The 55,345-nt window shown below is 73.2% G+C and carries 55 protein-coding genes (2 of these 55 cut by a window edge); 38 read left to right on the top strand and 17 right to left on the bottom strand.

The genetic code is table 11. The features are described from left to right. Positions 1–53: the 3' end of a glycoside hydrolase family 3 N-terminal domain-containing protein gene (locus ACFOYX_RS35180; RefSeq protein WP_322443269.1), read on the top strand. The gene continues 1,456 nt to the left of window position 1, outside the view; 53 of the gene's 1,509 nt are visible here — the last part of the coding sequence; its start codon lies off the left edge, out of view; it ends in the stop codon at positions 51–53. A gap of 18 nt (positions 54–71) precedes the next feature. Here ACFOYX_RS35180 and ACFOYX_RS35175 read toward each other — a convergent pair whose 3' ends face one another. Continuing rightward, positions 72–359, bottom strand: a complete 288-nt coding sequence (locus tag ACFOYX_RS35175; RefSeq protein ID WP_238455176.1) for a GNAT family N-acetyltransferase — start codon at positions 357–359, stop codon at positions 72–74. Further along, entirely contained in the window at positions 356–1,582 is a 1,227-nt protein-coding gene (locus tag ACFOYX_RS35170; protein ID WP_322443270.1) for a cysteine desulfurase-like protein, read from the bottom strand. The genes ACFOYX_RS35175 and ACFOYX_RS35170 overlap by 4 nt, the downstream gene beginning before the upstream one ends. Before the next feature lie 73 nt (positions 1,583–1,655). On the opposite strand from ACFOYX_RS35170, the gene ACFOYX_RS35165 reads away from it, so the two are divergent. From ACFOYX_RS35165 to ACFOYX_RS35135, 7 genes are all read left to right on the top strand, one after another. Next, positions 1,656–2,021: a hypothetical protein gene (locus ACFOYX_RS35165; protein WP_322443271.1), complete on the top strand. Its 366-nt coding sequence runs from the start codon at positions 1,656–1,658 to the stop codon at positions 2,019–2,021. A 60-nt stretch (positions 2,022–2,081) separates the two neighbouring features. Beyond that, a complete protein-coding gene (locus tag ACFOYX_RS35160) occupies positions 2,082–2,903 on the top strand; it encodes a DUF1206 domain-containing protein (protein WP_322443272.1) in 822 nt (273 codons plus the stop codon). A gap of 79 nt (positions 2,904–2,982) precedes the next feature. Next, on the top strand, positions 2,983–4,179 hold the full coding sequence (locus tag ACFOYX_RS35155) for a mechanosensitive ion channel domain-containing protein (RefSeq protein ID WP_322443273.1): 1,197 nt from the start codon (positions 2,983–2,985) through the stop codon (positions 4,177–4,179). Positions 4,180–4,522: 343 nt separating this feature from the next. Next, a complete protein-coding gene (locus ACFOYX_RS35150; RefSeq protein WP_322443274.1) occupies positions 4,523–4,957 on the top strand; it encodes a phage holin family protein in 435 nt (144 codons plus the stop codon). Then, a complete protein-coding gene (locus ACFOYX_RS35145) occupies positions 4,954–5,361 on the top strand; it encodes a DUF3618 domain-containing protein (protein ID WP_322443275.1) in 408 nt (135 codons plus the stop codon). The genes ACFOYX_RS35150 and ACFOYX_RS35145 overlap by 4 nt, the downstream gene beginning before the upstream one ends. Beyond that, a complete protein-coding gene (locus ACFOYX_RS35140) occupies positions 5,358–5,630 on the top strand; it encodes a DUF4235 domain-containing protein (RefSeq protein WP_322443276.1) in 273 nt (90 codons plus the stop codon). The genes ACFOYX_RS35145 and ACFOYX_RS35140 overlap by 4 nt, the downstream gene beginning before the upstream one ends. A 294-nt stretch (positions 5,631–5,924) precedes the next feature. Further along, a complete protein-coding gene (locus ACFOYX_RS35135; protein ID WP_007458127.1) occupies positions 5,925–6,128 on the top strand; it encodes a cold-shock protein in 204 nt (67 codons plus the stop codon). A 125-nt stretch (positions 6,129–6,253) separates the two neighbouring features. Here ACFOYX_RS35135 and ACFOYX_RS35130 read toward each other — a convergent pair whose 3' ends face one another. Further along, positions 6,254–6,451, bottom strand: a complete 198-nt coding sequence (locus tag ACFOYX_RS35130) for a hypothetical protein (RefSeq protein ID WP_109800080.1) — start codon at positions 6,449–6,451, stop codon at positions 6,254–6,256. A gap of 73 nt (positions 6,452–6,524) precedes the next feature. Beyond that, entirely contained in the window at positions 6,525–7,508 is a 984-nt protein-coding gene (locus tag ACFOYX_RS35125; RefSeq protein ID WP_109800079.1) for an aldo/keto reductase, read from the bottom strand. Positions 7,509–7,593: 85 nt separating this feature from the next. Here ACFOYX_RS35125 and ACFOYX_RS35120 point away from each other — a divergent pair, with 85 nt between their 5' ends. Both ACFOYX_RS35120 and ACFOYX_RS35115 read left to right on the top strand, forming a co-directional pair. Further along, on the top strand, positions 7,594–8,388 hold the full coding sequence (locus ACFOYX_RS35120) for a trans-aconitate 2-methyltransferase (protein ID WP_322443277.1): 795 nt from the start codon (positions 7,594–7,596) through the stop codon (positions 8,386–8,388). Continuing rightward, a complete protein-coding gene (locus ACFOYX_RS35115; RefSeq protein ID WP_322443278.1) occupies positions 8,385–9,410 on the top strand; it encodes an adenosine deaminase in 1,026 nt (341 codons plus the stop codon). Before ACFOYX_RS35120 ends, ACFOYX_RS35115 begins: the two co-directional genes overlap by 4 nt. Here the strand turns inward: ACFOYX_RS35115 and ACFOYX_RS35110 are convergent. The 3 genes from ACFOYX_RS35110 to ACFOYX_RS35100 form a co-directional block, all read right to left on the bottom strand. Then, a complete protein-coding gene (locus ACFOYX_RS35110) occupies positions 9,367–9,654 on the bottom strand; it encodes a hypothetical protein (RefSeq protein WP_322475146.1) in 288 nt (95 codons plus the stop codon). The two genes, ACFOYX_RS35115 and ACFOYX_RS35110, sit on opposite strands and share 44 nt — an antisense overlap. A gap of 236 nt (positions 9,655–9,890) precedes the next feature. Next, a complete protein-coding gene (locus tag ACFOYX_RS35105) occupies positions 9,891–11,282 on the bottom strand; it encodes a HAMP domain-containing sensor histidine kinase (protein WP_322440519.1) in 1,392 nt (463 codons plus the stop codon). A gap of 29 nt (positions 11,283–11,311) precedes the next feature. Next, positions 11,312–12,001: a response regulator transcription factor gene (locus tag ACFOYX_RS35100; protein WP_109800074.1), complete on the bottom strand. Its 690-nt coding sequence runs from the start codon at positions 11,999–12,001 to the stop codon at positions 11,312–11,314. 73 nt (positions 12,002–12,074) lie between these two features. Here ACFOYX_RS35100 and ACFOYX_RS35095 point away from each other — a divergent pair, with 73 nt between their 5' ends. Next, positions 12,075–13,004 (top strand): ADP-ribosylglycohydrolase family protein, encoded by a 930-nt coding sequence (locus tag ACFOYX_RS35095; RefSeq protein WP_109800073.1) that lies wholly within the window; start codon positions 12,075–12,077, stop codon positions 13,002–13,004. A 6-nt stretch (positions 13,005–13,010) separates the two neighbouring features. Here ACFOYX_RS35095 and ACFOYX_RS35090 read toward each other — a convergent pair whose 3' ends face one another. Continuing rightward, on the bottom strand, positions 13,011–13,802 hold the full coding sequence (locus ACFOYX_RS35090) for a DUF1775 domain-containing protein (protein ID WP_322440520.1): 792 nt from the start codon (positions 13,800–13,802) through the stop codon (positions 13,011–13,013). Between the two features lie 217 nt (positions 13,803–14,019). Between ACFOYX_RS35090 and thrS the strand changes: the two genes are divergently transcribed. The 4 genes from thrS to ACFOYX_RS35070 all read left to right on the top strand — a co-directional run bounded on the left by thrS (position 14,020) and on the right by ACFOYX_RS35070 (position 18,515). Continuing rightward, the gene (thrS, locus tag ACFOYX_RS35085; protein WP_322440521.1) at positions 14,020–16,026 is read left to right on the top strand and encodes a threonine--tRNA ligase; all 2,007 of its coding nucleotides are present in this window, start codon (positions 14,020–14,022) and stop codon (positions 16,024–16,026) included. A gap of 133 nt (positions 16,027–16,159) precedes the next feature. Continuing rightward, entirely contained in the window at positions 16,160–16,675 is a 516-nt protein-coding gene (locus ACFOYX_RS35080; protein ID WP_109799741.1) for an HIT domain-containing protein, read from the top strand. 56 nt (positions 16,676–16,731) lie between these two features. Next, positions 16,732–17,364 (top strand): hypothetical protein, encoded by a 633-nt coding sequence (locus ACFOYX_RS35075; RefSeq protein WP_322440522.1) that lies wholly within the window; start codon positions 16,732–16,734, stop codon positions 17,362–17,364. Between the two features lie 92 nt (positions 17,365–17,456). Further along, entirely contained in the window at positions 17,457–18,515 is a 1,059-nt protein-coding gene (locus ACFOYX_RS35070; protein WP_322440523.1) for an aldo/keto reductase, read from the top strand. Between the two features lie 91 nt (positions 18,516–18,606). Here the strand turns inward: ACFOYX_RS35070 and ACFOYX_RS35065 are convergent, their stop codons facing one another. Continuing rightward, positions 18,607–19,446: a helix-turn-helix transcriptional regulator gene (locus ACFOYX_RS35065; RefSeq protein ID WP_322440524.1), complete on the bottom strand. Its 840-nt coding sequence runs from the start codon at positions 19,444–19,446 to the stop codon at positions 18,607–18,609. Positions 19,447–19,548: 102 nt separating this feature from the next. Between ACFOYX_RS35065 and ACFOYX_RS35060 the strand changes: the two genes are divergently transcribed. Next, positions 19,549–20,256 (top strand): SDR family NAD(P)-dependent oxidoreductase, encoded by a 708-nt coding sequence (locus tag ACFOYX_RS35060; protein ID WP_322440525.1) that lies wholly within the window; start codon positions 19,549–19,551, stop codon positions 20,254–20,256. Between the two features lie 70 nt (positions 20,257–20,326). Here the strand turns inward: ACFOYX_RS35060 and ACFOYX_RS35055 are convergent, their stop codons facing one another. After that, positions 20,327–22,489: an elongation factor G-like protein EF-G2 gene (locus tag ACFOYX_RS35055; protein ID WP_322440526.1), complete on the bottom strand. Its 2,163-nt coding sequence runs from the start codon at positions 22,487–22,489 to the stop codon at positions 20,327–20,329. A gap of 253 nt (positions 22,490–22,742) precedes the next feature. On the opposite strand from ACFOYX_RS35055, the gene pgsA reads away from it, so the two are divergent. The 7 genes from pgsA to ACFOYX_RS35020 all read left to right on the top strand — a co-directional run bounded on the left by pgsA (position 22,743) and on the right by ACFOYX_RS35020 (position 28,705). After that, the gene (gene pgsA / locus ACFOYX_RS35050) at positions 22,743–23,363 is read left to right on the top strand and encodes a phosphatidylinositol phosphate synthase (protein ID WP_109799734.1); all 621 of its coding nucleotides are present in this window, start codon (positions 22,743–22,745) and stop codon (positions 23,361–23,363) included. Next, positions 23,360–24,298 (top strand): phosphatidylinositol mannoside acyltransferase, encoded by a 939-nt coding sequence (locus ACFOYX_RS35045; protein WP_322440527.1) that lies wholly within the window; start codon positions 23,360–23,362, stop codon positions 24,296–24,298. Before pgsA ends, ACFOYX_RS35045 begins: the two co-directional genes overlap by 4 nt. 13 nt (positions 24,299–24,311) lie before the next feature. Beyond that, entirely contained in the window at positions 24,312–25,472 is a 1,161-nt protein-coding gene (locus tag ACFOYX_RS35040) for a glycosyltransferase family 4 protein (protein WP_322440528.1), read from the top strand. A gap of 81 nt (positions 25,473–25,553) precedes the next feature. Then, on the top strand, positions 25,554–26,057 hold the full coding sequence (locus ACFOYX_RS35035) for a hypothetical protein (RefSeq protein ID WP_322440529.1): 504 nt from the start codon (positions 25,554–25,556) through the stop codon (positions 26,055–26,057). Between the two features lie 149 nt (positions 26,058–26,206). Beyond that, positions 26,207–27,124: a pyridoxal 5'-phosphate synthase lyase subunit PdxS gene (pdxS, locus tag ACFOYX_RS35030; protein WP_109800924.1), complete on the top strand. Its 918-nt coding sequence runs from the start codon at positions 26,207–26,209 to the stop codon at positions 27,122–27,124. Between the two features lie 5 nt (positions 27,125–27,129). After that, entirely contained in the window at positions 27,130–27,735 is a 606-nt protein-coding gene (pdxT, locus tag ACFOYX_RS35025) for a pyridoxal 5'-phosphate synthase glutaminase subunit PdxT (protein ID WP_109800925.1), read from the top strand. 217 nt (positions 27,736–27,952) lie between these two features. Beyond that, the gene (locus ACFOYX_RS35020) at positions 27,953–28,705 is read left to right on the top strand and encodes a YebC/PmpR family DNA-binding transcriptional regulator (RefSeq protein ID WP_238453636.1); all 753 of its coding nucleotides are present in this window, start codon (positions 27,953–27,955) and stop codon (positions 28,703–28,705) included. Between the two features lie 628 nt (positions 28,706–29,333). Here ACFOYX_RS35020 and ACFOYX_RS35015 read toward each other — a convergent pair. Both ACFOYX_RS35015 and ACFOYX_RS35010 read right to left on the bottom strand, forming a co-directional pair. Continuing rightward, positions 29,334–30,284 carry a permease prefix domain 1-containing protein gene (locus ACFOYX_RS35015; protein ID WP_322440530.1) on the bottom strand — a complete coding sequence of 317 codons (951 nt, stop codon included), beginning with the start codon at positions 30,282–30,284 and terminating at the stop codon, positions 29,334–29,336. Then, positions 30,281–30,622, bottom strand: coding sequence for a PadR family transcriptional regulator (locus ACFOYX_RS35010; protein ID WP_322440531.1), 342 nt, complete (start codon positions 30,620–30,622; stop codon positions 30,281–30,283). Before ACFOYX_RS35010 ends, ACFOYX_RS35015 begins: the two co-directional genes overlap by 4 nt. A gap of 196 nt (positions 30,623–30,818) precedes the next feature. On the opposite strand from ACFOYX_RS35010, the gene dnaE reads away from it, so the two are divergent. Beyond that, positions 30,819–34,352, top strand: a complete 3,534-nt coding sequence (gene dnaE / locus ACFOYX_RS35005; protein ID WP_322440532.1) for a DNA polymerase III subunit alpha — start codon at positions 30,819–30,821, stop codon at positions 34,350–34,352. Positions 34,353–34,370: 18 nt separating this feature from the next. Here dnaE and ACFOYX_RS35000 read toward each other — a convergent pair whose 3' ends face one another. After that, complete coding sequence (locus ACFOYX_RS35000) at positions 34,371–35,054, bottom strand: response regulator (protein ID WP_109803146.1); 684 nt, start codon at positions 35,052–35,054, stop codon at positions 34,371–34,373. Then, the gene (locus ACFOYX_RS34995; protein WP_322475093.1) at positions 35,051–36,673 is read right to left on the bottom strand and encodes a sensor histidine kinase; all 1,623 of its coding nucleotides are present in this window, start codon (positions 36,671–36,673) and stop codon (positions 35,051–35,053) included. The genes ACFOYX_RS35000 and ACFOYX_RS34995 overlap by 4 nt, the downstream gene beginning before the upstream one ends. 102 nt (positions 36,674–36,775) lie before the next feature. On the opposite strand from ACFOYX_RS34995, the gene ACFOYX_RS34990 reads away from it, so the two are divergent. Together ACFOYX_RS34990 and ACFOYX_RS34985 are read left to right on the top strand one after the other, a co-directional pair. Next, a complete protein-coding gene (locus ACFOYX_RS34990) occupies positions 36,776–38,167 on the top strand; it encodes a cation:dicarboxylate symporter family transporter (protein ID WP_322440534.1) in 1,392 nt (463 codons plus the stop codon). 221 nt (positions 38,168–38,388) lie between these two features. Then, positions 38,389–39,426: an aminotransferase class V-fold PLP-dependent enzyme gene (locus tag ACFOYX_RS34985; protein WP_322440535.1), complete on the top strand. Its 1,038-nt coding sequence runs from the start codon at positions 38,389–38,391 to the stop codon at positions 39,424–39,426. Between the two features lie 45 nt (positions 39,427–39,471). On the opposite strand, the gene ACFOYX_RS34980 is transcribed toward ACFOYX_RS34985, so the two are convergent. Further along, entirely contained in the window at positions 39,472–40,644 is a 1,173-nt protein-coding gene (locus tag ACFOYX_RS34980) for an acyl-CoA dehydrogenase family protein (RefSeq protein WP_322440536.1), read from the bottom strand. Between the two features lie 174 nt (positions 40,645–40,818). Between ACFOYX_RS34980 and ACFOYX_RS34975 the strand changes: the two genes are divergently transcribed. Genes ACFOYX_RS34975 through ACFOYX_RS34965 form a run of 3 tightly spaced genes read left to right on the top strand, consistent with a single transcriptional unit; the run spans position 40,819 to position 44,046 of the window. After that, entirely contained in the window at positions 40,819–41,484 is a 666-nt protein-coding gene (locus ACFOYX_RS34975) for a TetR/AcrR family transcriptional regulator C-terminal domain-containing protein (RefSeq protein WP_322440537.1), read from the top strand. A gap of 46 nt (positions 41,485–41,530) precedes the next feature. Then, positions 41,531–42,973, top strand: coding sequence for an aldehyde dehydrogenase family protein (locus ACFOYX_RS34970; protein ID WP_322440538.1), 1,443 nt, complete (start codon positions 41,531–41,533; stop codon positions 42,971–42,973). Beyond that, positions 42,970–44,046 carry an alcohol dehydrogenase catalytic domain-containing protein gene (locus ACFOYX_RS34965; RefSeq protein WP_109803152.1) on the top strand — a complete coding sequence of 359 codons (1,077 nt, stop codon included), beginning with the start codon at positions 42,970–42,972 and terminating at the stop codon, positions 44,044–44,046. Before ACFOYX_RS34970 ends, ACFOYX_RS34965 begins: the two co-directional genes overlap by 4 nt. Here ACFOYX_RS34965 and ACFOYX_RS34960 read toward each other — a convergent pair. Next, complete coding sequence (locus ACFOYX_RS34960) at positions 44,030–44,992, bottom strand: TetR/AcrR family transcriptional regulator C-terminal domain-containing protein (RefSeq protein WP_322440539.1); 963 nt, start codon at positions 44,990–44,992, stop codon at positions 44,030–44,032. The genes ACFOYX_RS34965 and ACFOYX_RS34960 overlap by 17 nt on opposite strands. A gap of 189 nt (positions 44,993–45,181) precedes the next feature. Between ACFOYX_RS34960 and ACFOYX_RS34955 the strand changes: the two genes are divergently transcribed. From ACFOYX_RS34955 to ACFOYX_RS34915, 9 genes are all read left to right on the top strand, one after another. Continuing rightward, positions 45,182–46,381, top strand: a complete 1,200-nt coding sequence (locus tag ACFOYX_RS34955) for an FAD-dependent monooxygenase (protein WP_322440540.1) — start codon at positions 45,182–45,184, stop codon at positions 46,379–46,381. A 277-nt stretch (positions 46,382–46,658) separates the two neighbouring features. Further along, complete coding sequence (locus ACFOYX_RS34950) at positions 46,659–47,420, top strand: ABC transporter ATP-binding protein (protein ID WP_109803155.1); 762 nt, start codon at positions 46,659–46,661, stop codon at positions 47,418–47,420. After that, positions 47,407–48,099 (top strand): ABC transporter ATP-binding protein, encoded by a 693-nt coding sequence (locus ACFOYX_RS34945; RefSeq protein WP_322440541.1) that lies wholly within the window; start codon positions 47,407–47,409, stop codon positions 48,097–48,099. The genes ACFOYX_RS34950 and ACFOYX_RS34945 overlap by 14 nt, the downstream gene beginning before the upstream one ends. Positions 48,100–48,141: 42 nt before the next feature. After that, on the top strand, positions 48,142–49,398 hold the full coding sequence (locus ACFOYX_RS34940; protein ID WP_109803157.1) for an ABC transporter substrate-binding protein: 1,257 nt from the start codon (positions 48,142–48,144) through the stop codon (positions 49,396–49,398). Positions 49,399–49,405: 7 nt separating this feature from the next. After that, positions 49,406–50,287, top strand: coding sequence for a branched-chain amino acid ABC transporter permease (locus tag ACFOYX_RS34935; protein ID WP_109803158.1), 882 nt, complete (start codon positions 49,406–49,408; stop codon positions 50,285–50,287). After that, positions 50,284–51,309 (top strand): branched-chain amino acid ABC transporter permease, encoded by a 1,026-nt coding sequence (locus ACFOYX_RS34930; RefSeq protein WP_322440542.1) that lies wholly within the window; start codon positions 50,284–50,286, stop codon positions 51,307–51,309. The genes ACFOYX_RS34935 and ACFOYX_RS34930 overlap by 4 nt, the downstream gene beginning before the upstream one ends. A gap of 157 nt (positions 51,310–51,466) precedes the next feature. Next, positions 51,467–52,669 carry an acyltransferase gene (locus ACFOYX_RS34925; protein ID WP_322440543.1) on the top strand — a complete coding sequence of 401 codons (1,203 nt, stop codon included), beginning with the start codon at positions 51,467–51,469 and terminating at the stop codon, positions 52,667–52,669. A gap of 290 nt (positions 52,670–52,959) precedes the next feature. Then, entirely contained in the window at positions 52,960–54,528 is a 1,569-nt protein-coding gene (locus ACFOYX_RS34920) for an MFS transporter (protein ID WP_322440544.1), read from the top strand. Between the two features lie 11 nt (positions 54,529–54,539). After that, positions 54,540–55,148, top strand: a complete 609-nt coding sequence (locus tag ACFOYX_RS34915) for a TetR/AcrR family transcriptional regulator (RefSeq protein ID WP_377534776.1) — start codon at positions 54,540–54,542, stop codon at positions 55,146–55,148. 185 nt (positions 55,149–55,333) lie between these two features. On the opposite strand, the gene ACFOYX_RS34910 is transcribed toward ACFOYX_RS34915, so the two are convergent. Further along, positions 55,334–55,345 carry the 3' portion of a helix-turn-helix domain-containing protein gene (locus tag ACFOYX_RS34910; protein ID WP_322440546.1) on the bottom strand. It continues 1,908 nt past the right edge of the window, so the window shows 12 of its 1,920 coding nt (coding positions 1,909–1,920); the start codon falls outside the window, past its right edge; it ends in the stop codon at positions 55,334–55,336.

The raw sequence follows: 55,345 nt of genomic DNA, 5'->3' as shown, positions 1-55,345 counted from the left end.
CCACCCGGGCCGCCGCCCGCGCCGCCGTCGAACTCCTCACCGGCGCCCGCTGAGCCGCCGGCGCGGCCCGGTCAGGACTCGGCGACCACCAGGTCGGCGTACTCCGGGTGGCGCTCGATGAAGGCCGCCACGAAGGGGCACTTCGCCACCAGCCGCCCGCCGCGCTCGCGGATCTGGTCCAGGGTGCCCCGGATCAGGGCCGACCCCACCCCCATGTTCTGGAACCGCTCGTCCACCTCGGTGTGGGTGAAGACCAGCAGCTCGCCGCGCGGGATGTACGCGGTGAACCCGGCCAGCGCGTCATCGACCAGGATCTCGAACCGGTGCTTGGCGGGGTTCTCCTCGACCAGGAAGCTCACCGGGCCATTCTCTCCCCGTCGGCGACGATCCTGTCCAGTTCGGCGAGCAACCGGTCCACCTCGTCCACCGTGTTGTAGTGGTACACGCTGGCCCGGACCGCCCCGCCGCCGTCGCGCAGCCCCATCGTGCGGAAGTACTCGTAGGCGTAGTAGTCGCCGGAGGAGAGGCAGCAGCCGGCCGCGCCCAGCGCCGCCGCCGTGTCGGCCGGCGTCAGCCCGGCGACGCGGAAGGACACCGTCGGGCAGCGCCGGGCCGGGGAGCCGTAGATCGTCACCGCCGGCCGTGCGGTCAGCCCGGACAGCAGCCGGTCGAAGACCGCCTCCTCGTGAGCCTGGGCGGCGGCCAGGCCGGCGCGGACCCGTTCCCGCCGGCTGCCGGTGGCGTCCGGGTCGAGCGTGGCCAGGTGGTCCACCGCGGCGGCCACCCCGGCCAGCATCGGGAAGCTCGGGGTGCCGTACTCGAACCGGTCCGGGACCGCGTCGGAGGAGGGGAGCAGCTTCGTCGGTCGCAGCTGCGCCCATCGGGCCGGGTCGGCGACCATCGCGGCCAGGTGCGGCCCGGACCACTTGTACGCGCTGGTCACCAGGAAGTCCGCGCCCAGCGAGGCGAGATCGGTCGGGCCGTGCGGCACCGCGTGCACCCCGTCGACGCAGACCAGCGCGCCGACCGCGTGCGCGGTCTTCGCGATCGCGGCGACGTCCGGCGCGGTGCCGATCGCGTTGCTGCCGGCGGTCACGGCGACCACCCGGGTCCGCTCGCCGACCAGGTCGGCGTACTGGCCGGCGGGCAGCTCACCGGTCGCCGGGTCGAACTCCGCCCAGCGCACGGTGGCGCCGGCCGCCTCGGCCGCCTGCACCCAGGGCCGCACGTTCGCGTCGTGGTCCAGCCGGGAGACCACCACCTCGTCGCCCGGCCGCCAGGCCGCGCCGAGCGTCCGGGCCAGGGTGTACGTCAGCGCCGTGGCGCTCGGCCCGAGCACCACGCCCTCCGGCCGCGCGCCGAGCAGGTCCGCCACCGCGGACCGGGCGGCCGCGACCAGGTCCAGCGACCGCCGGCCGGGCACGAAGGCGCTGCTGCGGTTGCCGGTCGCCGCGCCCATGGCGGCGGTGACCGCCTCGATCACGGGCCGGGCGGTCTGGGTGCCGCCGGCACCGTCGAAGTGGGCGAAGCCCTCGGTCAGGGCGGGGTACGCGGCCCGGGTGCGGGCGATGTCGAACGGCATGCCGGGACCCTAACGCGCCCGCGGAATGATCTCCGACGGTGGCGGTGTCGCCGGCATCTCGTACCCTTGGCCGGTGACGAACCCACGTGCCTTCCCCTCGCAGACCCCCACCCGCCGCGCCACCGGCCTGCTGGCCGGCCTGGCGCTCGGCGTCGCGCTGCTGGCCGGCTGCAGCTCGGAGGGCGCCTCCACCGACTGCGGGCTGGACGCCTGCACGGTCACCTTCGACCGTGGCGTGGACGCGAGCGCCACCATTCTCGGCGTCGAGGCCAAGCTGATCGGCGCCCAGGGTGACCAGGTCACTGTCGAGGTCGCCGGGGAGCAGCTCTCGCTCACCGTCGGCCAGCAGGCCACCGAGGCCGGCGGCTTCGCGGTCAGCCTGGACAGCGTCACCGACCAGCAGGTCAAGATCCGCGTAGCGCGCAATCCCAACAGCTGAGCTGGCCAGGGCGGCGTTGGCCGACGTTTGGAAATCTTCCCATCCGGAGATTGAGGCGCCATGTCACTCACCCGGAACGCCGGAGCCGCCGCCGCCCAGGCCGCGAACAGCAGGTGGCTTGAACTGTTGACCCGGGCCGGATTCATCGGCTACGGGATCGTGCATCTTCTCTTCGCCTGGCTCGCGCTGCAGATCGCGTTCGGCAAGTCGGGTGAGGAGGGCAACCAGAACGGCGCGCTGCGCACCCTGGGTGCCCAACCCCTCGGGAAGTTCCTGCTGATCACGATCGCGGTCGGCCTGGTCGCCATGGCGATCTGGCAGGCCCTGGAGGCGGCGTTCGGGCACCGCACGCTGCGGGACAAGGACCGGCTCTTCGAGCGGATCGCCTCCGTCGTCCGCACCGTGGTCTTCCTCTGGCTCGCCTGGACCGCCGTCAAGGTCTTCCAGGACGCCAGCTCCAGCAGCGCCGACAAGCAGCAGGCCCTGTCCGAGAAGCTGATGACGTCCACCGGCGGTCGCTGGCTGGTCGGGCTCGCCGGTCTGGTCATCGCCGCCGTCGGCATCGGGATGGTCGCCTACGGGCTGAAGAAGAAGTTCGAGCGGAACCTCAAGATCGGCGAGATGAGCCCGAAGACCCACACCCTGGCCCGTCGCCTCGGCATGGCCGGGTACGCGGCACGCGGCGCCGTCTTCGCCGTCGCCGGACTCCTGGTCGTGGTCGCCGCCGTCAACTACGACCCGGAAAAGGCGCGCGGCCTGGACGCCGCCCTGCGGACCCTGCGTGACCAGCCGTGGGGTCAGGGGATCCTCACGCTGATGGGGCTCGGCATCGCCGCCTTCGGCGTCTACTGCTTCCTCCAGTCCCGGTACCGGAAGGTCTGACCTGGTCGATCCCGCGACCGCCGGGCAGCATTGGGCCCTTGCCCGATGCGTCACCGCCCGGCTGGAGGGAGAAACGCCTGTGCAGGGCTACCTCGAAACGATCGTCGCCGCGCTCGGAGCGGCGGCGATCGCTTTGTTGCTGGTCGAGGTGGTGCACCGGGTGACCCGCCGGCTCGGCCGGCGTTCGCTGCTGATGACCGAGCTCACCGAGCACTCGCACCGCCCGTTCCAGGTGACCGCCGTCGTGCTCGCCGTGCAGCTAGCCGTCCGGTTCAGCACCGGGTACGCGGTCGGCACCCCATGGCGCCAGCTCGTGCTGCACGTGCTCGCGCTGTGCCTGATCGCCGCCGCGTCCTGGCTGGTCGCCTCGCTGCTGGTGGTGATGGAGGACACCGCGCTGGCCCGGTTCCGGGTGGACGTGCCGAACAACCGGCACGCCCGCCGGGTGCGGACCCAGGTGGTGCTGCTGCGCCGGCTCACCATCGCCGTGATCGTCATCCTCGCCGTCGGCGTGATGCTGATGACCTTCCCCGCCGTACGCGGCATCGGCGCCGGCGTGCTGACCAGCGCCGGTGTGGTCGGTGTGGTCGCCGCGCTCGCCGCGCAGAGCCTGCTCGGCAACGTCTTCGCCGGCCTCCAGCTCGCCTTCAGCGACGCGGTACGCCTCGACGACGTGGTGGTGGTCGAGGGGGAGTGGGGCCGGATCGAGGAGCTGACCCTCAGCTACGTGGTGGTGCAGATCTGGGACGACCGCCGGTTGATCCTGCCCACCTCGTACTTCACCAGCACGCCGTTCCAGAACTGGACCCGGACCGAGGCGGCGGTCCTCGGCACCGCCGAGTTCGACGTCGACTGGTCCATCCCGGTGCAGGCGATGCGGGAGGAGCTGCGCCGGCTGGCCGAGTCCAGCGAGCTGTGGGACGGCCGGGTCTGCGTACTCCAGGTCACCGACGCGACCGGCGGCATGATCAAGGTCCGGGCGCTGGTCAGCGCCGCGGACGCCGGAAGCCTCTGGGACCTGCGCTGCCTGGTCCGCGAGCACCTGGTGGCCTGGGTGCGCGACCACCGGCCGACCGCGCTGCCCCGGATGCGCGCCGAGGTCGGCGACGCCTCCGGCGCCCTGCCGTGGCAGGTGGTCCAGCCGCGCCGGCCGGTCCGCCGGCTCCCCGACACCGACGTCCCGGACGACGCCCGGGTCTTCGGCGGCAGCGACGACGGCGAGGCCCGCAGCGAGGTCTTCGTGGGCCGCGAGGAACCCGCCGACACCCGCCGCTGACCACCGCGCCGTCCCCCCGGAGCCCCCGGCCGCCCCCCGCGGCGCCGGGGGCTCCGCGCTCTTCGGGGCGCCGGCCGCCCGACGTGACCTCGCCGCCCGCCGGCCCGTTGCACCTGCCGGGAGGCGTCCTGCCGCCGCGGCGGACCCGCCAGGGTCGCTCGTTGCGGGGACATCTGGCCCCCGGTGGGTTTGTTCCGTCGGGTTCGGGGGACCTGCTGCGCACGCCCCCGCTCCGGCCCGCGCCCAGCGGGCCGGACGGTGGGCGGCGGGACCGGCGCTCCGGGCAGGATTGGCGGGCCGCGAATCCGGGCATACAGCGCGGTGATGAGGAAAGGAGGACAGCATGGCTGACGTCGCGAGTCGCAGCACGTCCCGGACCGGGAGCGAGCCGTCCACCGCGGAACTGGTGCAGCGGGCCACCGAGCAGGTCTCCCGGCTGGTGCGGGACGAGCTGGCGCTGGCCCGGGCGGAGCTGACCCAGAAGGGCAAGCACGCCGGGATCGGGATCGGCCTCTTCGGCGGTGGCGGGGTGATGGCCCTCTACGGCACGGGCGCCCTGGTCGCCGCGGTGATCCTGCTGCTGGCGCTGGTGATGCCCGGGTGGCTCGCCGCCCTGATCGTGGCGGTGGCGCTCTTCCTGCTCGCCGGGGTGCTCGCCCTGGTCGGCAAGAAGCAGGTCAGCCGTGCCGTCCCGCCGGTGCCGCAGGCGACGGTCCGCAGCGTCCGGGCGGACCTGGACACCGTCACCGCCGCGGTGAAGGACGGGAGGCGGGCATGACGGGCAACGGGACCGGTGACACGGAGGCGCTCCGCGAGGAGATCCGGCGTACCCGGGTGGAACTGGGTGAGACGGTGGAGCTGTTGGCCGCCAAGGCCGACGTCAAGGCCCGGCTGAAGGACTCCGCCGACCAGGCCAAGCAGCGGATGCGCGAGCAGGCAGCGTCGACCCTGGCCCGGGTGCGTGGGCAGGCGGCGCAGAAGGCCGGCGTGGCGCGCGGGCAGGCCGCGGAGAAGGCTGGCGTGGTGCGCGGGCAGGCCACGGAGAAGGCCCGGGTGGCGCGGACGCAGGCGTCCGAGAAGGGTGAGGCGGTCCGGCGCAACCCGGTGCCGTGGGCGGCCGTGGCGGCCGGCGCCGTGGCGACCGTGGTGGTGCTGCTGATCCTCCGGGGGAGGCGCAGGTGAGCAAGGGAATGGGCAGGGCGGCGTACAAGCCCGTCGGGGTGCTGCTCGGGCTGGCCGCCGGTACGGTCGCGGGGGTGATCTTCCGGCAGGTCTGGAAGGTGACCGCGGGCGACGGCGAGGCGCCCAGCGCCACCGACGAGGACCGCCGCTGGGGCGAGATCCTGGCCGCCGCGGCGTTGCAGGGAGCGATCTTCGCGGTCGTCCGGGCCGCTGTGGACCGGGGCGGCGCGGTCGGGGTACGCCGGCTGACCGGCCGCTGGCCCGACTGATCCGCGCAGGTGTCGGCCCCTTCCCCTCCGGCCATCGACGGGGAAGGGGCCTTTCGCATGGTCCCGCCGGCCCGCCCAGTTGATCTGACGCATCCGTCAGGTCACATGTCGGAAAATATCGGCCGCGAGGCTGTGCAGAGTTTTTGCGTACGTGGTTTGCTGTTCCCCGCTGTTGAGAGACGGCGTGGGTTGAGAGAAGTCTCCTTCACCGGGGGCCGCCTCAGGCGCCGCTGCTCGAAAACGGCCAATCGGCCGCACGGCGTGCTCGGCCGCCAGTTTTAGAAGGAGATACACATGGCGCAGGGAACCGTGAAGTGGTTCAACGCAGACAAGGGCTTCGGCTTCATCACCGTCGACGGCGGGGGTGCTGACGTGTTCGTCCACTTCTCGGCCATCCAGACCAGCGGCTACCGGTCGCTGGAGGAGAACCAGCGGGTGGAGTTCGAGATCGCCCAGGGTCAGAAGGGTCCGCAGGCCGAGCAGGTCCGCCCCCTCTGAGCAGTGCCGGCCGGCAGCCGCCGGCCAGTGCGATCCGGCCCCCCGGATCGATGTGAAGCCCCGCAGCCCGCGCAGGGATGCGGGGCTTTCCGCGTTCCGGGGACGGTCCGGGTGGGACGCGCGGGTCAGGACCGGTGGCGGCGAGCCCGCACCCCGTACCAGAGTCCGGCCAGTCCGATGAGGACGAGCACCGGCCCGACCACCGCCCAGATTCGCTGGTCGGTCATCACGCTGCCGCCGATGTAGCCGAGGCCCTGCACGGTCCAGACCGCGCCGACGACCACCGCCAGCAGCCCGAGCGTGAGTGTCAGCCAGCCCCTCATCGAATCCCCTTCCGGCGTACGGCGCCGGTCCAAGCATGCCCGCCGGCGCCCCGGCACGTCGGCGCCGCGCCGGTCACCACCGGTCGTGCACCTGCGGCCGGATCAGCTCGTCGTACGTCTGCCGCACGGCGGCCCGCTCCGCGTCGGTCAGCGGCGGCAGGTCGGCCGCTGCGGCGTTGCGCCGGGCCTGGTCGGCGTCGCGGGCGCCGGGGATGACCACGGTGACGCCGGGCTGGTCGAGGATCCAGCGCAGCGCGAACTGGGCCATCGTCCGGTCCTCGCCGACCAGCGGCGCGAGCCGGCGCACGGCGGCCAGGCCGAGGTCGTAGTCCACCCCGGAGAAGGTCTCGCCGACGTCGAACGACTCGCCGTGCCGGTTGAAGGTGCGGTGGTCGTCGGCGGGGAAGGTGGTGTGCTCGTCGTACCGGCCGGAGAGCAGGCCACTGGCCAGCGGCACCCGGGCGATGATGCCGACCCCGGCCGCCGCGGCGGTGGGCAGCACCCGCTCCAGGGGCTTGTGCCGGACCGCGTTGAGGATGATCTGCACACTGGCCACGCCGGGCCGGCCGATGGCGGCGAGCGCCTGGTCGCAGGTCTCCACGCTGACCCCGTACCCGGCGATCCGCTGCTCGGCGACCAGCGTGTCCAGGGCGTCGAAGACCCGGTCGTCGGCGAAGACCGCGGTGGGCGGGCAGTGCAGCTGGACCAGGTCCAGGGTGTCCACGCCGAGGTTGGCCCGGGACCGGTCGGTCCAGGCCCGGAAGTTGTCCAGGGTGTACGCCTGCGGCGTCTGCGCCACCCGGCGCCCCATCTTGGTGGCGACGGTCAGCCCGTGCCCGGGGCGCTCCCGCAGGAACCGGCCGATGAGCTGCTCGCTGCGCCCGTCGCCGTACACGTCGGCGGTGTCCAGGAACGTGACGCCGGCGTCCACGGCGGCGGCCAGGACGGCCATCGCCGCGTCCTCGCTGACCTGGCCCCAGTCGGCGCCGAGCTGCCAGGCGCCGAGTCCGACGATGCCGACCTGCCGGCCGAGCCGGTCGAAGCTGCGCTGTTCCATCCCGACGAGCCTAGTGATCCGCTTGCCCGGGCGCGCGACGGGCCGTATGGTTCCAACAAAACGTACGTACGGTTTGGAGGCTGTCATGTGGGATCCCACCACCTACCTGCGGTACGGCGACGAGCGGTCCCGGCCGTTCCACGACCTGGTGGCCCGGATCCCGGCGCCGCGGCCACGGGCCGTCGTCGACCTCGGCTGCGGGCCCGGCACCCTCACCGCCACCCTCGCCGAGCGCTGGCCCCGGAGCCGGATCGTCGGCCTGGACTCCTCCCCGGAGATGATCGACCGGGCCGCCACCCTGGACGTGCCGGTCAGCTTCGCCGTCGGCGACGTCCGCGACTGGCGCCCCGGGCCGGACGTGGACGTGGTGGTCTCCAACGCGGTCCTCCAGTGGGTGCCCGGCCACCGGGAACTGCTCACCGGCTGGGCCCGCGAGCTGCCCGCCGGGGCCTGGCTGGCCACGCAGGTGCCGGGGAACTTCGACGCCCCGTCGCACCGGGCGCTGCGCGAGGTCGCCGGGCGGGACCGCTGGCGGGCCGAGCTGGCCCCGCTGCTGCGCGAGGCGCCGGTCGGCGACCCGGTGGACTACGCCGCCCTGCTGGTCGGCGCCGGCTGCGCGGTGGACGCCTGGGAGACTACCTACGTGCACCTGCTCCCGGCCGCCGCCGAAGCGGACCACCCGGTGCTGACCTGGATGGAGGGGACGGCGCTGCGCCCGGTCCGGGCCGCGCTGGACGCCGCCGGCTGGGCCGACTTCCGGGCCGAGCTGGGGGTACGCCTCACCGCGGCGTACCCGGTGCGGCAGGGTCAGGTGTACTTCCCCTTCCGCCGGATCTTCGTGGTGGCCCGCACCGGCGCCCACGCAGAGGAGAACCAGTGACCGACCTGTCCACCTTCATCGCCGGACTGCCCAAGGTGGAGCTGCACGTGCACCACGTCGGCTCCGCCTCGCCCCGGATCGTCGCCGAGCTGGCCGCCCGGCACGAGGGGCGCACCCCCGTCCCGGCGGACCCGGACGCCCTCGCCGACTACTTCGCGTTCCGCGACTTCGCCCACTTCATCGAGGTCTACCTGAGCGTCGTCGACCTGATCCGCGACCCGGAGGACGTCTGGATCCTCACCCACGAGGTGGCCCGGGAGCTGGCCCGCCAGCAGGTCCGGTACGCCGAGCTGACCGTCACCCCGTACTCGCACGTGCGCCGGGGCATCCCCGCCCCGGCGTTCTGCGAGGCCATCGAGGACGCCCGCAAGCGGGCCGAGGCCGACTTCGGCATCGCGCTGCGCTGGTGCTTCGACATCCCCGGCGAGGCCGGCCTGCCCGCCGCCGAGGAGACCCTGGGGATCGCCCTGGCGGAGCGGCCGGACGGGCTGATCAGCTTCGGCCTCGGCGGCCCGGAGATCGGGGTGCCCCGACCGCAGTTCAAGCCGTACTTCGACCAGGCCCGGGCGGCCGGCCTGCGCTCGGTGCCGCACGCCGGGGAGACCACCGGACCGGAGACGGTCTGGGACGCGCTGCGCGAGCTGGGCGCCGAGCGGATCGGCCACGGCATCTCCGCCGCGCTCGATCCGCAGCTGCTCACCTACCTCGCCGAGCGGCAGATCCCGCTGGAGGTGTGCCCCACCTCCAACGGGCGCACCCGAGCGGTGGCGACCATGGCGGAGCACCCGCTGCCGCAGCTCGTCGAGGCCGGGCTGCTGGTCACCGTCAACTCCGACGACCCGCCGATGTTCGGCACCACCCTCAACGACGAGTACGCGGTCGCCGCCCGGCTGCTGAACGCCGGTCCGGAGGGGCTGGCCGGCCTGGCCCGCGCCGCGGTGACCGCGTCGTTCATGGAGGCCGGCGAGCAGGCGCGAATCAGCGCCGAGATCGACGCATACCTGGCGGCCGCGACCCGCTGAGCGGACGCGACGGCGCCGGCCGGCGGGACACCCGCATCGGCCGGCGCCGCCCGGCGAGGACGACGTTGATCCCGACCAGCCCACCGAGCGCCGTGGTGATCACGACCTTGGCCAGCGGCGTGCCGAGCGGTGGCCGCCGCGCGCCGTACGCGAGCACCGGGTCCTGCCAGGCGGCGAGCGTGAGGGCGACGCCCACCCCGATCACGGCGGCCCAGCGGAGCAGGCGGCTGACGGTCGGCGTCATCACGGTCACCTCACGCCCGGGGTGCGGCTCGACGGGGGAGTGGCGCGCGGCGGGAGCGAGGTGTGGGGGGACCGAACTCCCGCCGCGCGCACGGCTCCGCCTGCCGGTGGTGTTACAGGGCGTTCCGGCCGACGGAACTGATGGGTTCGTCCCAGATCCTGTCAGTCCACGGTGGTGTCAACGCCGCTGTTAACCCGGATCTAAGGAAGACTTGCGCCGGCCCACAGCCGGCGGGGTCAGCGCGGCCGGGACCAGCGCCGCCCGCCGGTCCTCTGCTCCCGCGCCTCCCGCGAGATCCGGCCGACCAGGCCGAACCGGTTGACCTGCCGGGGCGTCGCCTCCGGGTCGGCCAGCAGCATCACCACGCTGGCGCCGCCGAGCCGGGCCCGGTCGATGCTCACCGAGCCGTTGGCCTGCAACGCCACCCGCTTGGCGATGTCCAGCCCCAGCCCGGTCGAGCCCTGGTCGCTGGCGCCGCGGCGCAGCGCCCGGTCGGGGTCGGCGATGCCGGGGCCGGCGTCGTCGATCCGGATCGCCACGTACCCGTCCCGCCGGCTGACGGCCACCTCGAAGGCCGTGCCCTGCGGGGTGTAGCGGAAGACGTTGCCGATCACCGCGTCGAGCGCGGCGGCCAGCTCGGCCCGGGGCACCGGCGCGGGGATGCGCAGCTGCGCCCCGCTGACCCGGTGCGGCCGGTTCTGGTCCCCGGCGAGGGCCGCCCAGAAGACCATCCGGTCCCGGACCACCTCGCTGACGTCGCACATCGCCGGGCCGGTCTCCTGGGTGACCGCCTTGCGGGTGGTCTTGATCAGCTGGTCGACCTCGCCCTCCAGGGTGACGATGGCCTGGCGGATCCGCCGGATGCCCCGCCGCCGGTCCAGCTCCGCCTCGCTGAACGTGCCGATGCTGGTGTCGTCGGACTCCAGCGCCTCGGCGTCGAGGCGCAGCACGGTCAGCGGGGTGCGCAGCCGGTGGGAGAGGTCGGCGACGAGTTCCCGCTCGTCGGAGCGGAGCGCCACCAGTTGGTCGGCCATCCGGTTGAACGCGTGCCCGGCCTCGGCCAGCTCCCGCGGTCCGCTCGGTTCGACGCGTACGCCGAGGTCGCCGTCGCCGATCGCCAGGGCCGCCTTGACCAGCTCGCCGGTCGAGTCGACCGCGCGGGCGGCGACCCGGTCGACCACGATGACCGCGGCGCCCACCAGCGCGACGGCCACCGCGAGCAACAGCAGCCAGCGCCCGCCGGAGCCCTCGTCGAGCACCCGGTCGGGAACGAAGACCTCCACCACCGCGACCTTGTCGCCGAGCACCACCGGGTCGAGCCGGAGCACCCCGCCGGGCACGTCGGTGACCAGCGAGCGGCGCTCCGCGCCGGCCCGGGCCAGCGCCGCCGCGCCGGCTCGGCCCGCGGACTCGTCGCCACCCAGTCCGTGGACGACCGGCCGGGTCGCCGGGTCGTCACCGCTGGCCGCCACGGCCCGCCCGACGATCGCCGGGTCGGTGCTGACGGCGAGGGCACCGGTGACCAGGGCGCTGCGCCGGGCGGCGTCCGCCAGCTTCTCCTCGCGCGCCTGGTCGCCGAGGCTGATCCCGAGCGGGAGGAGGAAGGCGAGCGCGACGAGGCTGCACATGCCGGCCGTGAGCCAGGCCAGCGACGACCTCAGTCCGGCGCCACCAGCCGGAAGCCGACCCCCCGCACGGTGCGCAGGTAGCGCGGCTTCGCCGCGGACTCGCCCATTTTGCGGCGCAGCCAGTACAGGTGAACGTCGATGGTCTGGTCCTCGCCGACCGATGGCTGCCGCCATACCTCCTCCAAGAGTTCCCGCCGGGACACTACCCGGCCGGGACGTGCGGCGAGATACGCCAGCAGGTCGAATTCCTTGCGGGTCAGCGCCAGCGGCTCCCCGTCGAGCAGAGCGCTGCGCTCGCCCACGTCCACCCGCAGGCCGCCGACCGTGTGCACGGCCGGCTGCACCGTGCGGCTGGCCCGGCCGGCCCGGCGCAGCACGGTGGTGATCCGGGCGTCCAGGTGCGCGCCGGTGAACGGCTTGACCATGTAGTCGTCGGCCCCCGCCCGCAGCAGCCGGACCACCGACTGCTCGTCGTCGCGGGCGGTGGCGATGATGATCGGGACGTCGGTGATGCCGCGCAGCATCCGCAGCGCGTCGGAGCCGTCCAGATCGGGCAGGCCGAGGTCGAGCACGACCAGGTCGGGGGTCTCGGCGGCGACCCGGCGCAACGCGTCCAGGGCCGTACCGACGGCGTGCACGGCGTGCCCCCGGTCGGTGAGGGACCGCAGCATCGCGCCGCGTACGACGTGATCGTCTTCGACCAGGAGCACGGTGGCCACGTCAAGACGGTACTGGGCGTGGCAAGTTGATCGCGTTGCGGCACTGCTGGGAAGCGGGCAAGCTGGGACGACGATGACGTTCACCCTGTTTCCCGACGCCCGGCTGGCGCTCGCCCGGGACGCGCTCGCCGGCCTGTCGGTCGGCGACGCGCTCGGCGCGCAGTTCTTCGTCCCCGGCCGGCACCCCACGGACCTGGCCGCCGGACGGCTGCCGCCCCCGCCGTGGCCGTGGACCGACGACACCGAGATGGCCTGCTCGGTGGTGGCCGCGCTGGCCGCCGGCGGACGGATCGACCGGGACCGGCTGGCGCTCGACTTCGCCGAGCGGTGCGAGCCCTACCGCGGCTACGGCCCGGGCGCCGTCACCATCCTCCGGCTGATCCGCACCGGCACGCCCTGGCCGGTGGCGGCCGCGTCCGCGTTCGACGGGCAGGGTTCCTGCGGCAACGGGGCGGCGATGCGGGTCGGCCCGCTCGGCGCCTGGCACGCCGACTCGACCCGTCGCGCCGCCGACCAGGCCCGTGCCTCCGCGGAGGTCACCCACGCCCATCCCGAGGGAATCGCCGGGGCGGTCGCGGTGGCCGTCGCCGCCTCGCTCGCCGCCCGGGCCCGCCTCGACGGCGACCGGCCCGAGCCGACCCGGTTGCTGGCCGCGGTCGGCGCCGCGCTCGACCCGGCCGGCGAGGTGCACGCGCGGGTACGCCGGGCGGCCGGCCTGCTGGGTCGCCCCGCCGGCGAGGCCGCCGACGTGCTCGGCAACGGCTCCCGGGTGACCGCCCAGGACACCGTCCCGTTCACCCTCTGGGTCGCTGCCACCCACCTCGACGACTACCCGACGGCGATCCGGGTCTGCGTCGAGGCCGGCGGTGACGTGGACACCACCTCGGCGATCGTCGGCGCGGTGGTCGCCGCGCACACCGGCGTCGGCACCCCCGGCGGCGTGCCGGACGGCTGGCTGGCCGCCCGCGAGCCGCTGCCCGACTGGCTCCCGGCCCACGCCTGAGCCCCTTCAGGAGGCCGGGCCGGGACGCGCGGGTGGTGCGGGCTGGGCGGGCAGCGTCAGCGCGCCGCGCCCCCGGCGGCTGAGCAGCCAGCCGAGTGCCGCGCCGCCGCCCAGCCCCACCAGCAGGCCACCACCCAGCAGGAGATCGGGGCTCGGGCCGTCCCCGTCGTCGCCGGTGGACGCCGCGGCGCCCGCCGGCGCCGGACCGGCCGCCCCGTCGGCGGCGGTCCCGCCGTGCCCGCCGTGCCCGCCGGAGCCGGGCAGCGCCGGCAGCAGGGGCACCGTCGGCGCCGGGTGCGCCCCGCCCGGCGGATCCACCCACCGGACGACGGTGCCGTCGGCGTACGTCTGGACCAACTGGAAGGTCAACCGGTCCGTGGCTGGCATCGGACCCATGCCCAGCGACAGCCGGGTGGCGCCGGCCGCCGCCCCCGGCATCCGGATCCAGGTCACCGCGTCGGTCACCTGGTCGAGTTCCGGGGCGTGGATGCCGGCCACCGGCTGGTCGAGGGTGCGGGTGGTGATCCGGGGCGCCCAGCCGGGCACCGACAGCGGGTAGACCTCGCCGACCGGCGCGTCCGCGGGCATTCTCAGCTCGATCCGGCTGGTCCGGCTGCCCGACCGTTCCTCGGGCAGCACCACGGCCACCTCGACGGCGTCCCCCTGGTGCACCTGGGCCGGCGAGGTCGTGATCGTCACCTCGGCCGCGCTCGCCGGGCCGGGCCAGCTCAGCGTCCCGGCCACCACGGCGGCTCCCAGCGCCGCCGCCCGGAACCTGCCCCGCCGGGTCATCGTCATGCTCGTCCCCATCCGTCTCCGCGCGGCCGGCACCGGATCCGGCCACACCCGGTAGTTCGGCCGGGAGGGCGGAAAGGTTCAACGGCGGGCGCAACTCGGACCGAGGACCGCGGTCCGGGACGCCGGTGGCGTCGCCGACGGTGCCGAACGGGCGACCGATAGCATCGCAGGAGCCGGTAATCGGCACATCCGATCAGCATCGACGACAGGAGTCACCGTGTCCGCACCCCGTACCCCCGTCGTGGCCGACCCCGTCGTCGTCGCCGCCGGGACGACGGCGGCCGACGCGGTGGCCGCGGCCGGACTGCCCACCACGGGCCCGAAGGCGATCGTCGTGGTCCGCGACCCGCAGGGCGTGCTGCGCGACCTGGACTGGAAGCCGGCCGAGGAGAGCACCGTCGAGCCGGTGGGCATCGACTCGCCGGACGGGCTCAACGTGCTGCGCCACTCCACCGCGCACGTGCTCGCCCAGGCGGTGCAGGACGTCTTCCCGGAGGCGAAGCTCGGCATCGGCCCGCCCATCGAGCACGGCTTCTACTACGACTTCCAGGTCGACAAGCCGTTCCAGCCGGACGACCTGGCGAAGCTCGAGAAGCGGATGCAGGAGATCATCAAGTCCGGCCAGCGGTTCCGCCGGCGGCGCTTCAAGAACCTCGACGAGGCGAAGACCGAGCTGGCCGCCGAGCCGTTCAAGCTGGAGCTGATCGACGTCAAGGGCGAGGGGCTGGACTCCTCCGAGGTGATGGAGGTGGGCGGCGGCGAGCTGACCATCTACGACAACCTCGCCGCGAACGAGGACAAGGTCTGCTGGTCGGACCTGTGCCGGGGCCCGCACCTGCCGAACACCCGGCTGATCGGCGCGTTCAAGCTGATGCGCTCGGCCGCCGCGTACTGGCGGGGGTCGGAGAAGAACCCGCAGCTCCAGCGGGTCTACGGCACCGCCTGGCCGACCCGGGACGAGCTCAAGGCGTACCTGAAGCTCCTGGAGGAGGCCGCGCGGCGCGACCACCGCAAGCTCGGCGCGGACCTCGACCTGTTCAGCTTCCCCGACGAGATCGGCTCCGGCCTGGCGGTCTTCCACCCCAAGGGCGGCATCATCCGCCGGGAGATGGAGCACTACTCCCGCCGCCGGCACGAGGCCGCCGGGTACGAATTCGTCAACACCCCGCACATCACCAAGGCGCAGCTCTTCGAGACCTCGGGCCACCTGCCCTACTACGCCGACACGATGTTCCCGCCCATGCAGCTGGAGGGCGCGGACTACTACCTCAAGGCGATGAACTGCCCGATGCACAACCTGATCTTCAGGGCGCGCGGGCGGTCCTACCGGGAGCTGCCGCTGCGGCTGTTCGAGTTCGGCACGGTCTACCGGTACGAGAAGTCCGGCGTGGTGCACGGCCTGACCCGGGTCCGCGGCCTGACCCAGGACGACTCGCACATCTACTGCACCCGGGAGCAGATGCCCGGCGAGTTGTCCACGCTGCTCACCTTCGTGCTGGACCTGCTGCGCGACTACGGCTTGGACGACTTCTACCTGGAGCTGTCCACCCGGGACGAGTCGCCGAAGTTCATCGGGTCGGACGAGGACTGGGCGGAGGCCACCCAGGCGCTGCGGACCGCGGCCGAGTCCTCCGGCCTGGACCTGGTGCCGGACCCGGGCGGCGCGGCCTTCTACGGCCCGAAGATCTCGGTGCAGGCCAAGGACGCCATCGGCCGGACCTGGCAGATGTCCACCATCCAGGTCGACTTCAACCAGCCCGAGCGGTTCGGCCTGGAGTACCAGGCGGCGGACGGCACCCGGCAGCGGCCGGTGATGATCCACCGGGCGCTCTTCGGCTCGATCGAGCGCTTCTTCGGCGTGCTCACCGAGCACTACGCGGGCGCGTTCCCGGCCTGGCTGGCCCCGGTCCAGGTGGTCGGCATCCCGATCCGCGAGGACCACACCGACTACCTGCACGGCTTCGTCGCGGCGCTGCGCGCGGAGGGGATCCGGGCGCAGGTCGACGCCGGCGACGACCGGATGCAGAAGAAGATCCGCACCGCCCAGCAGCAGAAGATCCCGTTCATGGTGATCGCCGGGGACGACGACGTGGCCGCCGGCACGGTCTCCTTCCGCTACCGGGACGGCTCGCAGCGCAACGGGGTGCCGATGGCCGAGGCGGTCACCCACGTCCTCGACGTGGTCACCTCGCGCAGCAACGCGGGGCCGTCCGCCCAGAGCTGACCCCGGGCCCGGCCGGCCGGTGCGGACGGGTGGGACCCGCCGCGGTGACCGTAGGATCGGCGGTGTGACTGGGGCGGCGCGGCACTACGACAACGGCACCGAGAACGGCACCGAGAACGGCACCGACGACGGTCTGGCGGACGGGCTGGAACGGCTCTGGACGCCGCACCGGATGACCTACATCTCCGGGGAGGACCGGCCCGAGGGCGGCTACGAGAAGCCGACCGGCTGCCCCTTCTGCCTGGCCCCCGGGCTGCCGCCGGACGAGAGCCTGGTCGTCGCCCGGGGCGAGCACGTCTTCGCGGTGCTCAACCTGTACCCGTACAACCCGGGGCACCTGCTGATCTGCCCGTACCGGCACGTGCCCGACTACACCGAGCTGGACGCGCCGGAGACCGCCGAACTGGCGACGTTCACCAAGGACGCCATGCGGGTGATCCGGCACGTGTCCAACGCGCACGGCTTCAACCTGGGCATGAACCAGGGCGGCGTGGCCGGCGCCGGCATCGCCGCGCACCTGCACCAGCACGTGGTGCCGCGCTGGGGCGGCGACGCCAACTTCATGCCGGTGATCGGCCGGACCAAGGTCCTGCCGCAGCTGCTCGCCGACACCCGCGACCTGCTCGCCAAGGCCTGGCCGACGGCCTGACCGGGCCCCGGCTCCGGCCCCGGACGCGGGCGGCGCGCCCCGGTACGATGCGCCGCATGGCTCTGCTGCACCGGGCGGAACTGCGCCCCACCAAGCTCGAACTCCTGGCGGCGTGGCTGCGCGACCGGCCCTGGTTCCACGGGCCGACGGGGGCGGACGTGGAACGGGTGGCGGGATACCGTTTCGACGACCCGGCCGGCGCGGTCGGGATCGAGACGATGCTGGTCCGCGCCGGTGACGGGCCGGTCCACCAGGTGCCGCTGACCTACCGCGGGGCGCCGCTGGAGGGCGCCGACGCTTGGCTGGTCGGCACCACCCACCACTCGGTGCTCGGCCCGCGCTGGGTCTACGACGCCTGCGGGGACCCGGTCTACGCCCCCGCGCTGGCCGCCGCCATCCTCGCCGGGACCGGCCAGGCCGAGGAGTTCTTCGAGGTCGACGGCGAGCGGCAGGTTCGCCCGCCGAGCATGAGCATCACCAGCAGCGGCGCCGGGGACGTCGACGTCGCCAGCGTGGGCGCGCCCCGCCGGGTGGTGGACGGCGACCCGGCGCTCATCGGCACCGACACCGTCGAGCTGGCCGTCGTCCGGCGGCCCGCCGCGGGCCACGGGCGTGCCGGCGCCACCCTCGCCGGCACCTGGCCGGGCCAGCCCACCCCGCTGCCGCTGGCGTACGCCACGCCCCGCTGAACCCGACGTCCGGTCGACCGTGGCACCTGGTCGGTCGGGCACGGGGGTGAACTTCTTGCCCTCCAGCGCGCTGGAGGTGACAGGATGCGCCGATGGCAGTGACCACGCGGACGTTGGGCCGCAGCGGCATCGAGGTCAGTGCGCTCGGCATGGGATGCTGGGCGATCGGCGGCCCGTGGGCCGAGGGCTCCCGGCCGCTCGGCTGGGGGGCGGTGGACGACGACGAGTCCGTCCGGGCGGTCCGCCGCGCGCTGGACCTCGGGGTGACCCTCTTCGACACCGCCGACACGTACGGGGCGGGGCACGGCGAGCGGATCCTCGGGCGGGCGCTCGCCGGCCGCCGCGACGCGGCGGTGATCGCCACCAAGTGGGGCTACACCTTCGACGAGGCGGCCCGGCAGGCCACCGGGGAGGACGCCTCGCCCGGGTACCTGCGGCGCGCGGTGGTCGACTCGCTGCGCCGGCTGGACACCGACCGGATCGACCTCTACCAGTTGCACCTCGGCGACCTGCCGCTGCCCCGGGCCGAGGCGCTGATCGGCAGCCTGGAGGACCTGGTCGCCGACGGGCTGGTCCGGGCGTACGGCTGGAGCACCGACCGGGCCGACCGGGTGGCGGCCTTCGCCCAGGTCGCCCGCGGCGCCACCGCCGTGCAGCACGGTCTGTCGGTGCTGCGCGACGCGCCGGCCATGCTGGCGGTCTGCGACAAGCACGACCTGGCCGGCCTGGCCCGCGGGCCGCTCGGGATGGGGCTGCTGACCGGCAAGTACACCACCGACTCGACGCTGCCCCGCGACGACGTGCGGGGCACCGCCCCGAACTGGCTGGAGTGGTTCCGCAGCGGCCGGCCGGCACCGGAGTGGCTGCGCCGGGTGGCCGCCGTCCGGGGCGCGTTGACCGCCGACGGTCGGACCCTCGCCCAGGGGGCGCTGGGCTGGATCTGGGCCCGCAGCGGTCGCAGCGTGCCGATCCCGGGCGCGCGGACCGTCGCCCAGGTGGAGGAGAACGCCGCCGCCCTGCACCGGGGGCCCCTCGCCCCCGACCACTTCGCCGAGGTCGAACGGCAGCTCGCCGCGCTTCGTACCGCCGCCCTCCGCGACGCCGATCGCCCCCACTGGTCGATGGCCCCGGTCCCCGCCGCCCGTCCCTGACGCGGCGGTCATGGGTTGGGGCGTCCCGCGACAGGGGTGCGGCGGACGAGGTGACCACCGCAACTGCACGATCGGCGCGGGTGCCGGGCGCCTACCCGGCGAGTGCCTGGGTGCCGAGCACGGTGAGCAGGGCGAGCCGCTCGGTGTCCTCGGTGCCGGGCTCGGCCGTGTAGATCATGATCCGCAGGTCGCTGCCCGCCACGGTGAGCACGTCGCAGTCCAGCGTCAGCGGCCCCACCTGCGGATGGTCGATGGTCTTGCGCGCGGCCTCGTGACGGCCGACGGCGCCCGAATCCCACAGCTCGGCGAACCGCGCACTGTGCGCGCGCAGCTCCTCCACCAGCCGCCGCAGCCGCTGGTCGGCCGGATAGCGGCCGGCGGCCGTGCGCAGGTCGGCGACCAGGGCCGCCTCGAACCCGCGCAGGGACTCCGGCGTGTGCCGGACCCGGCCCCCCAGGCCGTGGAAGTGTCGCCACACGCCGTTGCGCTGGTCGCCACGCCATCCGGACGGATCGCCCATCAGGGCCGCGTACGGCGGGTTCGCCACCAGCAGCGTCCAGGACGCGTCGTAGACCGCGACGGGTGTCCCGGCCAGTCTGTCCAGCAGCCGCTGGACACTCGGCGTGAGGTAGGCGGGTACCGTCTCCGGTCCCGGGGGCGCCAGCCCGGCCAGCCGGAACAGGTGTGCGCGCTCGGTTGCCGACAGCCGCAGGGCCCTGGCCAGGGCCTCGACGACCTGCGCCGACGGATGGGCGGCGCGGCCCTGTTCGAGGCGGGTGACGTAGTCGACGGAGATCCCGGCCAGCAGGGCCAGCTCCTCACGGCGCAGTCCGGCCGCCCGCCGGCGCCCGCCGGCGGGCAGCCCGGCCGCCTCCGGCGAGACCCGGTCCCGCCAGCGGTGCACCGCCCGTCCGAACTCTTCCGTCGCCATGCCCACCAGTCTGCAACGCCGGCCGGGGGCCTGGCTGGTACCGGCAGTCCCAGGACAACGGGCACACCGGGTAACCGAACCGGCCGGCCGTAGCGTCGAGGCATGACCACAACACTGATCACCGGAGCGAACAAGGGACTCGGGTTCGAGACCGCCCGCCGGCTAATCGCGGCAGGCCACACCGTCTACGTCGGCAGCCGGGACGCCGAACGGGGGCGCCGGGCCGCCGAGCAGCTGGGCGCGCGGCTGGTTCTCCTCGACGTCACCGACGACGCGTCGGTCGCGGCCGCGGCGAAGACCGTCGAGGCCGAGGGCGGACTGGACGTGCTGATCAACAACGCCGGCATCGAGGAGCGCGCGCCGGACGGCGCGGTGATCGGCCCGGCCGGGGTGACCGCCGACCTGATGCGGCAGGTGTTCGAGACGAACGTCTTCGGCGTGGTACGCGTCACCAACGCGTTCCTGCCGCTGCTGCAGCGGTCCGCCGCCCCGGTCGTCGTGAACCTCAGCAGCGGCCTGGCCTCGCTGGCCCGGGTCACCGCCGCGGGGACGCCGACGTACGCGTACCCGGGCGTCGCCTACCCGGCGTCGAAGACCGCGGTCAACATGATCACCGTGCAGTACGCGAAGGCTTTCCCGAACATGCGGATCAACGCGGTGGAGCCCGGTTTCACCGCGACGGACCTGAACCGGCGCACGGGCACGCAGACCGTCGAGGAGGGCGCCGAGATCATCGTCCGGATGGCGCAGGTGGGCCCCGACGGCCCGACCGGCGGCTACTTCGACGCCGAAGGCACCCTCCCCTGGTAGCAGCGGAAGGCCCCTCGTCCCACCGGGGAGAGGGGCCTTCGGCCGGACCGGACCCCGCCGGCAGGGTCCGTCAGGGGTGGGTGCCGTGCTCCTTGCGGGCCTGGTCGGCGAGGTGGGCGGGCATCGGGTCGTAGCGGACGAACTGGCGGCGGAAGGTGCCGGCGCCGGCGGTCATCGAGCGCAGCTCCACGGCGTAGCGGAGCAGCTCCGTCGCCGGCACCTCGGCGCGGACCAGGGTGCGGCCCTCGGCGTCCGCGTCCGGCTCGGTGCCGAGCACCCGGCCCCGCCGGCCGGAGAGGTCACCCAGCACCGCGCCCACCGACGGGTCGGGCACCCGGATCGTCACCTCGTCGACCGGCTCCAGCAGCGCCGGCTGCCCCTTCTCGGCGGCGTCCCGTAGCGCCAGGGCACCGGCGGTCTGGAACGCGGCGTCGGAGGAGTCCACGCTGTGCGCCTTGCCGTCGAAGAGGGTCACCCGCAGGTCCACCACCGGGTAGCCGGCGACCAGGCCGCGCTCCATCTGCGCCCGGACGCCCTTCTCCACCGACGGGATGTAGTTGTGCGGGACCGCCCCGCCGACCACCTTGTCGACGAACTCGAAGCCGGCGCCCCGGGGCAGCGGCTCCACCTCGATGTCGCAGACGGCGTACTGGCCGTGCCCGCCGGACTGCTTCACGTGCCGGCCGTGCCCCTTGGCCGGCACGGTCAGCGTCTCGCGCAGCGCCACCCGCACCGGCTCGGTCTCCAACTCGACGCCGCCGCTGCGCAGCCGGTCGAGCAGCACGTCGGCGTGCGCCTCGCCCATGCACCAGAGCACCAGCTGGTGGGTCTCCGCGTTGCGCTCCAGCCGCAGGGTCGGATCGCCGGCGACCAGTCGGCCCAGGTTGCGGGCCAGGGCGTCCTCGTCGGCCCGGCTCTTCGCCGCGATCGCCACCGGCAGCAGCGGCTCAGGCATCTCCCACGGCGCGATGAGCAGCGGCTCCTCCTTGGCGGAGATGGTGTCCCCGGTCTCCGCGCTGCCCGACTTGGTGAGCGCACAGATGTCCCCGGCGACGCACACGGGCACCTCGCGCAGCGTCGCGCCGAGCGGACTGTAGATGTGCCCGACCCGCTCGTCGGCGTCGTGGTCGGGGTGCCCGCGCTCGGCCATGCCGTGCCCGGAGACGTGCACCACCTGGTCGGGGCGGAGCGTGCCGGAGAAGACCCGGACCAGGGAGACCCGGCCGACGTGCCGGTCGACGGTGGTCTTGACCACCTCGGCGACCAGCGGCCCGTCCGGGTCGCAGGCCAGCGGCGGCCGGGGCGAGCCGTCCACCCCGGTGACCGCCGGCAGGTCCCGCTCCAGCGGCGACGGGAACGCCGCGACCAGCCCGTCGAGCAGCACGTCCAGGCCGACGCCGGTCTCCGCGCAGACCGGCACCACCGGGTAGAAGTGACCCCGGACCACCGCCTTCTCCAGATCGGTGATGAGCACCTCGGTGTCGATCTCCTCGCCGCCGAGGTAGCGGTCCATCAGGGTCTCGTCCTCGCTCTCCGCGATGATCCCCTCGATCAGCTCGTTGCGGGCCTCCAGGATCGCCGGCAGGTGCTCCGGGTCCGGCTCGCGCACCACGGCCGGCAGCCCCGCCGAGTAGTCGAAGACGCGTCGGGTGATCAGCCCCATCAGGCCGACCACGGACACGCCGTCGTCGCCGAGCATCGGCAGGTACAGCGGGAGCACGTTGTCGCCGAAGACCCGCTGGCAGAGCGCCACCGCCTCGTCGAAGTCGGCGCGCGGGTGGTCCAGCCGGGTCACCGCGACGGCGCGCGGCATGTCGACGGCGGCGCACTCCTCCCAGAGGGCGGCGGTGGCCGCGTCCATCCCGTCGACCGCGGAGACCACGAACAGTGCCGCGTCGGCGGCCCGCAGTCCGGCCCGCAGCTCGCCGACGAAGTCCCCGTACCCGGGGGTGTCCAGGAGGTTCACCTTGACGTCCGAGTGCAGCAGCGGGGCGCAGGCCAGGCTCACCGAGCGCTGCTGGCGTACCGCCGCGGGGTCGTGGTCGCAGACGGTGGTGCCGTCGGTGACGGTGCCGGCCCGGTTGATCGTGCCGCTGGCCGCGAGCAGCGACTCGACCAGGGTGGTCTTGCCGGCGCCGGAGTGCCCGACGAGCACCACGTTGCGAACCCTGCCGGGCTCGGTCACCACCGGCGCGCCGCCGGTGACACCCTTCTCCTGATTTTTCTGCGCCATGGCGGCGCACCTCCCTCAGCCGGTGGTGGTGGCGACCGCCGCTCGCGACGGGGAAGCGGGCCCGGGCGGGTGCCGCGGCGATATCCTCCGGTGGTCTCCTGGACGGCGGGTACTCAACGGGTGGGTCGGTGAGCTGCCTCACCTTCCGCTTCCGATCTCACACCCGTTGCCCACCCCGCACAAGCCTCCCTCCCGCGGGTCGGCACGACCGGCCGTATCGCGGACCGCTGCCGGCCGTTATCGTGGGACCGCCATGGCGAAGATCTTCCAAGTGACGGCCCGCGCGGGGATGACCCGCGTCGTGGAGCCGGTCGCGCGCGGCCTGCTCCGCGCGGGCGTGTCCCCCAACGCGGTCACCGTGACCGGCACCCTCGGCGTGCTCGTCGGCGCGCTCGGCTTCGGCGCCCGCGGGCACCTGGTCGCCGGGGCGCTGATCGTCACGGTCTTCGCGCTCACCGATCTGCTCGACGGGACGATGGCCCGGATGAGCGGCGGCTCCACCCGGTTCGGCGCGTTCCTCGATTCGAGCATGGACCGGATCGCCGACAGCGCCGTCTTCGGCGCGGTCGCGTACTGGCTGGCCACCGAGGGCGACCACGCCGGGACGGCCGCCGCGCTGATCTGCCTGGCCGCCGGCGGGCTGGTCTCCTACGTAAAGGCCCGGGCCGAGGGGCTCGGCATGACGGCCAACGTGGGCGTCGCCGAGCGCACCGAGCGGCTGCTGATCGTCGGGGTGGGCGGCCTGCTCACCGGCCTCGGCGTGCCGCTGGCCCTGGAGATCGCGCTCTGGCTGCTGGCCGCCGTGTCGATCTTCACCGTGGGGCAGCGGATGGCCCACGTGTACCGGCAGGCCCAGCTGGTCGGCCGGGAGTGAACCTCACCGAGCTCGGCTACGTCGCCGGCTGGCGCCTGGTCCGTGCGCTGCCCCGGCCCGTGGTGGCCGCGGCCTTCCGGGTGGGCGCCGACCGCGCCCACCACCGGGGTGGCGGCGGTACGGCCCGACTCCGCGCCAACCTGCGCCGGGTGGTCGGCCCCGACCTGCCCGACGCCGAGCTGGACGCGCTGGTCCGGCGCGGCCTGCGGTCGTACGCCCGGTACTGGATGGAGGTCTTCCGGCTGCCCGCGCTGAGCCGCCGGCAGATCCTCGCCGGGTTCCGCCTCGACGGGCAGGAGAAGCTCGCCGCCGACGTGGCGGCCGGCCGCGGGGCCGTGGTGGCACTGCCGCACGCCGGCAACTGGGACGCCGCCGGCGCCTGGGTCGCGGCCACCGGCTGGCCGATCACCACCGTCGCGGAGCGGCTGAAGCCGGAGGGCGTCTACGAGCGGTTCCTGGCCTTCCGGCAGGGCCTGGGCATGGAGATCCTGCCCACCCACGGGGGCGACCGGCCGGCGTTCGACGTGCTGGTGGACCGGGTGCGGGCGGGGACGGTGGTGCCGCTGCTGGCCGACCGGGACCTCTCCGCCCGGGGTGTCGAGGTCGAGTTCTTCGGCGGCCGGACGCGGATGCCGGCCGGGCCGGCCCTGCTCGCGCTGCGCACCGGGGCGCCGCTCTACGTGGCCTCCCTGTGGTACGAGCCGGACGCCGCCTGCGCCGCCATCGAGGGGCCGCTGGAGCTGCCCGATCCGGACAGCAATCCGTTGGACCAGCGGGTCCGGACGCTGACCCAACGGATTGCCGACGGTCTCGCGGCGGGCATCGCCCGGCATCCGGAAGACTGGCACATGTTGCAGCGGATGTGGCTGGACCAGCCGACGGCGACCGGCGGCGGGACCGCGGCGCCGCCGTCGGCCGCCACCGGGACGAGCTGAGGGAGCGGGCGCAATGCGGATCGGCATCGTGTGCCCGTACTCCTTCGACGTCCCCGGCGGGGTGCAGAACCACGTCATGGACCTGGCCGAGGCGTTGATCTGGCTGGGGCACGAGGTGAGCGTGCTCGCCCCGGCCGACGAGGACTCGGCGCTGCCGCCGTACGTGGTGTCGGCGGGGCGGGCGGTGCCGCTGCCGTACAACGGGTCGGTGGCCCGGATCGCGTTCGGGCCGGTCTCCACCGCCCGGGTGCGGCGCTGGATCACCCGGGGCGACTTCGACGTGCTGCACGTGCACGAGCCGTTGACGCCCAGCCTGTCCATGCTCGCCGTGCTCTGCGCCCGCGGCCCGGTGGTGGCCACCTTCCACACCGCGATGACCCGGTCCCGGGTGCTCTCCGCCGCGCAGGGGGTGCTGCAGATCCTGCTGGAGCGGATCACCGCCCGGATCGCGGTCAGCGCCCTCGCTCGCAAGGTGCAGGTCGAGCACATGGACGGCGGTGCGGTGGAGATCCCGAACGGGGTGACCGTGGCGAAGTTCGCCGGGGTCGAGCCGCTGCCCGGCTGGCCGGGGGAGTGCGGGCCGGGCACCGGTGGCACGCTCGGCTTCCTGGGCCGGTTCACCGAGCCGCGCAAGGGCTTCGCGATCCTGCGGGACGCGTTCGTCGCGTTGGCCCCGCACCGGCCGGGGCTGCGGCTCCTGGTGGCCGGTCCGGGCGACCCGGACGACCTGTACGACCAGTTCCCCGCCGAACTGCGGGACCGGGTAACCTTCCTCGGCCTGGTGTCGGAGGCGGACAAGGCGCGCATGCTGCGCAGCGTGCACCTCTACGTCGCACCGAACACCGGGGGGGAATCCTTCGGGATGATCCTCACCGAGGCCCTCGCGGCCGGCACCACGGTGGTGGCCAGCGACCTGGACGCGTTCCGCCGGGTGCTCGACGGCGGGCGGGCCGGCCGGCTGTTCCCGACCGGCGACCCGGCCGCGCTGCGGGCCGCGCTCGCCGGCCTGCTCGACGACGCCGACCAGCGGGCCGCGCTGACCGCCTGCGGCGACCAGGCGGTGGCGAATTTCGACTGGCCCGTGGTTGCCCGCCGCGTTCTGGAGGTATACGCAGCGGCGATCGAAGCCACCGACGGTCGGGTGATCGACCAGGAATGGGTGGGGATGGGCTGAACGGTGGGGCCAGTGGGGCCGATGTGACGAGCGCGTCGGCGGCAGCCGCGCCGAACCGGGCGGGAACGGAGCAGCACTACGATGCCGGGCATGTGGTGGGTGGTGGGCACGATCCTGGTCGTCGGGCTCGTCGCGGCGTACCTGATCTGGACGGCCGGCCGGGTCGAGCGGCTGCAGGCCCGCGCGGAGTCGGCGGCTCGGGCGCTCGACGCGCACCTGCTGCGCCGCGCGGCGGCCGCGGCGGTCCTGGCCGAGCAGCGGTACGGCGTGGAGCTGTACGCGGCGGCTCGGATCGCCCTGGACGCCCCGCCGGAGGAGCGGGAGGCGGCCGAGAACGACCTCACCCGGCAGTTGCGCGCGGTCGAGCTGGACCCGGCCGACCCGGCGTGTGAGGCGGTGATCGCGGCCAGCCGACGGCTGGCGCTGGCCCGACAGGTGCACACCGACCTGGTCCGGGACGCGCGGTCGGCGCGCGGCCGCCCCCTGGTACGCCTGTTCGGGATGGGGCGCCGGCACCAGTGGCCGCGCTACTTCGACGTCGACGACCCCACCCTCGCCGTCCCGGCGGACGTCACCACCGGCTGACCCGGTGCCGGCCGCTCAGCGGCCCTGGTCAGGGGTGATGCGGGCCACACCGCAGGCCACCGTGGGTCTGATTGGCTGTCGGACCGGCGTTGAGCCCGTCGTAGCATTTTCGCAGCCACCCCCTGAGCACGCCCAAGGAGCGATGACCCGTGTCCGAATCCACCTCCCCGAACGCCAACGCCACGCCCGTCGTCGGCACCGCCCGAGTCAAGCGGGGCATGGCCGAGATGCTCAAGGGCGGCGTGATCATGGACGTGGTCACCGCCGAGCAGGCCAAGATCGCCGAAGACGCCGGCGCGGTCGCCGTGATGGCGCTGGAGCGGGTGCCCGCGGACATCCGCGCGCAGGGCGGCGTCTCCCGGATGAGCGACCCGGACATGATCGACGGCATCATCGAGGCCGTCTCGATCCCGGTGATGGCCAAGGTCCGCATCGGCCACTTCGTCGAGGCGCAGATCCTGCAGTCGCTCGGCGTCGACTACATCGACGAGTCCGAGGTGCTGACCCCGGCCGACTACGCCAACCACATCGACAAGTGGGCCTACACCGTCCCCTTCGTCTGCGGCGCGACCAACCTGGGTGAGGCGCTGCGCCGGATCACCGAGGGCGCGGCGATGATCCGCTCGAAGGGCGAGGCGGGCACCGGTGACGTCTCCAACGCCACCACCCACATGCGCAAGATCCGCCAGGAGATCCGCCGGCTGCAGTCGCTCCCGGAGGACGAGCTCTTCGTCGCCGCCAAGGAGCTGCAGGCGCCGTACGAGCTGGTCAAGGAGGTCGCCCAGACGGGCAAGCTGCCGGTGGTGCTGTTCACCGCGGGCGGCATCGCCACCCCGGCCGACGCCGCCATGATGATGCAGCTCGGCGCGGAGGGCGTCTTCGTCGGCTCGGGCATCTTCAAGTCCGGCAACCCGGCCCAGCGCGCCGCCGCGATCGTCAAGGCGACCACCTTCCACGACGACCCGGACGTGCTCGCCAAGGTCTCCCGTGGTCTGGGCGAGGCGATGGTCGGCATCAACGTCGACGAGATCCCGCAGCCGCACCGCCTGGCCGAGCGCGGTTGGTGACGCCGATGGGTGGCCAGCCGAAGATCGGGGTGCTCGCCCTCCAGGGCGACGTGCGCGAGCACGTCGCGGCCCTGGCCGGGGCCGGCGCCGACGCCCGCCCGGTACGCCGTCCGGCGGAGCTGGACGCGGTCGACGGGCTGGTCATCCCCGGCGGCGAGTCCACCACCATCAGCAAACTCGCCGACATCTTCGAGATGCGCGAGCCGATCGACAAGCGGATCGCCGGCGGCATGCCGGTCTACGGGTCCTGCGCCGGCCTGATCATGCTGGCCACCGAGGTCCTGGACGGCCGGCCCGACCAGCGCGGTTTCGCCGGCATCGACATGACGGTGCGGCGCAACGCGTTCGGCCGGCAGGTCGACTCGTTCGAGGCGCCGGTGGCGATCGCCGGGGTCGAGGGCGACCCGTTCCACGCCGTCTTCATCCGGGCCCCCTGGGTCGAGCGGGTCGGCGCGGGCGTCGAGGTGCTGGGCCGGGTCACCGAGGGGCCGGCCGCCGACCGGATCGTCGCGGTCCGGCAGGGCAACCTGGTGGCCACCTCGTTCCACCCGGAGCTCACCGGCGACCTGCGGCTGCACCGCTACTTCGTGGAGCTGGTCCGGGCCGCCTGAGGGGTCCGACCCGGGCCTCCCTCCCGCCGGGAGGGGGGCCCGCTCCACGCCCGGCCGGTGCGCGTGTGACACCGGGGGGAGTGACCTCGGTAGGATTGCCGCGGTTCGGCAGGGCTCACCGCCCGCCGCAGCCCTCCAGCCGACCAGCCGCCGGTGCAGGCGGTGGAGCTGGCGCGGACAGTCGACGCAGGCGTGAGTCAACAGACGGAGGTATGAGATGTCCGGCCACTCAAAGTGGGCGACCACCAAGCACAAGAAGGCCGTCATCGACGCCAAGCGCGGCAAGATGTTCGCCAAGCTGATCAAGAACGTCGAGGTCGCGGCCCGGACCGGCGGCGGCGACCCCGCCGGCAACCCGACGCTCTACGACGCCATCCAGAAGGCGAAGAAGAACTCCGTCCCGAACGACAACATCGACCGCGCGGTCAAGCGCGGCTCGGGCCTGGAGGCCGGCGGCGCCGACTGGCAGACCATCATGTACGAGGGCTACGGCCCGAACGGCGTGGCGATGCTGATCGAGTGCCTCACCGACAACCGCAACCGCGCCGCCACCGAGGTGCGCACCGCGCTGACCCGCAACGGCGGCTCGCTCGCCGACGCCGGCTCGGTGTCGTACATGTTCTCCCGCAAGGGCGTGGTGATCGTGCCCAAGACCGGCACGACGGAGGACGACGTGATGATGGCGGTCCTCGACGCCGGCGCCGAGGAGGTCAACGACCTCGGTGAGGCTTACGAGGTGGTCTCCGAGCCGACCGACCTGATCGCGGTCCGCACCGCGCTGCAGGACGCCGGCATCGAGTACGAGTCGGCCGAGTCCTCCCTCATTCCCAGCATGAACGTGCCGCTGGACGAGGAGGGCGCGCGCAAGGTCTTCAAGCTGATCGACGTGCTGGAGGACTGCGACGACGTGCAGAACGTCTACGCGAACTTCGACGTCTCCGACGACGTGATGGCGGCCGTCGACGCCTGACCGTCGGTGCCGGCGCGCCCCCGGGTCGCGGTGTCGGCCGGCACCGGACATCCCGCTGCGGCACTACGAAGCTGATGTCGTGAACGATTCACCGATGCGGCGCTGACCCGTGTCGTCCGCACGGCCGGCCGCGACGCCCGGCCCGGCGGCCGGTGATTCATCCACGACATCAGCTTCGTAGCGTCCGGGACAGGTGTCGCCGCGATCGGCCGACCCGCCCGAGGCGTCGGCGCCCCTGTGTGGGGGCGCTGAGGCCTCGGCGCAGCGGCGGGCCACCGCGTCGAAGGCCGCCGTGCGCTGCCGGCTGCCGTCGGGCCGAAACCGGGCTGACCGGCCGTGGCGCCCCACCGTACGCTGCCGGGATGCTCCTGCCCGATCTCCCGCTCCGCACCGACCGCCTCGACCTGCTGAACCTGGCCATCGTGGTCCGGGCGACCGGCGAGCTGGTCGGCGACGTGCTACTCATCTGGACCAGTGCCACCTGTGCAGAACGAGTTCGTCAAGGGGGAGTGGGTCGACGAGGCGGTGTGCGCGCTGCTGGCCCAGGAGTGACGGGCCGGCCGGACCGCCGGCTGACCGGCCGGCCCGGCCCGGCGCCCCGTGCGCGCCGGGCCGGACCGAGGCCCGGTCAGGCGTGGTGGCGCCGGGCCTTCACGATGCTCTCGGCGGCGTCCCAGACCGTGATCGCGGCGACCACCGCGACCGTTACCCGGGCGACGGTGTCGAGGTGTCCGTCCGTGCGCAGCCAGTCGAACCGCCGCACCAGCTCCGGGTTGAGCAGCCGGTCGGTGAGCAGCAGGACGATGACCGGCACCGTGAACGCGAGGTCGAGGGCGGCGTTCACCGCTACGAGCGGCCAGGTCCACCGCCCGGCGCGGTACTTGGCGACCTCCAGCACCAGGCTGGCCACGAGCACGGCCGCGAGGAACGGCAGCCACGAGCTCCAGAGCGCCGGGTCGAGGAGCGGGATGCGGTCGCCGTCGGTGTCGGAGACCCAGGGCTGGAAGTGTTGCCAGGGCAGGAAGGCGAGGGTGAGCAGCAGCATCGCCACCGACGCGCAGGTGTCGGTGAGCCGGACGTCCCGCTCCGCCGGACCCTCCGGGAGGTGGTCGACGCTCCACTCGGGCAGGTTCAGCGAGGTGTCGGTCCGTTCCAGGACCGCGAAGCCCAAGGTGACCCAGAAGGCGATCTGCACCGCCGTCTGGAACGCGCTGGTGATGCCCACGCCGACCGCCCTGCCGGGGTCGTCGCCGACGGTCGCCTCGAGCACGCCCACCACGACGCCGACGGTGCCGGGCACGGTAGCCAGCATCAGCCGCAGCACCCGCTGCCAGACCAGGTAGTAGGTGGGGCCGATGAGCTGGAGCCGACGGTCGGCGTACCGGGCGGCAAGCCGCTCCGGCTGGCCCAGCTCGGTGAGCACCTCGCGCTCGGCGGCCTCGGCGTCCTGCCCGGCGCCGGTCCGGTCGTCGATCATGTCCTCGATGGCGGCGCGCAGCTCGGAGGCGATCTCGGCGCGGCGGGGTACCGGCACCGCCCGCAGGGTGGCGGCGAGGTAGCGGTCGGTCAGGGAACTCATCGGTGGTCTCCTTCGATCAGCCCGGCGACGGAGGTCTGCACGGCGGCGAGGTCGTCGAGGAGGCGGGCCAGCACCGTCTCCCCCTCGTCACTGATGCGGTAGAACTTGCGCGGCCGGCTCTCTTCGGTGTTCCACTCGCTGGTCAGCAGCCCCTGCTCCTCCAGCCGCCGGAGCAGGGGATAGAGCGTGTTGGCGTCGACCGGAAAGCCGTGCGCCGCGAGGCGTTGCAGCAGCGCGTAGCCGTAGTCGGGGCGGCGCAGGGCGACCAGGCTCGCCACCACCACCGTGCCGCGGCGCAACTCCTGGAGATGGGTCCGCAGGATCTCGTCGCTTACCATGACTCACACGATACTGTGTGGCACACACTAATGTATAGCGCAACATCGCTGTGCTGCGGCGGGGCCGACCCGGGAGATCCACACCACCCTGACGGTGATCTGCCCGCGCGGCTGCTGGAGGTGCCTCTCGGGGCGGGGATAGGGTGGGCCGACCGACTTCTCACCACCCACGAAGCCGACCCGGGGGGCGCCACGCATGGGCGATTCGTTCGCGCATCTGCACGTGCACACTGAGTACTCGATGCTCGACGGAGCGGCCCGGCTCAAGGACCTGTTCGCCGAGGCCAACCGGCTCGGCATGCCGGCGGTGGCGATCACCGACCACGGCAACATGCACGGCGCGAACGACTTCTACAAGCAGGCGATGGCCGCCGGGATCACGCCGATCCTCGGCGTCGAGGCGTACGTGGCGCCGGAGTCGCGCTTCCACAAGGCGCGGGTCAAGTGGGGCCGGCCGGAGCAGAAGAGCGACGACATCTCCGGCAACGGCGCGATCACCCACAAGACCATGTGGGCGCGCAACGCCACCGGCCTGAAGAACCTGTTCACGCTGAACTCGCGCGCCTCCATGGAGGGTCACTACGTCAAGTGGCCCCGGATGGACATGGAGCTGATCGCCGAGCACGCCGAGGGCATCATGGCCACCACCGGCTGCCCCTCCGGTGCCGTGCAGACCCGGCTGCGGCTGGGCCAGTTCGACGAGGCGCTCAAGGTCGCCGCCAGCTACCAGGACATCTTCGGCAAGGAGAACTACTTCCTGGAGATCATGGACCACGGCCTCGACATCGAGCGCCGGGTCCGGGACGGGCTCACCGAGATCGCCCGCAAGCTCGACATCCCGCCGGTGGTCACCAACGACTCGCACTACACCCACGAGGCGCAGGCCGAGGCGCACGACGTGCTGCTCTGCGTGCAGACCGGCAGCAACATCTCCGACCCGAACCGGTTCCGCTTCGAGGGCGGCGGCTACTTCATCAAGTCGGCCGAGCAGATGCGCGCGGTCGACTCCTCGGAGCTGTGGCAGCAGGGCTGCCGCAACACCCTGCTGGTCGCCGAGAAGGTCGACCCGACCGGGATGTTCGAGTTCCACAACCTGATGCCCCGCTTCCCGGTGCCGGAGGGGGAGACCGAGGAGTCCTGGTTCCGCAAGGAGACCTTCGCCGGGTTGGCTCGCCGCTACCCGGGCGGCATTCCCGAGGGGCACATCGTCCAGGCCGAGTACGAGCTGGGCGTCATCAACCAGATGGGCTTCCCCTCGTACTTCCTCGTGGTCGCCGACTTCATCCAGTGGGCGAAGAGCCAGGGCATCGCCGTCGGTCCGGGCCGTGGCTCGGCCGCCGGCTCGCTCGTCGCGTACGCCCTGGGCATCACCGACCTGGACCCGATCCCGCACGGCCTGATCTTCGAGCGGTTCCTCAACCCCGAGCGCGTCTCCATGCCGGATGTCGACATCGACTTCGACGAGCGTCGGCGCGGCGAGGTGATCAAGTACGTCACCGACAAGTGGGGCGAGGACAAGGTCGCCCAGATCGCCACCTTCGGCACCATCAAGGCCAAGGCCGCGATCAAGGACTCGGCCCGGGTGCTCGGATTCCCGTACGCGGTGGGCGACCGGATCACCAAGGCGATGCCGCCGGCGGTGATGGGCAAGGACATCCCGCTCACAGGCATCTTCGACCCCAAGCACCCGCGGTACGCCGAGGCCGGCGAGATCCGGGGCCTCTACGAGTCCGACCCGGACGTGCGCAAGGTGATCGACACCGCCAAGGGCATCGAGGGGCTGATTCGGCAGACCGGTGTGCACGCCGCCGGCGTGATCATGTCCGCCGAGCCGATCATCGAGCACATCCCGCTGATGCGCCGGGACGCCGACGGGGCGATCATCACCCAGTTCGACTACCCGACGTGCGAGTCCCTCGGGCTGTTGAAGATGGACTTCCTCGGCCTGCGCAACCTGACCATCATCGACGACGCGGTCAAGAACATCGAGCTCAACCACGGCAAACAGCTGGACCTGCTGTCCCTGCCGCTGGACGACCCGGCCGCCTACGAGCTGTTGGCCCGGGGCGACACCCTCGGCGTTTTCCAGCTCGACGGCGGGCCGATGCGCTCGCTGCTGCGGCTGATGAAGCCGGACAACTTCGAGGACATCTCCGCCGTCCTGGCGCTCTACCGGCCCGGCCCGATGGGCGTCGACTCGCACACCAACTACGCGCTGCGCAAGAACGGCCAGCAGGAGATCACCCCGATCCACCCGGAGCTGGAGGAGCCGCTGCGGGAGATTCTCGCGCCCACCTACGGCCTGATCGTCTACCAGGAGCAGGTGCAGCGCGCCGCGCAGATCCTCGCCGGCTACACCCTCGGCCAAGCCGACCTGCTGCGCCGGGCGATGGGCAAGAAGAAGAAGGAGATCCTCGACAAGGAGTTCATCCCGTTCCGGGACGGCTGCCGTGAGCGCGGCTACTCCGACGAGGCGATCCAGGCGGTGTGGGACGTCCTGGTGCCGTTCGCCGGCTACGCCTTCAACAAGGCGCACTCGGCCGCCTACGGGCTGGTCTCGTACTGGACCGCGTACCTGAAGGCCCACTACCCGGCCGAGTACATGGCCGGGCTGCTCACCTCGGTCGGTGACGACAAGGACAAGATGGCGCTCTACCTGTCGGAGTGCCGGCGGATGGGCATCCAGGTCCTGCCGCCCGACGTGAACACCTCGGCCGGCCCGTTCACCCCGGTCGGCAAGGACATCCGCTTCGGCCTGGCCGCGATCCGCAACGTCGGCGCGAACGTGGTCGCCTCGATCATGCGGTGCCGCGAGGAGAAGGGCGAGTACGCCGACTTCTACGACTTCCTGTCCAAGGTGGACGCGGTGGTCTGCAACAAGAAGACCATCGAATCGCTGATCAAGGCCGGCGCGTTCGACTCGATGGGGCACCCGCGCAAGGGCCTGCTCGCCGTGCACGCCGACGCCATCGACGCGTACGCCGACGTCAAGCGCAAGGAGGCGGTCGGCCAGTACGACCTCTTCGGTGCCGGCTTCGGTGAGGCGGACACCGGCGGCAGCACCACGGTCATGCCGACCATCGGCGAGGGTGAGTGGGACAAGCGGGACAAGCTGGCCTTCGAGCGGGAGATGCTCGGCCTGTACGTCTCCGACCACCCGCTCTTCGGCCTGGAGCACGTCCTCGGCGCGGCGGCGGACACCACGATCGCCGCGCTCGCCGAGGAGGGCGGGGTGCCCGACGGGGCGGTGGTCACCCTCGCCGGCATCCTCTCCGGCGTGCAGCGGCGGGTCACCAAGCAGGGCCGGGCCTGGGCCTCGGCCACCTTGGAGGACCTGGCCGGCGGGGTGGAAACGCTCTTCTTCCCGAACACCTACGAGGTGATCGGGCAGTACATCGCCGAGGACGCGATCGTGGTGGTCAAGGGGCGGGTGGACCGCCGCGACGACACGCCACGGATCATGGCGATGGACATGTCCATGCCGGACATCAGCAGCAACCCGGCGAACAAGCCGGTCACCCTCACCATCCCGGTGCACCGGTGCACGCCGCCGCTGGTGGAACGGCTCAAGGAGACCCTGGTGCTGCACCCGGGCGACACCGAGGTGCACGTCAAGCTGCTCAACGGGGGGAAGGTGACCACGCTGCGGCTCGGACCGTTCCGGGTGGCGGCCACCACCGCGTTGATGGGCGACCTGAAGAGCGTCCTCGGCCCCACCAACGTCGGTTGATCACCCCCAACGCGCCGGTCAGACCGGGCGGTACTCCACCTCCGGCCGGCCGGGGGTGCCGTAGCGGGGGGTACGTGCCGCGCGTTCGACGGTGACCAGGTATTCCAGGTAGCGGCGGGCGGTCACCCGGGAGATGCCGGTCTGCTGGCTCACCTCGGTCGCCGACCGGCCCGACCCGGGTGAGATGGCGGCCAGCACCCGGTTCAGCGTCTGCTCGTCCAGCCCCTTGGGCAGCGTGTGCTGCGCCGCGCCGCGCAGGGTGGCGAACATCCGGTCCACCTCGTGCTGGGCGGCGACCTCGCCGTCGGCGAGCGCCTGGCGGCGGTAGTCGGCGTACCGCTCCAGCTTGTCGCGGAAGGCGGCGAAGGTGAACGGCTTGAGCAGGTAGTGGGTCACCCCGAGGGAGACGGCGGTGCGGACCACCGCCAGGTCCCGGGCCGAGGTCACCGCGAGCACGTCGACGCTGCTGCCCGCTGCCCGCAGGGCCCGGCAGACGTCCAGGCCGTGCAGGTCGGGCAGCCGGAAGTCCAGCAGTACGAGGTCCACGTCCGTGCCGGCCCGATGCCGCAGCGCCGCCATCGCCTCCCGCGCGGTGTGCGCCACCCCGACCACCACGAAGCCGGGCACCCGCTCGGTGTACGCCTTGTGCGCCTCTGCCAGCAGCGGCTCGTCCTCCACCACCAGCACCCGGATGTCGGTCACGACCGGCCCTCCGGGATCGGCAGCCGGACCGTGAACACAGTCCCGCCGCCGTCGGCCGCGGCCACGTCGCAGCGGCCACCGTGGCGCCGGATCACCTGCCCGACCAGCGCCAGGCCCAGGCCGCGGCCGGCGCTCTTGGTCGACCAGCCACGCCGGAACGCGTCCGCGACCCGGTCGGGGTCCAGCCCCGGTCCGTTGTCGCCGACCCGGATGACGATGTCGTCGTCGACGGTGCCGACGAAGACGCGTACCCGGCGCGGCGGGTCGGTGCCGGCCACCGCCTCGAGCGCGTTGTCGACCAGGTTGCCGACGACGGTGAGCAGGTCGGCGGCGGGCAGGGGGCTGTCGTCGAGCCGGCAGTCCGGTTCGATCACCAGGTCCACGCCGCGCTCGCCGGCCCGCGCCGACTTGCCGAGCAGCAGGGCGGCCAGCGCCGGCTCGGTCACCGCGCCGACCACCCGGTCCGTGAGCTGCTGGGCCAGCGCGAGGTCGCGGGTGGCCAGCTGCACGGCCTCGTCGGCGCGGCCCAGCTCCACCAGGGTCAGCACGGTGTGCAGCCGATTGGCCGACTCGTGGGTCTGGGCCTGCAGGGCCTCGGTCAGCGCGCGTACCGAGTCCAGCTCGCTGGCCAGGTTGCGCAGCTCGGTCTGGTCGCGCAGGGTCAGCACGGTGCCGAGCGGGGCGCCCTCGAACCGGGTGGTCCGCTGGTTGGCCACCAGGACCCGGTCACCGGCCAGCACCGGCTCGTCGTGCGCGTCCCGCCCGGAGGCCAGCAGCTCGGCCACCGCGGGTGGGAGGTCGATCCCGGCCACCGGCCGGTCGGTCACCGACGCGTCCTCGTCCAGCCCGAGCAACCGGCGGCCCTCGTCGTTGACCAGCGCCACCCGTCGGTCGGTGGTCAGCACCACCAGTCCCTCCCGTACCGAGTGCAGGACCGCGTCGTAGTACTCGTACATCCGGCTCATCTGGGCCGGCCCGAGGCCGTGGGTCTGCCGGCGGAGCCGGCGGCTGAGCAACCAGGAGCCGGTGGCGGCCAGGGCGAGCGCGGGGGCGGCGGCGCCGAGCAGCACCGGCAGCTGGGCGAGCAGCTTGCGGTTGATCGCCCTGGTGGTGATGCCGGCGGAGACCAGGCCGATGATCCGGCGGTCGTCGTCGTAAACCGGGACCACCGCGCGTACCGACTCGCCGAGCGTGCCGACGTTGGTGGTGGTGAACGGCCGACCGGCGAGGGCGGGTCCGATGTCGCCGATGAACGGCTGCCCGATCAGGCTGGGGTTGCGGTGCGAGTAGCGGGTCCGGTCGGGGGCCATCACCACCACGAAGTCCGTTCCCGTCGCCACCCGGATCGACTCCGCGTACGGCTGGAGGGTGGCCGCCGGGTCGGCTGAGGTCAGGGCGGCGCGGACGTCGGGGGAGCGGGCCACGGTGTGCGCCACGGCGAGCACCTCCTCCTTCGCCGCCTGCCGGGAGTCGCTGCGGGCGAGCCAGACCGCGCCCGCCGCCCCGGCGAGCACGAGCAGCGTCACCACCACCGCTTGGAGGGCGAACAGCTGTCCCGCGATGCTCCACTGGCGTCGGGCCACGTTCACCTCCTCCTCGCGCTCGGCTTCCGCCCGCAAGTGTGGCGCACCGGTCAGGTTCCGATTTCGGCCCCGAGTCACCCTGGTGAACAGAATGAACGCAAGGCTGCCTTATATTGAGACGCGCTTCACATTGTGGGCATGGACACCACCACACCCACCCCCGTGGCCGCCCGGCCCGTCCGCCGGGACCGGACCCGTTACCTCTACCTGGCGGTCATCCTGGCCGTCGCCGCCGGCATCGTGGTCGGCCTCGCGGCCCCGGAGTTCGGCAAGGAACTGAAGCCCCTCGGTACCGGATTCGTCAACCTGATCAAGATGATGATCGGACCGGTCATCTTCTGCACGATCGTCCTCGGCGTCGGATCCGTCCGTCAGGCGGCCAAGGTCGGCAAGGTCGGCGGTCTCGCCCTCGGCTACTTCCTGGTCATGTCCACCGTCGCGCTGGCCATCGGCCTGGTGGTCGGCAACCTCATCCATCCCGGCGCCGGCCTGGACCTGGGCCCCGACCTGGCGGGCGCGGGCAAGGCCGCCGCCGGTGACGAGAGCGGCGGGACGGTCGACTTCCTGCTCGGCATCATCCCGACCACCCTCTTCTCCGCCCTGACCGAGGGGGAGGTGCTCCAGACGCTGCTGGTCGCGCTGCTGTTCGGCTTCGCCGTGCAGGCCCTCGGCACGCGTGGTGAGCCCGTGCTGCGGGCGGTGGGCCTGCTCCAACGCCTCGTCTTCAAGGTGCTGGCGATGATCATGTGGGTCGCCCCGATCGGCGCGTTCGGGGCGATCGCCGCGCTGGTCGGCGCGACCGGCGTGGACGCGTTGAAGAGCCTGGCGCAGGTCATGTTCGGCTTCTACGCCACCTGCGTGGTCTTCGTCTTCGTGGTGCTCGGCGCGCTGCTCTGGTTCGTGGCCCGCATCTCGATCTTCAAGCTCTTCGCCTACCTCGGCCGGGAGTTCCTGCTGATCCTGTCGACCTCGTCGTCGGAGTCGGCGCTGCCCCGGCTGATCGCCAAGATGGAGCACGTCGGGGTCGGCAGGTCGGTCGTGGGCATCACGGTGCCGACCGGGTACTCGTTCAACCTGGACGGCACCGCGATCTACCTGACCATGGCGTCGCTGTTCATCGCCGACGCGCTGGGCAAGCCGCTGTCGATCGGCGAGCAGATCTCGCTGCTGCTGTTCATGGTCATCGCCTCGAAGGGTGCCGCCGGGGTCACCGGCGCCGGCCTGGCCACCCTGGCCGGCGGGTTGCAGTCGCACCGGCCGGACCTGGTCGACGGCGTGGGGCTGATCGTCGGCATCGACCGGTTCATGTCCGAGGCCCGGGCGCTGACCAATTTCGCCGGCAACGCGGTCGCCACCGTGCTGGTCGGCACCTGGACCGGCGAGTTCGACCGCGACCAGGCCGAGGCCGTGCTCAGCGGCCGGCGCCCGTTCGACGAGTCGACCATGCTCGACGACGAGCCGGCCGAGGCCGGGCCCGCCGACGACGAGTCGGGCCCGCGACAGTCGACGCTGGCGGGGGCGCCGTCCTGACCCGGCCGGTCGAGGACGGCCGTGCCGCCCGGGGGTGCGCCGGAGCCTTCCGGTGCGCCTCCGGGGGGCGCCGTCTCCCGCACCACCGGCCCGCCCCGGTCAACCCGCCGGTCCAACACGGCCCAGCGCCGCCTGCGGGACCGGTCTGACCGTTCGGGCGCGGGCCGCGGGGTGTCGATTGGCCGTTCCGGCCGGCAACGGGCCTCACTAGCGTCGGCGCCATGGAGCTGGAAGAGGCGCAGAAACTGTGGCAGCCCGAGCCGGGCTGGCTGAACACCGCCAGCTACGGGCTGCCGCCCGAGCCGGTCTGGACGGCGCTGCAGGAGGCCCTGGCGGACTGGCGGGTGGGGCGGATCTCCTGGGAGGTGTGGGGCGAGTCCGTCGACCGGTCCCGGGCCGCGTTCGCCGCCCTGGTCGGGGTGGCGGCGGCGGACGTGGCGATCGGCAGCACGGCATCGCAGCTGCTCGCCCCGGTGGCGGCCGCAATGCCGCCGGGCGCCACGGTGGTGGTCCCGGAGGTCGAGTTCACCTCGAACCTCTTTCCCTGGTTGGTGCAGGGGCAGCGGGGCGTCACCGTACGCACGGTCCCGCTGGCCGGCCTCGCCGACGCCATCGACGCCGACACCGACCTGGTCGCGTTCAGCCTGGTGCAGTCGGCCGACGGCGCGGTCGCCCCGTACGACGAGATCGTCGCCGCGGCCCGCGCGCACGGCGCCCTCGTCGCGGTGGACGCCACCCAGGCCTGCGGCTGGCTGCCCTTCGACGCGGGCCGGGCCGACGTGGTGGCGGTCGCGGCGTACAAGTGGCTGATGGCGCCGCGTGGGGCGGCCTTCGCCTACCTGGCCCCGGCGCTGCGCGACCGGCTGCGGCCCGACGCCGCCGGTTGGTACGCGGGCGCCGACCCCCACGCCTCCTACTACGGTCCGCCGCTGCGGCTGGCCGACGACGCCCGGCGCTTCGACATCTCCCCGGCCTGGTTCTCCTACGTGGGGGCGGCGCCCGCGCTGGAGCTGCTCGCCGAGATCGGGCTGCCCGCGGTCCGCGACCACGACGTCGCCCTGGCCAACCGGTTCCTCGCCGGCCTCGGCCGAGCCGCGGGCGACAGCGCGATCGTGACCGTCGAGGTGCCCGGGGCGGAGGAGAGGCTGGCGCGGGCCGGGGTGCGCGCGGCGGTCCGCGCCGGCCGGGTGCGGGCCGCCTTCCACCTCTACTGCACTCAGGAGGACGTCGACCTCGCGCTCGACGCGCTGACGAGCTGAGGAGCTGAGTGGGCTCCCGCCCCGGGACCGGGCGGGAGCACCCACTCAGGCCAGGTGGCCGCCGATCTTCGTGTACCCGCGCAGCAGGTCGCGGGAGATGATCAGCCGCTGCATCTCGTCGGTGCCCTCGAAGATCCGGTAGAGCCGCACCTGCCGGTACCAGCGCTCGATCGGCAGCTCCCGGGTGTAGCCCATGCCGCCGTGGATCTGGAGCACCCGGTCCACCACCCGGTTGACCATGCCGGCGCCGTAGAGCTTGCCCATCGAGGAGGCGTGCCGGGGGTCCAGGCCCTGGTCGACCGTCCAGGCGGAGCGCAGCACCAGCCAGCGGGCCGCCTCCAGCTCGGTCTCCGAGTCGGCGATCATCCACTGGATGGCCTGGTTGGTGCCGATCTTCGCGCCGAAGGTCTCCCGGGTGTTGGCCTGGTCGATCGCCATCTGCAGGGCCCGCTCGGCGATGCCGATGGCATGCGAGGGGATGGTGTAGCGCCCCTTGCCGATCCACTGCATGCCCAGCGCGAAGCCCTGCCCGACCTCGCCGAGGATGTTGCGGTGCGGCACCCGGACGCCGTCGAAGATCAGCGAGGCCGGCCCGCCCTCGCCCATGGTCTGGATGAACTCCGAGCGCCAGCCCATCGCCCGGTCCACCAGGAACGCGGTGGCGCCGCCGTTGCGGGCGCCCTTCTCCCGGTCGGTCACCGCCACCACGATGGCGAAGTCGGCGTCGTTGCCTCCTGTGATGAAGGTCTTCTCGCCGTCGAGGATCCAGTCGTCGCCGTCCCGCCGGGCCGACAGCCGGATGTTGGCCGCGTCGGAGCCGGCGCCCGGCTCGGTGATCGCGAAGCAGGAGATCCGTTCCCCCTCGATGGTGGGGATGAGGAACTCCCGCTTCTGCTCCTCGGTGGCGTGGAACAGGATGTTGTCCGCCTCACCGCCGAAGCGGAACGGCGCGAAGGTGCGGCCCAGCTCGGTCCAGATCAGCGACTGCATGACCGCGGGCAGGTCCATCCCGCCGTACTCCTCCGGGGTGGCCAGCCCCCAGAAACCGAACTTCTTCGCCTTGAGCTGGAGTTCCCGCAGCTCGGAGCGGTCGAGGCCGGGTCGGTGGGCCCGCTCGCGGCGGAGCACCTCCTGCTCCAGCGGCATCACCTCGCGGGTGATGAACGACCGGACGGTGTCCCGGACCGCCCGTTCCTCGTCGGTGAGTGAGAAGTCCACGGTGGTCCCCCTGGCAATGGCGCGGTGATGGGTCGCCCTCAAACTAGCGATGTAAGTTTTAGTCCGTCCAGCCCCCACCTCCCACCCGCCGGCGGACGGCCTGCTCCCGGCGGCGCGGCTAGGCTGCACGGGGACCGCCGGCGAACCGGCCACGCCCACGAGGGAGAGACACCGGTGCCCCGACCCCGACAGGCTCTGCTCACCCGGGACCGGATCGTGGCCACGGCGCTCGCGCTGATCGACGCGGACGGACTCGCCGCCCTCTCCACCCGGCGGCTGGCCGCCGCGCTCGGCGTCCAGGGCCCGTCGCTCTACAACCACTTCGCGACCAAGGACGCCATTCTCGACGCGGTGGCGGACAGCGTCACCGCCACCGTGGACACCGGATTCTTCGCCCGGCTCGACTGGCGGGCGGCGCTGCGCCGGTGGGCCTGGTCGTACCGGGAGGCACTTGCCGCGCACCCGAACGTGGTGCCGTACCTGGCGCAGGGGCCCGGTCGGCGACCGGCCGCGCTGGCCATGGCCGACGCGGTCTACGGCGGCCTGGTCCGGGCCGGCTGGCCGCCCGCCCGCGCCACCCACATCGGCGCGGCGCTGCGCTACTTCGTCGCCGGTTCGGCGCTCGGCTCGTTCGCCCGGGGCTTCGTCGAGGACCCGGAGCTTTACGCCGCGCACTACCCGCACCTGACCCAGGCGCACCGGCTCGCCGGGCGCCAGCGCAGCGTCGACGAGGGCGCCTTCGCCCTCGGCCTCGACGCGCTGCTGCACGGGCTGGCCGCCGAGTACGAGCGGACGGTCGGGCCGCTCGCCCCGCTGGAGCCGATCGACCCTTCGGGGTAGCGTCCAAACTCCCAGCGCTAGTTTCCCGCCCCCCACGAAGGACGACATGGATCTCGCCGCCGCGCCGCCCGCCCTCCTGGTCCGTCGCCACCTGCACGTCGCCGGCGAGTGGGTCGACCCCGCCGGGGATGACGCCATCCCCGTCGAGAACCCCGCCACCGGCGAGATCGTCGGGCAGGTCCCCGCCGGCACCCCGGCCGACGTCGACCGGGCCGTGGCCGCCGCCCGGGCCGCCTTCCCCGGCTGGGCGGCCACCGCCCCCGCCGAGCGGGCCGCCCACCTGGACCGGCTGCACACCGCCCTGGCCGCGCGCGCCGACGAGATCGCCCGGACCGTCGCCTGGGAGCTGGGCACCCCGCTCAAGCTCGCCGCCCGGGTGCAGACCGGCCTGCCGCTGACCGTGCTGCGCGGCATGGTCGACCTGGCCGCCCGGCCGGCCCCCGAGGAGACCGTCGGGAACTCCCTGGTGGTCCGCGAACCGGTCGGCGTGGTCGGCGCGATCACCCCGTGGAACTACCCGCTGCACCAGGTCGTCGCCAAGGTCGCCCCCGCCCTGGCCGCCGGCTGCACGGTGGTGCTCAAACCCAGCGAGCTGACCCCGCTGACGGCGTACCTGCTCTTCGACGCGGTCACCGAGGCCGGACTCCCGCCCGGGGTGGTCAACCTGGTCCCGGGCACCGGCCCGGTGGCGGGTGAGGCCCTCGCCGCCCACCCGGACGTGGACCTGGTCTCGTTCACCGGCTCCACCGCCACCGGCCGCCGGATCGCCCACCTGGCCGCCGACCGGATCGCCCGGGTCGCCCTGGAGCTCGGCGGCAAGTCGGCCAACCTGATCCTCGCCGACGCCGACCTGGCCACCGCAGTGAAGGTCGGGGTCGGCAACGCCTTCCTCAACTCCGGGCAGACCTGCACCGCCTGGACCCGGATGCTGGTCCACCGCGACCGGTACGACGAGGCGCTCGACCTGATCGCGGCGGCCGCCGGGGCGTACCGGCCGGGGGACCCGTTCGACCCGGCGACCCGGCTGGGCCCGCTGGTCTCCGCCGCCCAGGCCGAGCGGGTCCGCGGGCACGTCGACCGGGCCCTGGCCGACGGGGCGCGGCTGCTCGCCGGCGGCCCGGACGCCCCGCTCCCGCCCCGCGGCCACTTCGTCGCCCCCACCGTCTTCGCCGACGTGCACCCGGACAGCGCGCTCGCCCAGGAGGAGGTCTTCGGCCCGGTCCTCGCCGTCATCCCGTTCGCCGACACCGACGAGGCGGTGGCCATCGCCAACAACTCCCGGTACGGGCTGGCCGGCGCGGTCTGGTCCGCCGACGAGGAGGCGGCCCTCGCGGTCGCCCGGCGGCTGCGGACCGGCCAGGTCGACGTGAACGGCGGCGCGTTCAACCCGCTCGCCCCCTTCGGCGGCTACCAGCAGTCCGGCCTCGGCCGGGAGTTGGGCGCGTACGGCGTCGACGAGTTCCGCGAGATCAAGGCGATCCAGCGATGAGGGCGCTGGTCGCCCGCGGCCCCGGCGCGCCGCTGCGCGTCGAGGAGGTACGCCTCCCCGCGCCCGGCCCCGGCGAGCTGCGCGTCCGGATCCGGGCCGCCGGCATCTGCCACTCCGACCTGTCCATGGTGAACGGCACGCTGGCGCCCGCGTACCCGCTGGTGCTCGGGCACGAGGCGGCCGGCGTGGTCGCCGAGGCCGGCCCCGGCACCCGGCTGCCGGTCGGCACCCCGGTGGTGCTGAACTGGGCGCCCGCCTGCCGGGACTGCTGGTTCTGCCGGCACGGCGAGCCGTGGCTCTGCGCCGCAAACACGGCGCCCGCGACGGCCCGCGGCGAGACCGCGGACGGCGACCGGCTGCACGTCACCCTCGGGCTCGGCGCCCTCGCCGAGGAGGTGGTGGTGCCGGAGCACGCCGCCGTCGCGGTCCCCGCCGGGCTTCCGCCCGAGCAGGCCGCGCTGCTCGGCTGCGCGGTGCTCACCGGCACCGGCGCGGTCCGCAACACCGCCCGGGTGGCCGCCGGCGAGTCGGTCGCGGTGATCGGCCTCGGCGGGGTCGGGCTCGCCGTGCTCACCGCCGCCCGGGCCGCGGGCGCGACGCCGATCCTCGCGGTGGACGTCGCCGAGGCCAAGCGCGAGCTGGCCCTGGCCGCCGGCGCCACCGACTTCCTCCGCTCCGACGACCAGCTGTCGAAGGAGGTACGCGCGCGCACCGAGGGCCGGGGCGTCGACCACGCGTTCGAGTGCGTCGGCCGGTCCGCCACCATCCGGGCGGCCTGGCGGATCACCCGGCGCGGGGGAGCGGTAACCGTGGTCGGCATGGGCGCGAAGGACGACCTGGTCAGCCTCGCCGCCCTGGACATCTTCCACTCCGCGCGCACGCTGCGCTCCTCGGTGTACGGCTCCTCCGACCCGGACCGGGAGGTGCCCGAGCTGGCCCGGTCGCTCGGCGACGGCACGCTGGACCTGCGCCCGCTGGTCAGCGGCACCATCGGACTGGACGAGGCGCCGGCCGCGTTCGACCGGCTGGCCCGCGGCGAGGGAGCCCGCTGGGTGGTCACCTTCCCGGACTGACGCCGTCCTCGGGCCGACGCTCGATCAGCGTGGCGCAGCCGTCGAGGAGCCGGCGCAGGCCGAACTCGAAGACGGTCTCCAGGTCGAGGTCCACGTCGCCCTCGGCGGTCAGCGCCGCCATGGTCGAGAAGCCGCCGGCGGCGATCATCTGCCGGAGGGTGGCCTCCTGGCGGTCCACCCACTGGTCGTCGGTGAGGCCGGTGTCCTGCTCGGCCTGCGCCCTCATCTCCAGGTTGGTGGCGATGCCTCGGACGTACGCCATCAGGGTGATCGCGACGTGCCAGCGCAGCTGCCGGTCCAGGCCCAGGCCGGAGGTGGCCCGCAACGCCCATTCGGTGTGCGCCATGCCGTGCGGCATCATCTGTGGGCGGGCGATCGAGATGACGTGCGGCAGCCAGCGGTGCCGCCGGTAGGTCGCCCACTGCGCCCAGGCGAGCAGCTCCAGCCGGGCGCGCCACCCGGCCGGCTGCACCGCCGGCAGCGGCGCGTCGGCCAGCGCTATGTCGGCCATCGTGAGGATCAGCTCGTCCCGGCCGCGCACGTGCCGGTACAGGGACATGGTGGCGACGTCCAGGTCGGCGGCGATCTGCCGCATGGAGACCGCCGGCAGGCCGCCCGCATCGGCGAGCGCGATCGCGGAACGGACCACCCGCTCCCGGCTCAGCTCCGGCTCCGCCCGCTCGGCGGCGCGTCGCGTCCCGTGCGTCTCGGTGCGGCCGGGAGCGACGACGGTGCCCGCCCCTGGTCGGGTCAGGACCAGCCCCTCGGCGCGCAGCAGGGCGAGGACCTTGGTGGCGGTGGCGATCGCGACCCCGTGCTCGCGGGTGATCCGCCGGGCGGAGGGCACGGGATCCCCGGGCCGCAGCTCCCCGAGGTCGATCCGGCGGCGGATCTCCGCGGCGATCCGCCGGTACGGCGGCTCCGACCCGGGCGCTGTGCGGGGCATGGCGACACCTCCCCGCGGAGCGTACTAGTACGACCGGCGACGGAACCCGCCTGCCGGGGGCACCGTACTAGTTCGCGGCGAGCGCGGCACCGCGGCGGAACCTACCGTTCACCGCGCGGAGGCACCCCCTCCGACCGGGTCCGGCGCCGCCGGACCGACGGTGTACGCACGATCGTTGGGAGCGCCACGGTGGACGACCGGACCGTGCTCATCTCCGGGGCCGGCATCGCCGGCCCCGCCCTCGCCTACTGGCTGCGCCGGTACGGCTTCCACCCGACGGTGGTGGAGCGCTCCGCCGGCCCGCGCCCCGGCGGGCAGGCCGTCGACGTCCGGGGGACCGCCCGCGAGGTGGTCGACCGGATGGGGCTGACCGCGCGGGTCCGCGCCGAGTGCGTCGCGGAGCGCGGAATGGCCTACGTGGACGCCCGCGGCGAGGTGACCTGCCGGATGCCGGTGCACGCCTTCGACGGCGAGGGCATCGTCGCGGAGATCGAGATCGAGCGGGGCGACCTGGCCCGGCTGCTGTACTCCGAGACCCGCGACGGGGTGGAGTACCTCTTCGACGACTCGATCGAGTCGCTGACCGAGACCGGCGACGGGGTGCGGGTCACCTTCGAACGCTCCGCCCCGCGCACCGTCGGCCTGGTGGTGGGGGCCGACGGGGTGCACTCCCGGACCCGGTCGCTGGCCTTCGGGCCGGAGTCGGCGTACGTCCGGCCGCTCGGGGCGTACCTGGCCTACTTCGGCACGCCGTACCCGGACGACGACGGCTGGTTCCTCATGCACAACGCCCCGGGCGGCCGGGTGGTCGGCACCCGCCCGACCCGGCACGGCCGGACCAGCGCGCTGTTCAGCTTCGTCTCCCCGCCGCTGGAGCTGGACCGGCGGGACGTCGCCGCCCAGCAGCGCCTCCTCGCCGAGCGCTTCGCCGACGTCGGCTGGCGTAGCCGGGAACTGCTCGCCGTCATGGCCGACGCCCCCGACTTCTACTTCGACCTGTACGGGCAGGTGCGGACGGACCGGTGGAGCCGGGGCCGGGTGGCGCTGCTCGGCGACGCCGCCTGGTGCCCGTCCCCGCTGACCGGGCAGGGCACCAGCCTCTCCCTGGTCGGCGCGTACGTACTGGCCGGCGAACTGGCCGCCGCCGGTGGCGATCACCCGGTCGCGTACCGGCGGTACGAGGAGGTGCTGCGGGCGCACGTCCAGCGGGGCCAGGAGCTGCCCGGCGGCGGGATCTCCGGTTTCCTGCCGGCCAGCCGGGCGGCCATCCGGCTGCGGGACGCGTCGATGCGGGCGATGACCTCCCGCCCGCTGCGCCGGCTCGCCACCCGGCTCTTCTTCAGCCAGGCCGAGGGTCTGGCCCTGCCGGAGTACGCCGCGACCGGGTGACCCGCGCTCCGGCCCGGGACCTCCGCGACCGGCGCGCAGTCAGGTGGCCGGGCCACATGGGAGCGCTCGCCCGGCCCGCCCACTCGCCACCGTCAATCCGCCGCGACCGGCCGTGGGGTGACGGACATGTCCGCCGACTCCGCCTCGACCGGCGGGAAAGTGTGGGGGACCGACATGGCTGGACTCGGCCGGTGCACCGTAGGTTTCCTCCACGCGACGGCCCTGTGACCACGGTCACCGACCCGGTCGTCGCCGGACACCTGCGGAGGATGTGGCGATGGCCGGGCAAGCGCTCCTGTCGGCCCGCGGGCTGACCCGCGACTTCCGGGGCTTCCGGGCGGTCGACGGCGTCGACCTGGACGTGGCGCCGGAGACCGTGCACGCCCTGGTGGGCCCGAACGGCGCCGGCAAGACCACGCTGTTCAACCTGCTCACCGGGTTCCTGCCGCCGACCGCCGGGCGGATCGAGCTGGCCGGCCGGGACGTCACCGGCCTACCGCCGGAGCGGGTCGCCCGGCTCGGCGTGGCCCGCTCGTTCCAGATCACCAGCCTCTTCCCGCAGCTCGGCGCCCGCGAGCACGTCGAGCTGGCGTTGCAGTCGTCGAGCGGGCTGGGCTGGCGGTTCTGGCGCTCGGCGAAGCTGATGGACCGCTACCGGGAACGCGCCGACGAACTGCTGGCCATGGTCGGCCTCGACGAACTGGCCGAGGCCCCCGCCGAGGCGCTCGCCTACGGGCGCAAGCGCGCCCTGGAGCTGGCCATCGCCCTCGCCCTGGACCCGAAGGTGCTGCTGCTCGACGAGCCCACCGCCGGGATGGGACTGGAGGACGTCGACCGCACCGTCGACCTGATCGCGAAGGTCCGCAAGGGCCGCACCGTGGTGATGGTCGAGCACAACATGAGCGTCGTCGGCCGGCTCGCCGACACCGTCACCGTCCTGCAGGCCGGCAAGGTCCTGGTCGAGGGCCCCTACGAGCAGGTCCGCGCCGACGAGCGGGTCATCACCGCCTACCTGGGAGCCGCTGATGCTGCGCATTGAGAACCTCTCCGCGTTCTACGGCGAGGCGCAGGTGCTGCGGGAGGTGAGCCTGGACGTCGCCGCCGGCGAGGTGGTCACCCTGGTCGGCCGCAACGGCGCCGGCAAGTCCACCCTGCTGCGCTGCGTGATGGGACTGCACCCCGGCCAGCGCGGCACGGTCACCCTGGACGGCCGGGACGTGACGCGGCTGCCGGCGTACAAGCGGGCGCGGCTGGGGCTCGGTTGGGTCCCCGACGACCGCGGCGCGTACGCCACCCTCACCGTCACCGAGAACCTGACGCTGCCGCCCCGGGTCGGCCCCGACCCGTGGCCCCTCGAGCGGGTCTACGAGGCGTTCCCCGCCCTGTACACCCGGCGCGACTCGGCGGCCACCATGCTCTCCGGCGGGGAGCAGCAGATGCTCGCCCTGGCCCGGGTGCTGCGGATGGGCGCCCGGCTGCTGCTCTGCGACGAGCCCACCGAGGGGCTCTCCCCACTGCTCGTGCAGCAGGTCGGCGACCTGCTGCGGGAGGCCAAGCAGCACGGGGTGACCGTGCTGCTGGTCGAACAGAACCTGCACTTCGCCACCGGCGTCGCCGACCGGCACTACCTGCTGGCCGAGGGACGCATCGCGGAGGCGATGGACAACTCCGAGGTCCGCTCGCGGGAGCGCGAGCTGCTGGCGTACCTCGGGATCTGAATCTTGACGGCTGACCCGCGCGGACCGCGCGGTACGAAAGGGATGGACATGCGTAGGAGCGTGGGTGTGGCCGCCGCCTCGGCGGCGGTGGTGCTGGTCGCGGGCTGCGGCGGCGGTGGGCCGGCCTCGGGCGGCGACGAGAAGCTGACCGGTGACAAGATCGTGCTGGGGGTCCTCAACGACCAGTCCGGGGCCTACTCGGAGCTTTCCGGCAAGAACTCGGTCAAGGCCGTGGAGATGGCCATCGCCGACTTCAAGGCCAAGTACGGCGACAAGGCGATCACCAAGGACATCACCGTGGAGACCGCCGACCACCAGAACAAGCCGGACGTGGCCAACAGCAAGGCCGCCGAGATGTACGACCGCAAGGGTGTCGACCTCATCCTCGACGTGCCGACCTCCTCGGCCGCCCTCAAGGTCGCCGACGTGGCGAAGGAGAAGAAGAAGCTCTACTTCAACATCGGCGCGGCGACCACCGACCTGACCGGCAAGAGCTGCAACAAGTACACGTTCCACTACGCGTACGACACGTACATGCTGGCCAACGGCACCGGGAAGACGACCACCGAGCAGGTCGGCAAGAACTGGTACATCCTCTACCCGAACTACGCCTTCGGTCAGGACATGGAGAAGAGCTTCTCCGCGGCGATCGCCCAGGCCGGCGGTCAGGTGGTCGGCAAGGACGGCGCGCCGTTCCCGAACACCACCGGGGACTACTCGTCGTTCCTGCTCAAGGCGCCCACCCTCAACCCGAAGCCGCAGGTGCTCGGCACCATGCAGGCCGGCGCCGAGCTGGTCAACGTGGTCAAGCAGTACAACGAGTTCAAGCTCCGGGACAAGGGCATCGGGCTGGCCGTGGGCCTGATGTTCATCACCGACATCCACTCGCTGACCCCGGCGGCGCTGGCCGGCACCACCTACACCGACGCCTGGTACTGGAACTTCGATCAGCAGAACCGGGCGTTCGCCGACCGGTTCCAGTCCGCGACCGGGACCCGGCCCTCGTTCGCCCACGCGGCCAACTACTCCGCGGCGATGCAGTACCTGGAGGCCGTGCAGGCCGCCGGCACCGACGACGCGGACACCGTGGTCAAGGGGCTGGAGGGCAAGGAGGTCAACGACGTCTTCCTGCGCAACGGCAAGATCCGCGCCGAGGACCACCGGGTCATCCACGACGCGTACCTGGCCCAGGTGAAGCCGCAGGCCGAGGTCACCGAGCCGTGGGACTACGTGAAGGTCCTCAAGACCATCCCGGCCGCCGAGGCGTTCCGCGCCCCGTCGGCCGACTGCAAGATGTGACGGGACGATGTCCGGTTTTGCGCAGAACACCTTCAACGGGCTGGTGAGCGGGGCGTTCTACGCCCTGCTCGCCCTCGGGCTCGCGGTCATCTTCGGCATGCTCCGGGTGGTGAACTTCGCCCACGGCGCCTTCTACATGCTCGGCGCGTTCGGGGCGTACGTCCTGCTCACCGAGGCGGGCGTGCCGTTCTGGGCGGCCCTGGTGATCATGCCGCTGGCGCTCGCCGTGCTGGGCATGGCGCTGGAGCGGGCGGTGATCCACCGGCTGACCCGGCTCGACCCGCTCTACAACTTCCTGCTCACCTTCGGCCTGACGCTGATCCTCCAGGACCTGGTGAAGTCCCGGTACGGCATCCAGTCCAGCCCGTACGCCACGCCGGCCGCGCTGAGCGGCTCGGTGAACTTCGGGCTCTTCGACTTCCCGACGTACCGGGTCTTCATCCTCGGCTTCACCGTGCTGCTCTGCGTCGCGGTGTGGTGGGTGCTGGGGCGGACCCGGATCGGCATGGTGGTCCGGGCGGCCACCGAGCGGCCCGAGCTGACCCGCGCCTTCGGCATCGACGTGGGGCGGTGGGTCACCCCGGTCTTCGGCTTCGGCATCGGCCTGGCCGGGCTGGCCGGCGTGCTCGCCGCCCCGATGCGGGCGGTGAACCCGCTGATGGGCGCCGACCTGATCATCGTGGTCTTCGCGGTGGTGGTGATCGGCGGCCTCGGCTCGATCTTCGGCTCGGTCGCCGCCGGCTTCGGCATCGGCCTGGTCCAGGCCTGGGGCGAGGCGTACCTGTCGGAGTTCCCGATCGTGTCCCAGACCGTCGTCTTCGTGGTGATGGCCGTGGTGCTGCTCTGGCGCCCGGCCGGCCTGTTCGGCCGTGAGGAGGCACCGGCATGACCAGCGCCGTCGACACCCCCGCCGACGCGGCCCGCCCGGCGGCGCCGTCCGGGCTGCTCACCGTCGCCAGAGCCCCCGGCTGGGTCCGCTACGCGCTGCTCGCCGTGGGCCTGGTGGTGGCGCTCTGGCTGCCCAACGGGCTCTACCCGGCGGTGGCGGTGGACATCCTCTGCTGGGCGCTCTTCGCCGTCTCGGTGGACCTGCTGCTCGGCTTCACCGGGCTGATGTCCTTCGGGCACGCCGCGTTCTGGGGCACCTCCGCGTACGTGACCGGGCTGGTGGCGATCCACGCCGGCCTGCCCTTCCCGGCGGCGGTGCTGGCCGGCGCGCTCGCCGCGGCGCTGCTCGCGGTGCCGATCGGCTACCTCGCGGTCAAGCGCACCGGGATCTACTTCGCGATGGTCACCCTGGCCTTCGCGCAGCTGGTCTACTACGTGGCCAACGAGTGGCGCTCGGTCACCCGGGGCGAGAACGGCCTCCAGGGCGTGCCCCGGGAGTTCTTCGGGACGGACCTGAGCGACGACTACTACTTCTACTACGCGATCCTGCCGATCGTGCTGCTCGGGCTGGCCGCCGCCTGGCGGATCGTGCACTCGCCGTTCGGCCGGGTGCTGGTCGGCATCCGCGACAACCCGGCGCGCGCCCGGGCGCTCGGCTACCCGGTGCACCGGTACAAGCTGACCGCCTTCGTCCTCTCCGGCTTCATCGCCGGGCTGGGCGGCGGGCTCTTCGCCGTCAGCCACCGCTTCGTCTCCCTCGACGTGCTGCACTGGACCACCTCCGGCAAGGCGGTGATCGTGGTCGTGCTCGGCGGCATCGGCACGCTCTGGGGCGGGGTGCTCGGCGCGGCGGTGGTGGTCCGGCTGGAGGACTGGCTGTCGTTCTCCGGATTCGAGGCCATCGGCCTGGTCACCGGCGGCATCTTCGTCCTCGTCGTGCTGCTGTTCCGGCGGGGCATCTGGGGCACCGTCGCCGACCTGGCGCGGCGGTGGGGAGTCGGCCGGCGCAGGGCCGGGGGCTAGCCCGTCCAGGCGGTGGGGCTGGGGGCTGGCGCATCCAGCCCCACCGTGGTCGGCCATCCATGTAACGGATTGCAGCCACTCGACTACGGTAAGCGACGGAGCCGCCTGGGGGTCGTTACCCGCGGGGACGGCAGCCCCGACTAGGATCCAGCTCACTATGACCCTGCAGCGCATCCGCGAACACTATGAGGCGTCGATGACGCAGGCGATGGACGAGCGCGCAATCGCAGCGCAGCCGACTGAGCCGGTGCAGCCCAGCCAACGCGTGGACCTGCCCCGGCAGACCGCCGCGGAGACGCCGGCCGCCGGGAGCGCACCTGTCGGGCGGCGGCCGCGCCTGCTGGTCCTCGACGGACTGCGCCTCGGCGCGGCGCTCATGGTCGTCGCGTACCACCTCGTCGGTGACAAGATCGGCGTCTGGGAGCCCTCCGCCGCGACCACATTCGGCCCGCTGCACTCCATCGCCAAGTACGGCTTCCTCGGCGTGCAGCTCTTCTTCGTCATCAGCGGCTTCGTCATCTGTATGAGCGCCTGGGGCCGCTCCGTCGGTGACTTCTTCGTCTCCCGCGTCGTGCGGCTCTACCCCGCCTACTGGTTCGCCGTCCTGGCGGCTGCCGCCGTGCTCGTGGCCGTGCCGAGGGGGGTCGACCTCAAGGTCCGCGAAGTGGTGGGCAACCTGACGATGATGCAGGAGTTCCTCGGCATCCGGCATCTCGACCTGTCGTACTGGACGCTCACCGTCGAGATGATCTTCTACATCCTCTTCGCCGTCCTCGTGGCGCGCGGCCTGACCTACCGCGGCGTGGTCGCCTTCTGCGCCATCTGGACCATCGCCTCGCTGATCGTGCCGAAGTTCGGCAACGCAGGGCTCACCAACGTCGTGGCGGCCGGCTACTCCAGCTACTTCATCGCGGGCATCGCCCTCTACCTCATCTACCGTTTCGGCCCCAACCTGCTGCTGTGGTCGATCGTCGGCCTCTCCTGGTTGATCGCGATCACGCGGCTGCCCGCCCTCGCCGAGGCCCGCGACGTCTCCCTCGTGCCGACGGTCGTCATCGTGACGGCGTTCGTCCTGGTGATGGCGGCGGTCGCCCTAAATCTCTTCTCCTGGGTGAAGTGGCCCTGGGTCGCGACGGCCGGAGCGATGACCTACCCGCTCTACCTCATCCACCAGACGGTCGGGCTCGCCGTCATCGACCGGCTCCAGGACCACGTGTCGCCGTGGCTGCTGGTCACCGCTCTGATTGCGGCCCTGCTCATTGCCGCGTGGCTGATCCACCGCTTCGTCGAGCGGCCTGCTGCTCGCTGGATGAAGCGGCAGCTCAACGACTCGATGCGCCAGTTGCGGACGACCCGCTGACGCTGCGGCGTCCGGTCCCTGGGTCGACGCCGCCCCTGTCGCTGGATGGAGGCGACGGGGACGTCACTCGCGGGCGGCGGTCCGGTCGAGTGGGAACTCGAGCACACCATGCGGAATCACCGGGTGCCGGCGGCCGGGCGGGCCAACACGGCCGACGTGGGCGCCGTGAGCTGGGACACAAACGATACGAGCCGGTTCCGTATCGAAACCCCTTCACCTAGGCTCGGCAGCGTTACGAGTCTGCCCCGTATCGTATTTCGACGCGGGGGAAGCCGGGGGGAGAACCGGACATGGAACCGCACGAGAACACCGGACACCCGAGGAGGTGGGCGATCCTCGGGGTGCTGGTGATCAGCCTCCTCGTGGTCGTCCTCGACAACACCATCCTCAACGTCGCGCTGCGCACCCTCGCCGACCCGGTGCACGGCCTCGGGGCCAGCCAGGGCGAGCTGGAATGGGCGATCAACTCCTACACGCTGGTCTTCGCCGGCCTGCTGTTCACCTTCGGGGTGCTCGGCGACCGGGCCGGCCGCAAGCGCTTCCTCGTGGCCGGCCTGGTCGTGTTCGGCCTCGCCTCGCTGCTGTCGGCGTACGCGCAGAGCCCGGCGCAGTTGATCGGCGCCCGCGCCCTGATGGGGGTCGGCGGCGCGGCCATCATGCCGGTCACCCTCTCGATCATCTCCAACGTCTTCGACCCGCGCGAGCGTGGCCGGGCGATCGGCGTCTGGGCCGGCGCGGTCGGCCTCGCCGTGGCGATCGGCCCGATCCTCGGCGGCGCCCTGCTGGAGCACTACTGGTGGGGTTCGGTCTTCCTGATCAACGTGCCGGTGGTGGTGATCGGCGTAGTGCTGGTCGCCGTCCTGGTGCCCGAGTCACGCGACCCCAACCCGGGCCGGGTCGACCTGCTCGGCGTGCTGCTCTCGGTGGTCGGCCTGGTCGCGCTCACCTACGGCATCATCGACGGTGGCGAGCACGGCTTCGACCGGCCGCTGGTCTGGGCCTCGATCGTCGGCGGCCTGGCCGTGCTGGGCTGGTTCATCTCCCACGAGCTGCGCAGCGCCCACCCGTCGCTGGACGTCCGGCTGTTCCGGGTGCCCCGCTTCGCCGCCCCGGTGGCGCTGGTCGGGCTGGTCTTCTTCGCCGCCATGGGCGTCATGTTCTTCAACGCCTTCTACCTGCAGCTGGTGCGGGGCTACAGCCCGCTGGAGACCGGTCTGCTCTTCCTGCCCTTCGCCGCCGCGCAGCTCTTCTTCGCGCCGCAGAGCGCGGCGATGGTCCGCCGCTTCGGCGGTCGGGCGGTCGCGGTGGTCGGCCTCGTGCTGACCGCGGTGGCCCTCGGCGCGTTCGTCTTCGTCGACGAGGTCACGCCGATCTGGGTGGTCCTGGTCCTGACCTTCATCCAGGGCACCGGCATGGCGAACATCATGCCGCCGGCGACCGAATCGATCATGTCGGCGCTGCCCCGGGAGAAGGCCGGCGTCGGCTCGGCGGTCAGCAACACCGTCCGGCAGGTGGCCGGCGCGCTGGGGGTCGCGGTGCTCGGCTCGGTGCTCTCCGCGGTCTACCGCGAGGACATCGCCTCGGCGCTCGCCGGCCTGCCCGCCCCGGCCCGGGATGCCGCCGACGAGTCCATCTCCGGCGCGTACGCGGCGGCGGCCCAGCTCGGGCCGGCGGCGCCCAAGCTGATCGCGTCGGCCAACGACTCGTTCGTCGCGGCGATGCACTGGGCGGCCGGGCTCTCCGCGGTGGTGGCCGCGCTCGGCATCCTGATCGCGCTGCGCTGGATGCCGGGTCGCCCGGCGGCCGGCCCGACCGAGGCTCGACCGGCCGTCGAGCCGGAGTTGGCCGGGACCGCCTAGGCTGGGCGACAATGTCTGACATGACTTCCACCGCCGATGCTCCGCGGTCGCCCGGGCGACCGCGGAGCCTCCGCGCGGACGAAGCCATCATCGAGGCCACCCTCGACCTGCTCGCCGAGGGCAGCAGCATCGAGACGCTCTCCATCGAGGCGATCGCCGCCCGCGCCGGGGTCGGCAAGGCCACCATCTACCGGCGCTGGCCCGGCAAGGACGCCCTGCTGATCGACGCGCTACGCCGGCTCAAGGGCATCCAGCCGCAGCCGGCCGGCCACTCCGTCCGGGACGACCTGGTGCTGCTGGTCGGCGCGGTCGGGCACAACATCGACCCCCGGGCCGCCAAGATCATGCCCTGCCTGGTGCCCGAGGTGAACCGCAGCCCGGACCACTTCCAGCTCTACCAGAACATCATCGAGCCCCGGCGGAAGCTGATGCGCGAGGTGCTCCGGCGCGGCGTCGCCACCGGTGAGCTGCGCGCCGACCTCGACATCGAGCTGACGATGGCGCTGCTCACCGGGCCGATGCTGATCCAGCGGCTGCTGCGCTGGCATCCCGAGCTGGACGACCGGATCCTGCCCGAGCGCATCGTGGACAACGTCCTCGACGGCATCCGGACCCGCTGAACCCACTCGGCCGACCGGGCGCGACTCAAGATCTGCCAGATCGCCGAGGTAGGGGTGTCCGAAGGCCCCGGATGCCGCCAGGTCACCGACCTGGAGTGGATCATCGACGGTTCACCCCACATCGGCGATATGGCGGTCGGGTCCGGCCTGCGGCGTGGTTCGGGTCCCGGTCGCCGCAGGCCGGGTCAGCCGGCGGG

The sequence above is a fragment of the Micromonospora sp. GCM10011541 genome (assembly GCF_042650725.1).
GTDB lineage: Bacteria > Actinomycetota > Actinomycetes > Mycobacteriales > Micromonosporaceae > Micromonospora > Micromonospora sicca.
The sequence above is the reverse complement of the archived record's forward strand: the minus strand, read 5'-3'. Positions and strand labels throughout refer to the sequence as shown.

Bases quoted from the DNA above. Each gene is read 5' to 3' on its own strand.
- ACFOYX_RS35090 (WP_322440520.1), bottom strand. From the start codon at position 13,802: ATGACGATGACCCGGCGGGGCAGGTTCCGGGCGGCGGCGCTGGGAGCC.
- ACFOYX_RS35135 (WP_007458127.1), top strand. From the start codon at position 5,925: ATGGCGCAGGGAACCGTGAAGTGGTTCAACGCAGACAAGGGCTTCGGC.
- ACFOYX_RS35105 (WP_322440519.1), bottom strand. From the start codon at position 11,282: ATGTGCAGCCTCGTCGCGCTCGCCTTCCTCCTCCCGCTCGGGATCAGC.
- ACFOYX_RS35020 (WP_238453636.1), top strand. From the start codon at position 27,953: ATGTCCGGCCACTCAAAGTGGGCGACCACCAAGCACAAGAAGGCCGTC.
- ACFOYX_RS35150 (WP_322443274.1), top strand. From the start codon at position 4,523: ATGGCTGACGTCGCGAGTCGCAGCACGTCCCGGACCGGGAGCGAGCCG.
- ACFOYX_RS35145 (WP_322443275.1), top strand. From the start codon at position 4,954: ATGACGGGCAACGGGACCGGTGACACGGAGGCGCTCCGCGAGGAGATC.
- ACFOYX_RS34960 (WP_322440539.1), bottom strand. From the start codon at position 44,992: ATGCCCCGCACAGCGCCCGGGTCGGAGCCGCCGTACCGGCGGATCGCC.
- ACFOYX_RS34990 (WP_322440534.1), top strand. From the start codon at position 36,776: ATGGACACCACCACACCCACCCCCGTGGCCGCCCGGCCCGTCCGCCGG.
- ACFOYX_RS35075 (WP_322440522.1), top strand. From the start codon at position 16,732: ATGGCTCTGCTGCACCGGGCGGAACTGCGCCCCACCAAGCTCGAACTC.
- ACFOYX_RS35095 (WP_109800073.1), top strand. From the start codon at position 12,075: ATGACGTTCACCCTGTTTCCCGACGCCCGGCTGGCGCTCGCCCGGGAC.
- ACFOYX_RS35010 (WP_322440531.1), bottom strand. From the start codon at position 30,622: ATGGTAAGCGACGAGATCCTGCGGACCCATCTCCAGGAGTTGCGCCGC.
- ACFOYX_RS35110 (WP_322475146.1), bottom strand. From the start codon at position 9,654: ATGACGCCGACCGTCAGCCGCCTGCTCCGCTGGGCCGCCGTGATCGGG.
- ACFOYX_RS35055 (WP_322440526.1), bottom strand. From the start codon at position 22,489: ATGGCGCAGAAAAATCAGGAGAAGGGTGTCACCGGCGGCGCGCCGGTG.
- pgsA (WP_109799734.1), top strand. From the start codon at position 22,743: ATGGCGAAGATCTTCCAAGTGACGGCCCGCGCGGGGATGACCCGCGTC.
- ACFOYX_RS35035 (WP_322440529.1), top strand. From the start codon at position 25,554: ATGCCGGGCATGTGGTGGGTGGTGGGCACGATCCTGGTCGTCGGGCTC.
- dnaE (WP_322440532.1), top strand. From the start codon at position 30,819: ATGGGCGATTCGTTCGCGCATCTGCACGTGCACACTGAGTACTCGATG.
- ACFOYX_RS34930 (WP_322440542.1), top strand. From the start codon at position 50,284: ATGACCAGCGCCGTCGACACCCCCGCCGACGCGGCCCGCCCGGCGGCG.
- ACFOYX_RS35040 (WP_322440528.1), top strand. From the start codon at position 24,312: ATGCGGATCGGCATCGTGTGCCCGTACTCCTTCGACGTCCCCGGCGGG.
- ACFOYX_RS34965 (WP_109803152.1), top strand. From the start codon at position 42,970: ATGAGGGCGCTGGTCGCCCGCGGCCCCGGCGCGCCGCTGCGCGTCGAG.
- ACFOYX_RS35070 (WP_322440523.1), top strand. From the start codon at position 17,457: ATGGCAGTGACCACGCGGACGTTGGGCCGCAGCGGCATCGAGGTCAGT.
- ACFOYX_RS34950 (WP_109803155.1), top strand. From the start codon at position 46,659: ATGGCCGGGCAAGCGCTCCTGTCGGCCCGCGGGCTGACCCGCGACTTC.
- ACFOYX_RS34935 (WP_109803158.1), top strand. From the start codon at position 49,406: ATGTCCGGTTTTGCGCAGAACACCTTCAACGGGCTGGTGAGCGGGGCG.
- ACFOYX_RS34940 (WP_109803157.1), top strand. From the start codon at position 48,142: ATGGACATGCGTAGGAGCGTGGGTGTGGCCGCCGCCTCGGCGGCGGTG.
- ACFOYX_RS35125 (WP_109800079.1), bottom strand. From the start codon at position 7,508: ATGGAACAGCGCAGCTTCGACCGGCTCGGCCGGCAGGTCGGCATCGTC.
- ACFOYX_RS35120 (WP_322443277.1), top strand. From the start codon at position 7,594: ATGTGGGATCCCACCACCTACCTGCGGTACGGCGACGAGCGGTCCCGG.
- ACFOYX_RS35015 (WP_322440530.1), bottom strand. From the start codon at position 30,284: ATGAGTTCCCTGACCGACCGCTACCTCGCCGCCACCCTGCGGGCGGTG.
- ACFOYX_RS35065 (WP_322440524.1), bottom strand. From the start codon at position 19,446: ATGGCGACGGAAGAGTTCGGACGGGCGGTGCACCGCTGGCGGGACCGG.
- ACFOYX_RS35060 (WP_322440525.1), top strand. From the start codon at position 19,549: ATGACCACAACACTGATCACCGGAGCGAACAAGGGACTCGGGTTCGAG.
- ACFOYX_RS34970 (WP_322440538.1), top strand. From the start codon at position 41,531: ATGGATCTCGCCGCCGCGCCGCCCGCCCTCCTGGTCCGTCGCCACCTG.
- ACFOYX_RS34920 (WP_322440544.1), top strand. From the start codon at position 52,960: ATGGAACCGCACGAGAACACCGGACACCCGAGGAGGTGGGCGATCCTC.
- ACFOYX_RS35170 (WP_322443270.1), bottom strand. From the start codon at position 1,582: ATGCCGTTCGACATCGCCCGCACCCGGGCCGCGTACCCCGCCCTGACC.
- ACFOYX_RS34945 (WP_322440541.1), top strand. From the start codon at position 47,407: ATGCTGCGCATTGAGAACCTCTCCGCGTTCTACGGCGAGGCGCAGGTG.
- pdxT (WP_109800925.1), top strand. From the start codon at position 27,130: ATGGGTGGCCAGCCGAAGATCGGGGTGCTCGCCCTCCAGGGCGACGTG.
- ACFOYX_RS34925 (WP_322440543.1), top strand. From the start codon at position 51,467: ATGACCCTGCAGCGCATCCGCGAACACTATGAGGCGTCGATGACGCAG.
- ACFOYX_RS34915 (WP_377534776.1), top strand. From the start codon at position 54,540: ATGTCTGACATGACTTCCACCGCCGATGCTCCGCGGTCGCCCGGGCGA.
- ACFOYX_RS35160 (WP_322443272.1), top strand. From the start codon at position 2,082: ATGTCACTCACCCGGAACGCCGGAGCCGCCGCCGCCCAGGCCGCGAAC.
- ACFOYX_RS35130 (WP_109800080.1), bottom strand. From the start codon at position 6,451: ATGAGGGGCTGGCTGACACTCACGCTCGGGCTGCTGGCGGTGGTCGTC.
- ACFOYX_RS34985 (WP_322440535.1), top strand. From the start codon at position 38,389: ATGGAGCTGGAAGAGGCGCAGAAACTGTGGCAGCCCGAGCCGGGCTGG.